A 57,671-nucleotide genomic window follows, 5' to 3' on the forward strand; every position below is an offset into this window, starting at 1 on the left:
CTGAGAGAATTATCAGTGCTCTCGTTCTTTATCTTCTGTACACGATATTCTTATATAACGACTTGCACTAAAACTATGGTGCAGATATAAGGCCATATCACCTAAAAATATACGACGAATAGGTAGGACCGAAGAGTGCTTAACAAAACAGCAGAAAATGCTTCGTACCTTCAGCTGGTAGATGTTAACCAAATTAAAGACTTCAAAACCTATCTCGCCCGCGCAAAATCTTTAGATACACAAGCTTCAGTACGGCTCATTACTCGTGGCATGTCTGTCGGCGCCTATGTCTGTGCGTTGTCACCTGAAACACTCATCGATACCACCCCTACCATCCTTGGGCTCAGAGCACTTAACATCGCCTCTGCCCAGACACTTGACACAACAGTAGAAATCAGCGCTGTGCTAGATCGTCTTGCTCGTATCGACCAACAGAAAAATTATCTTTTTATACCGCCTGTGGTCACAACAGCATCATGGAGCGGGCAACTACCGCCCTTTAGTCAGTGGGAAAGAATTGGACACATCACAGTAGGAGAGCTTAAAAAAATAGCTCTTGACGGAATGAACGCGGTAGATAGTGCCCTTCCCAATAACCCTGGGCATGCTGTTTTGGCCACCGTTCGTTCCCGTATCTGGTCATCTCCTATGCCATGGGAAGCAACACCACATCCACAACATCATTACACCCCAGAGAACTACACGCTTCCTAGCGGCATTGCGTTTGCCGCAGAGGTGCTAGGCTTTTTGCCACCGGTGGCGCATATGCCAGTCTATATTTACTATTCTCAGGGGTGGATTAGATTATCTTGCCCCATGGGACACGTATTATGTAAAAAATCTTCAGCTACAGAATAACTTTTTATCTCCTTGCTGCCGGACTAAAACAACAAGCAGGTAGCGACTTTTAAACTGGTATACACATACAGAGAGATAAATACCTCTATGTGCGGTTTTGCATAGCGTGGGCTGCACGTTCTAAATAGTCAAGCATCACTGTTTCGTGAAGAGGAGATAGCCCAAGCGTCTTGACCGACTCCCGCATATACTGCAACCAAGTGTCTCGTTCTTTGGCTCCAATAGCAAAAGGGAAATGCCTCATTCTTAAACGTGGATGACCCCGTTCTTGCTGATAGGTGCTAGGACCACCCCAATACTGTTCTAAAAACATCCGAAGACGCCTTTCCGCTGGAGCAAGGTCCTCTTCCGGATACATAGCGCGAAACTCGGGGTCTGAGGCAACTCTTTGATAAAACTCTGAACAAAGCTTTTCAAAAGTTGGGGCGCCTCCAACTTGATCATAAAAAGACTGTTGTTCTGCTGGATGATTAAGGGAACTCACGTTCACTAGCCTACCAAGAGAAAAAGAGAGGTTGAAACATCAAAAGACCCCTCAACGAATATAGGAGTAAAACAACTTCTATTCGCTAAGGGGCTTTTCTTGACCCAACGTTTTATCAATAAAACATTGGAATTTATGAACGAACGTCTGCTTCTTGAGCCTTCAACGCACGCACCATAGAATCTCGACATTCAGCAACTTGCCGGTACAAGGAACCGGCATCTTCTGGTAACGATGCTAAATACTGTTCGGTACGTTCCAATAACTGTGCAGAATAATTCTGGGGGAATAGCCCGCCGATAATTTGCTGAGAAATCTCATGGCTACGAGAACGCCAAACCTGCTCAATCGCATCAAAATATCGTTCAACATAGGGTTCCATGAGCTGTTCGTCTGCACCGGTAAAGAATCCTGCAATAGCAGAGCGCTGAACAATATTCGAGAGCTCACCGGTTTCTACGATGTCATGCCACATCTTAGCTTTAGCTTCAGCTGTAGGAATGGACGCTTCAGCAGTAGCAGCAGCCTGCTGACCATTTGATGTGCGGTCTTGTTCGAGAGCTTGCGCAATTTCTTCTGCGCTGTATCGCCCACCGGCAGCTAGAGATTGAATAAAAGACCATCGCAAGTCCGTGTCTACGACGATACCTTCAAGAACAGTTGAACCATTCATTAATGATTGAACGCAATCAAGCTGTTGATCAGATTTTGCAAGACGCGCAAAAGCACGTACAAGCTGTAGCTGCTGATCAGAATAAGGCTGAGCTGCTTGAGTGATATCCCATAGACGATCTGCAACACGGATACGAAGCTCTTGTGCCTGAGAACGAGAGACATAGAAGGAGAGAGTATGCTCAAGATTGAGCAACTGCACACGCATCGATGTCGAGTTTGTCTCAGCACCAATATTATTGAGAACGAGCTCAACAAACTGGTGTGCGGGCATTTGCGCATCACGGGTAGTATCCCACAATGAGCCCCATACAACGCTACGAGCCGTGGGGGAGTCGATATCACCAAGATGGTCAATAGCTGTTTGCAAAGAGCGTTCGTCTAGACGAATCTTTGCATAAGCTAAATCTTCATCATTTAGAAGAATCAAATCAGGTCGTTCAACGCCGGAGGCTTCAGCCACGTCTGTAAGTTCACCATTAACGTCTAACTCAATACGCTTGGTACGTGTTAGTTTTCCTTCACTCAAAGAATAGAACCCGACGACAAGGCGATGCGGACGTAACGTCTCATATCCTTCCGCATAGCTTTGACGAATCTTCAACGATGAGATGTTACCGTTTTCATCTTCTTCAACTTCGCTAGTTAGCGTATTAACACCAGCGGTTTCTAACCATAGTGCAGACCATGAGCGAACGTCACGTCCGGAGGTAGCCTCTAATTCAACGAGTAAATCATCGAGGACAGTATTACCCCAAGAATGTTTTGCAAAATATTGGGTGAGTGCGGACATAAAGTTCTCTTGTCCAACCCATGCAACAAGTTGACGTAAAACAGAAGCACCTTTGGCGTAGGTGATACCGTCGAAGTTCACTTGCACATCGTTGAGGTCACGAATAGGCGCAACAATGGGGTGTGTTGATGAAAGCTGGTCTTGACGGTATGCCCAAGTTTTTCCTGATGCGGCGAAGGTTGCCCACGCTTGAGAGGAGAAACGAGTATTTTCCGCCGCTGCGAGAGTGCACATAAACTCAGCGAATGATTCGTTGAGCCAGAGGTCGTTCCACCATTTCATGGTGACGAGGTCGCCAAACCACATGTGCGCTAGCTCGTGAAGAATCGTAATGGCACGGCGCTCGACAAGAGCTTCAGTGGGTTTTGAACGGAAGATGTAGTTTTCTAAGAAGGTGACTGCACCAGCATTTTCCATGGCACCAGCATTGAACTCTGGTACAAATAGTTGGTCGTATTTCTCGAAAGGATATGGGGTGTTAAACATCTTTTCGTAGAATTCGAATCCTTGACGTGTCAAGGTGAAAATCTCTTCAGCGTCTAGGTATGGCATGAGAGATTTGCGGGCAAAGGCACCTAAGGCGATGGTACGTCCCTCAGCATTAACTAAAGAGCTTGTGACCTTCTCATAGGGGCCGGCAATGATTGCGGTGATATATGAGGAGATACGGGGAGTGGGCTTGAAATTCCACAGCATGCTATCTGCTTGTTTTTGAACAGATGTTTCGGGCTGGTTTGAGATAACTGTCCAATGCTCCGGTGCTTTAACGGAGAACGTAAAGGACGCTTTGAGGTCTGGCTGTTCAAAGACGGGGTAGACTCTGCGAGAATCTGGAACCTCAAATTGGGAATAGAGATAGACTTCTTGGTCAGCTGGGTCAACGAAACGGTGCAGACCTTCGCCGGTGTTGGTGTAGAGGAAATCTGCATCAATGATGAGGGTGTTCTTCTCTGCGAGTTCTGGTAGCTGAATACGCACTCCATCAGCGAGGTCTACTGGAAGTTCAACACCATTGAGGTTGATGGAACGGACAGTGTCGGTAATGGCATCAATAAAGGTTGAGGTGCCAGCTACTGCATCAAAGGTGATGGTTGCGTGGGTGCTGAAAATTCTTTCGCCTTGCGTCAAATCCAGTGTGATGGTGTAAGAATCAACGTGAGTTACGACGTTTGCACGTTCAGTTGCCTCAGCGCGTGTAAGGTTCATTCCCGGCATATAGCCCTCTCTTTTTCTAAAAATACGGGTGCAACGCAGACGCGTAGAATGCGTTACTCCTCAATCGTTACTAGAATCATTAGATAAGACCTAGCAGAACTATGAGCAAGTAGCTCTTCTCTCAAAGTCTAATGCCCTAGTTCACAAAGATGAAATAGGCGCTACCTGAATAACCACTGCACATAGCAGAAGAACTCCCCGTCTCTGCTGGCGTTATTGCTTTCAAGGAGCTTTATTATGCGCGTACATATTGCTACTGACCATGCTGGTTTAGAGATGAGTCAGTATTTTGTTCAGAAGTTAACTGAGAATGGGTATGAGGTGATTGATCATGGTCCCCGTGAATATGACCCATTAGATGATTATCCCAGCTTCTGTATTAATGCTGCTCTTGGCGTCCGGAAAGATAGGGAAGAGGGGCTAGACTCTCTTGGCATTGTTCTGGGAGGTTCGGGAAATGGTGAGCAGATGGCTGCAAATAAAGTAACTGGTATCCGTGCTGCTTTGGCGTGGAATCACGATACTGCTGCCTTGGCGCGTGAACATAATAATGCTCATGTGGTGGCTATTGGTGGCCGTCAACATAGCCTTGAAGAAGCGTGGGAAATTATTCGTGTTTTTCTCACGACTGTTTGGACTGGTGAAGAACGTCATCAGCGACGCATTCATCAGATGGCAGAGTACGAGGCAACTGGTGCTATTACTGGCCGAGAGATTAACTCTTAAAAGTTTTTTGAGAAGCCAATACGATAGTTATGCCAGAAGGTCACTCTATCCATCGTCTTGCTCATCAATTTACGGAGCTATTTTCAGGAAAAACTGTTTCTGTCACCAGCCCTCAGGGGCGTTTTAGTGATGGTGCTCAGCTCCTTGACGGGCAGACTATTATCGATGCATATGCTCATGGGAAACATCTTTTTGTGGGGTTTGACCACGAGCTGACTCTTAACGTTCATTTGGGGATTTATGGTGCTTGGACTTTTGGTGGTGAACATTTTATTGGTTCTACTGCCATTGGTGCCCCTCGTAAAGCTCACGAAAGAGAGCAGAGCGGACAGCATGTACTAGCTACTGCTCCGCCTAAGGTGGCTCCAACTACGCGAGCGAGGATTATCGCTGACACATGTTGGGCTGATTTAGTTGGTGCAATGACTTGCCGTGTGCTAACACCTGCGCAAGTGCAAAAAGTGCGAGGCGACCTAGGGGAGGACCCCCTTTCTGTGGAGGGATCTGCAGAAAGGTTCTATCATTCTCTGCGTCGTACGGCTCGTCCCATTGCTGTTGTCTTAATGGACCAAAAGATTATTTCTGGTGTTGGAAATATTTTTAGAGCAGAATCATTATTCAGGTTAGGTATTGACCCGATGCGTCCGGCGCGGGAAATCTCTGAAGAAGAAGCTGTGCAGCTGTGGGATGATCTTTGCGAACTATTGCATATTGGTGTTCGTTTGGGGAAGATTGTGACAACTCGTGGTGAGCATCGTGTTGGTATTTCTTTAGAAGATGCTTGGCCTGATGCTGCGTATTATGTGTATCAACGTCAGGGGCAGCCTTGTCTTTTATGCTCTTCTCATATTCTGATGAAAGAACTTGCTGGGCGTAAGTTATATTGGTGCCCTCAATGTCAGCAATAATCTTTGCGCATACGGTGAGCTGAACTTATTTTTATAAAGCGTACGGCGCTATCTACACTTCTCTACGAATTGGGATTGTTAGGTAGCGCCGTATTGTTGTATCTGAGGGTATAAAAAAATCTCCCAGACTGTACTGTCTGGGAGATTTTCTATATTTGGAGGGGATGACGGGAATCGAACCCGCGTAATCAGTTTGGAAGACTGAGGCTTTACCATTAAGCTACATCCCCGTGGGACTCAATCAAGTAAACACTAGTTTTGGTGCCGTGTCAACTCGAAAAAGAGAATTTTTTTGATTTTTCTGCCAAAAAAGGGGGGGTTAGGGGTTCTTGGAAAAATTTTTGAGATTTTTTCTCGTATTATAAAAAACAGTTTTCACTAGGTTAAATGTTATTTTTTTCAACGGTTGCAACGCTGTTTTTTGAGCTGAAAATCGCTCAAAAAATATTTTTCGAGTAGCGAGGATGAAAAAACTGTTATACACTGGATAACGCCTTGTGCTGAACGGGGTGTGGCGTAGCTTGGCTAACGCGCCTGCTTTGGGAGCAGGAGATCGCAGGTTCGAATCCTGTCACCCCGACATGAGTTAGCAGAACCCGTCGAAGTATTCTTTCGACGGGTTTTGCTTTATCATAAGAACCATTACAAGAATCTGCGAGTTAACAACACTTGCGGATAACCGACTAAATATTCAGGAGATCAGCGGACGTGAAAACTGCCGTCGAGAAGATCAACCCGACCCTCGCAAAAATTGAGGTCGAGGTTCCTTTCGCAGAGTTCAAGACTTACCTTGACCGTACCTACAAGTCTCTGGCTCAGCAGATCCAGGTTCCCGGCTTCCGCAAAGGTAAAACTCCTCGTGCGCTTATTGAACAGCGCGCCGGATTCGACTTTGTTGTAGAGAACGCTCTCAACGAAGGACTCAACGAGTTCTACCAGAAAGCACTCGCTGAGAACGGTCTTATTCCTCTTGCGCAACCAGAACTGGAAATCCTTAGCAAGCCAGAAGAATCTGCGCGTGAAAATGATGTAAAACTTTCCATTCAGGTTACTGTTCGCCCTGAAATTGAACTTCCTGACTACTCTGGTTTGAGTGTAGAAGTTGAAGAAGCAACTGTTTCTGCAGAAGATGAACAGAAAGCTCTTGACGACCTTCGTGCACGCTTTGGAACCCTTAAAGCTGTTGACCGTCCCTCCGCAGATAAAGACTTCGTGACGATCAACCTCACTGCTTCTATCGATGGTGAAGAAGTAGACGCTGCAAACGACCTCTCTTACCAGGTTGGTGCGGGTACTATGCTTGAAGGTCTAGACGAAGCTCTCACTGCACTTTCTGCTGGCGAAGACGCAACCTTCGAAACCAAACTTGCTGGCGGAGAACACGCTGGCAAAGACGCTGTTGTTAAGGTTGAACTTACCGCAGTCAAGGAACGCGAACTTCCAGAAGCTGATGATGAGTTCGCTCAGCTAGCTTCAGAGTTCGACACCATTGAAGAGCTCAAAGAAGATCTCAAAAAGCAGGCTCTCGAGTCTAAAGTTGCAGAACAAGGCGCACAAGCTCGCGACAAAGTTCTTGCTCAGCTCGTAGAAATGACCGAAGTTCCTGTTCCTGAGAAAGTTATCGAAGATCAGCTAGAACAGCACTTCAAGTCCGCTGGTACTGAAGCTGACCACGATAACGAAGAGCACCGCGAAGAAATCCGCAAGAATGCAACCGAAGCTTTCAAGAACGAAATGGTTCTCGATGCTATTGCTGAAGCTGAAGAAATTGGTGTTGAACAGTCTGAAATTATTGACTACATCATTACCATGTCTTCTCAGTACGGTATGGATCCAAACCAGTTCGCTCAGATGTTAGAAGGCTCTGGACAGGCTGGTCTCATGGTCGGCGAAGTACGCCGTTCTAAGGCTCTTGCTTCTGTTCTTGAAAAGGCAGAGGTTAAAGACGCTAAGGGCAACATTGTTGACTTGTCTTCCTACCTAGGAACTGCAAAAGACGCAGAATAAATTTTCTGATATGACGGTGGGGCACACTCCTTGGGGAGTGTGCCCCACCGTCATACTATCTGAACATTATGACCAAAACATCGCCATTAAATAGTGTAGGGGTGACACGAGGTGTTTCGTTGAACGTGAACTCACACCCGAAGCGATGAAAAGTTCGCTAGTCTTCTAAGTAACCGATATTTTCAATGAACCGACCCCCGTTCGGTATCAGCGAGTAAGGAAAAAGAACTTATGTCTGATATTTTGCCTCTACCATCGTTCTCTGCTGGAGTTACTTCACACGCAGAAACTCCCGCTGGGGGACAAGACGATTATGTATATAACCGTCTGCTCAAAGAACGTATTATCTGGCTTGGATCTGAAGTTCGCGACTCCAACGCAAACCGTATCTGCTCCCAGATGCTTCTACTCTCTGCAGAAGATCCTGAAGCTGATATCTACCTATACATCAACTCACCTGGTGGCTCAGTCACTGCAGGTATGGCAATCTATGACACGATGCAACTTATCCCTAATGATGTTGTAACCGTCGTAACCGGTATGGCTGCATCCATGGGACAGTTCCTCCTCACCGCAGGAGCGCCAGGGAAACGCTACGCAACTCCTAACGCCCGAATCCTCATGCATCAGCCTTCTGGCGGTTTAGGCGGTACCGCTTCTGATATTCGTATCCAAGCAGAACTCATCTTAGATATGAAAAAACGTCTATCGCAGATTACCGCAGAACGTACCGGACAAACCTTGGAAACTATCCTCAAAGATAACGACCGAGACAACTGGTTTACTGCAGAAGAAGGCCTTGCCTACGGCTTCTTTGACCACATCGCTACCAGTGCAGGAACACAGGTCTCAGCACAAAAATAATTGTGTATTGACAAAGTTTGAGGAGAATAATAATGAACTATAACCCCACATCAATGCCTGCTTACGGAATGCCTACTAACCGTTACGTACTACCAAATTTTGAAGAACGCACCCCCTACGGGTACAAGCGTCAAGACCCCTACGCTAAACTCTTCGAAGACCGTATTATCTTCCTTGGAACTCAAGTAGATGACGCCTCAGCAGATGACATTATGGCGCAGCTACTCGTGCTCGAATCTCAAGATCCAGATCGTGACATCACCCTATACATCAACTCACCGGGTGGTTCTTTCACCGCGATGACAGCAATTTATGACACTATGCAGTACATTCGCCCTGAGGTTCAAACCGTTTGCCTCGGTCAAGCAGCTTCTGCTGCAGCTGTGCTCTTAGCAGCGGGAACGCCCGGTAAACGTTTGGCTCTTCCCAACGCCCGTGTGCTAATTCATCAGCCAGCGTTGGGTGGACAACAAGGCGGGCAGGCTTCCGATATCGAAATTCATGCTAATGAAGTGATGCGTATGCGCCAATGGCTTGCAAACACCCTAGCGCTACACTGCGATAAAGATCCTGAAGAAGTAGATCGTTCCATCGAACGAGATAACATTATGACAGCACAAGCTGCTCTTGAATATGGCCTTGTCGACCAAGTGCTTGAATCACGTAAAGCGGTAAAACCAAAATTTAACACTGCAGAAGACTATAGCTAAAAATCGTGGTAGCCCCTTGAACACTCCTGTCAAGATGAGTGTTCAAGGGGCTCACTTGTATATTTACGATAAAAAGAAAACAAATAGTATAGTCTTATCTCAAACATCTCAAATGCCGTTATGATAGAAGTCAAAACTCTGTAACACAACCGTAGTTAAGACTTAAAACTGTGTGTAATTTGGACTCTGAGAGAATCAAGGTAGCCTAGAGACTGACAGAATCCGACGGAAAGGAATAGCAGCGTGGCGAGAATCGGCGAGGCAACCAACCTTCTCAAATGCTCCTTCTGTGGCAAAAACCAAAAACAAGTCCGTAAACTCATCATGGGGCCAAACATCTACATCTGTGATGAATGTATCGAACTGTGTAACGAAATACTTGAAGAAGAACTAGCAGAAACTCGTAAAAACAACGAACCTCTAGAGTTGCCTACACCACGAGAAATCTTTGCACACCTTCAAGAATACGTCGTCGGACAAGAAGCCGCGAAAAGAGTTCTCTCCGTTGCTGTCTACAACCATTACAAACGTATTCGCATGATGGAAAACCCCATCACCGAGGCGAGCGCACTCCTTGCCGCTGACGGGGAAGATGTTGATATTGCGAAATCTAACATCCTTCTCGTGGGGTCTACGGGTTCTGGAAAAACTTATCTCGCTCAGACTCTTGCTAAAAAACTGAACGTTCCTTTTGCCGTGGCTGATGCTACCTCTTTGACTGAAGCTGGATATGTTGGTGAAGACGTTGAGAATATTCTGCTTAAACTTATCCAAGCTGCGGATGGAGACATCAAAAAAGCTCAAAAAGGCATTGTCTACATTGACGAAATCGATAAAATCTCACGAAAAGCTGATAACCCGTCAATTACTCGAGACGTTTCAGGCGAAGGCGTACAGCAAGCGTTACTGAAAATTCTTGAAGGAACGGTAGCGGCGGTCTCTCCACAAGGAGGGCGCAAACACCCTCAACAAGATTTTATGCATATCGATACAACGAATATCTTGTTTATCGTTGCGGGTGCGTTTGCCGGTCTTGAAGAGATTGTGAGCGGGCGTGTTGGACGAAAAGGTATTGGTTTTGGTGCACGCATTGATAATGCTGGGCAGGACACCGATATCCTTCAAAAACTGATGCCAGAGGATCTGCTCAAATTTGGTTTGATTCCTGAGTTTATTGGTCGTTTACCGGTTCTTGCTACATTGAATACCTTGAGCGAAGAAGACCTCACAAGAATCCTTACCGAACCCAAAAATGCTTTGGTGAAGCAATATAAGCGGATGTTTTCTATGGATGGTGTAGAGCTTGTCTTTGAAGACTCCGCTTTGTCAGCTATTGCGAGACTTGCTATTGAACGTGAGACCGGTGCGCGTGGGTTACGAGCAATTATGGAAGAGATTTTACTTCCTGTCATGTTTGATATCCCATCACGTCAAGACGTATCTATTGTTATCATCGACGCGGAGGTCGTTCAGAGGCATAAAGATCCCATTATGGTACTGGATGCAGGGGATAATTCTCAGAAATCGGCCTAAACGTTAAAGAACCTTTCTCTAAAAACACGAAGAAGATAGTATAGGGACTTAAAACCTTATCTCTCAATATTAAGGAGCCATGATGGCAGATAAAGCATCCGTAGAATTTTGGTTTGATCCAACTTGCCCTTGGTGTTGGATTACCTCACGCTGGATTAAAGAAGTTGAGAAAGTTCGTGATATTGACGTCGTGTGGAATCCTTTCTCACTATCCGTATTGAACGAGGGACGTGACCTGCCTGAAAAATATCGTGAACATATGGAACAGGTCTGGGGTCCAGCTCGTGTTGTTACTGCGGTAGCTGAAAACTATTCACAAAAAGAAGTTGATGCACTATACACCGCTTTAGGTGAACAAATCCATCACCAACAGAACCATGGCGGTACCCGCTACGAAGAAGCTATTGTTGCTGCTTTAGCCGTGGTCGGTTTACCTGAAGAATATGCGCAGTACGCCCATCAGGACGAATACGATGAGCAGATGCGTTCTTCTACTCGTCGTGGTTTAGAACAAGCTGGGGGAGACGATATTGGTGTTCCGCTAATGAGCATTAACGGTGTCACCTTCTTTGGCCCTGTCATTAGTCCCGCCCCAACGGGAGAAGAAGCTGGAAAGCTCTTTGACGCTGCTCTCGGTTTAGCTTCCTATCCCGGTTTCTTTGAGCTGAAACGTCCCCGTACTGTTGGGCCAATCTTTAACCACCAATAAAAAAGACCCTTAAAAGATAGAGGGGTTGGGACACAAAAGATATTGTGCCCCAACCCCTCACTTTTTGTCCTAACGGCGAGATTTCTGCCGAGTCATGTTGAAGGTATAGTTCACTGCACCATCGGAGGTGAACTCTAAGAGTGCATACACTTGAGAGGCCATGAGCACATAGATGGTATAGGTAGTGCTAATATCTTGCTCCGTACCAAATACAAGGCTAAGTGCATTAGATATAAAAGAAAAAGACAATAACGCTAACAGAATTTTACGTGCTAGCTGGCTTCCGCGAATCGTCCACACCACGAGAAAAATTTGAATAATCGTGATGACTAGGACAACAACAATAACAACCGGTGCAATGTACATCTGCCAGAACCTTTGAACATCTACTTCAAAGGAATCTTTTGGGTTAACCAGAACACCTAAATGCGTAACGCTCAAGAACGCTTGTAGAAGAATCACTAAAGATGTAAAAGCAGAAGCAAGCCACACACTCAACGGCGCTTGTTCTACTAATTCCCAAGGCCTACGACGATGCATGCGCTCATATCGTTGGGTGTTGTGACGTCCATCTTGACGATTGCATACCGACGTCAAATCGAGGATAGGTAAATCCCCATCGGTAAGAATAGTGTCTCCGCCACCGTTACGGGAATGATACCCAGAAGAGAAATCCTCGATCAGATCAGAGCGTGCCTTCTGATTACAGTACAACACTGTTTCAACGACATAGTCACGTTCTTTATCTGTCTCAGCGTCAATCTTATGAGTAATTTGAAAAGTGAATAGGGAGAGTCCTACTGCTCTGTCAAAAGTTGCTGCAGCAAGCCAATCAACGGGTTCGCCACCTGGCAATTTCCACCCTTCAGGTGCTTTCCAAAAACGAACATGGTGACGTTTGCTAGGGGAGCCATCTACCTCTTGCTGATAGGCAAAATTCTCAGAACGATGAAATAAATAAAGAGGTGAAACCGGAGCCGTTGGGTAAGGACGCTTCCTGAGCGTATTGACGATAATACGCCATGAGGATGCCAACGTAACGGGGTCTGCCTTGACCCATCCTGCTTTTTCCATCGCAGTATGAATCTCTTCTGCTGTTCCACGGAGTCCGATATTGACGGGGTCTCCGAGAAGACCATCACCTGTGCGGGTGCGTCCAATAAAATAGTCGGGAACATACAGGTCTGTCATGATGCGATGAAAACGAGGCAACGTGAGATAAGCAGAGAAGAACCAAAAACCAAAGGCGATGAGAATACCCCACCAGCTGTGATACCACGAATCAATCAGAGCTACCACCGCAAGCCAGATAGAGGCGATTCCAGCAAACACAAAATAAAGTTTATCGGCCCACCCTTCCAGAACTCGCTTTCCCATATTCATCATAAAATAGCGTTGTTTGCTGACGTTATTGGGATCTCCACGATATTTGGGGTACTGCGCATCAAAAGGGCGGGGAGAAGAATCCGACATAAGAAAATCCAAAATTTTGAAAAGAACTAAGAAAACAAAGATGGGGAGAACACCACCTGCTAAAACGCAGTGTTCTCCCCATCTTCTCGTTAACCGGATAGGTGCGGTAACGTGAGAGACATTTTATGCTTCGGTCTCTTCTGTAAGAAGCTCAACTTCTGAGACAGAGAGCTCAACGTCGGCGACAACAAATTGAAGCTCTCGCACATTTCCAGCAGCCTTAAGATCTTCGACACCAGCTTTAACCTGTTCTAGAACTTCTTGCGATGCAGAAATAGTTGCGGTAGCCACTTCGGTACGCTGTTTAACTTGAGCTTCAGACTTTGCCTTGCGTAAACCACCTAAGGCTAGACCTACGGTAGGCAGAACCTGAACATCGGCGTTCTCGAGTACCGCCTTATACCCCTCAGAGGTTGGCCATGAAGCACGGTGAACTGAACCTGAACGCCACCAGCTCCACACCTCATCAGTAGCAAATGGCAAGAACGGTGCAAAAAGACGCAAGAGTGCATCGAGAGTTGTTGCCAAAGCCGCTAGGACAGATGCTTGTTCTTCTTCACCGCGAGAACCATAGGCGCGGTCTTTAATGAGTTCTACGAAATCATCGGTGAAAGACCAGAAGAACGTCTCACAAAGCTGAAGAGCGCGAGCATACTCATACTTTTCAAAAGCAAGAGTGGCTTCTTCTACGACCTGTGCAAGTTTTGCCAGAAGAGAACGGTCCAAAGCGTTGGTCAGAACACTTGTTTGTTCTGCATTGGTAAGCACTGAATCTTGTGTAGCGCCAAGACCGAGCACAAACTTTGAAGCGTTCAACAGTTTAATAGCAAGACGACGACCGATTTTCATTTGTCCTTCGTCATAGGCGGTATCTGCACCAAGACGAGCAGAAGCCGCCCAATAACGCACCGCATCAGAACCATACTTTTCGAGGACTTCATTGGGGACAACAACATTGCCCTTAGACTTAGACATCTTCTTACGGTCTGGGTCAAGAATCCACCCTGATAGAGCAGTATTTGCCCACGGAACAGAGTTCTCCAAAGAGTGTGAACGTACTACCGTAGAGAACAACCAGGTGCGGATAATGTCATGACCTTGAGGGCGCAAATCCATCGGGAACGTTACCTGATGAAGCTGTTCATCTACTGCCCAACCCGTAGCAATCTGCGGAGTCAATGATGAAGTCGCCCATGTATCCAGTACATCGGGGTCTGCAACGAATCCTCCGGGTACACCACGCTGATTTTCAGTGAATCCAGGGGCAGGCTCTGCGGCAGGATCGACCGGAAGTATCTGCTCATCAGGAATAATGGGCTCGTCGTAGTTTGGTTCGCCATCTTCATCAAGCGTGTACCAGATAGGGAACGGCACGCCGAAGAATCGTTGGCGAGAAATCAACCAGTCACCGTTAAGACCTTCAACCCAGTTCTCATACCGTGAACGCATGAACGAGGGGTACCACGTCATCGCACGGCCGCGTTCGAGTAGTTCTTCTCTACGTGATACGTCACGTCCACCATTGCGGATATACCATTGACGGCTTGCCACAATTTCAAGAGGCTTGTCGCCTTTTTCATAGAACTTGACCGGATGGGTAATCTTTCGTGGCTCTCCATCCATTTCTTGAGCTTCAACAAGCATCTCAACAATGGTTTTCTGAGCGGTGAAGACGGTGGCGCCGGCCATACGTTCGTAGTTAGTTCGTCCTTGCTCGTCAGTAATCCACTCGGGGGTGTCACGGCTGAAACGACCATCACGACCAATCAGAGCACGAGTAGGAAGCTGTAGTTCACGCCACCAGGTGACGTCTGTGGTGTCACCAAAAGTACAGACCATCGCAATACCAGCACCTTTATCGGGCTGAGCCAACGGGTGAGCCTTAACCTCCACACTGACGCCAAATAGCGGTGAAGTAACAGTAGTACCGAAAAGTTCTTGGTACCGTTCATCATCAGGGTGAGCTACAAGAGCTACACAGGAAGGCAACAATTCGGGGCGTGTCGTTTCAATCCACACTTTTTCACCATTAGGACGGTGGAAAGAAATACGATGATATGCACCTTCACGTTCTTTATCTTCTAACTCTGCCTGTGCAACTGCCGTGCGGAACGTGACATCCCACATCGTAGGTGCCTCTGCCATATAAGCATCGCCATTTTTGAGGTCGTTGAGAAACGCAAGTTGAGAGACTTTACGTGAGTGAGCATCAATAGTTCGATATGTATGAGACCAATCAACAGAAAGCCCCAATGTGGTGAAAAGCTGCTCAAAGACCTTTTCGTCTCCAGTAGCTAGAGTCTCACATAATTCAATAAAATTTTGGCGCGAAATACGTGGCCAGTCACGCTGATTTTTAGCGGGCTTCTCTGGTGCTACAAACTCTGGGTCATAGGGGATAGCTGGGTCACAAAGAACACCATAATAATTTTGAACACGACGTTCAGTTGGCAGACCATTATCGTCCCAACCCAATGGGTAAAAGACATTTTTCCCACGCATACGCTGGTAACGGGCGATTACGTCAGTCTGGGTATAAGAGAACATGTGCCCTACATGCAAAGAACCCGATGCGGTCGGTGGCGGGGTATCAATAGAATACACTTCTTCACGTGTTGTCTCACGATTGAAAGCATACGTTTTTTCGTTAGCCCAACGTTCAGAAAGTTTCTTTTCGAGACCTTCTAAGCCGGGACGGTCAGGAACATTAATTGTTACGGGCGTGTCTGTGCCCTGGTTATTTTCAGCCATGCTGGTTATTCTCTCATGCTCTGGTTCTGTTCTGGGGGAAATCTGAGGTGATATCGGCAGGTGAACGCCCAGATAGAGAAAATGCTCTGTCATTTTTAAGGAATATCTTCCGCTGCTTAGCCATCTATCGGTAAGTTGGAACCATGGTAGAGACTTATATTCCTCAAAATCCTTTTGACGCCCAAGCCCACACCGGAAAAATTGCTGTCGTCACTGGTGCTTCTTCCGGCATTGGTAGAGCCACCGTCGAACAGATGTGCGCTAGCGGGTGGACTGTATATGCTGTAGCACGTCGTGTCGAACGTCTTGAAGAACTTGCCCAACGCACTGGTGCTATTCCTACACCGATAGATATCACCGACATTAACGCAGTACAAGCTGCCAGTGCGCAGGTTCTCGAACAAACTGGAGGCACCTTACACGCCCTCGTCAATATTTCCGGTGGTGCTGTAGGCGTTGATCACGTAGCTAATGGAAAGCCTGATGATTGGGCTTTTATGTATCGACTCAACGTTTTGGGTACTTTGAACATGATTCAAGCCTTCCTACCTGCATTGCGCCAATCTGCAGAAGGAACCATACTGAACCTCACCTCTACTGCTGCTGAAGCTGGATATGAAGGCGGGGGAGGGTATAACGCTGCAAAGTTTGGTCAGCGAGGACTGACCGAAGCGCTCCGTCTAGAAGAAGCAGAACATAATATTCGAGTCATTGAAATTAGCCCAGGGATGGTTCACACGGAAGAGTTCTCAGCGAATCGTCTTGGCTCTGCTGAAGCCGCACAAAAAGTCTATGAAGGAGTTGAACACCCTCTGACTGCAGCAGACGTTGCACAAACTGTCACCTTTGCCGTCAACGTTCCACACCATATCAACCTAGACCGAGTAGTGATGCGCCCAGTAGCTCAAGCTGCACAATATAAAGTAATTCGTCGGCGCCCCTCCTAAAACACCATAAAATGGTGTTCAACGCGCCAGAATAAAATTGTAATTTTGGTGAGTCTGCTCGCCACAAAAAACTCCTTAACCACCACTATCTAGGGTTCGAACATAGCTTTGACACAAGATATGGGGTTAAAAGACCTCAAAAACACTGTTTCACTGTGGATAACCTCTTACGGGGTGAACACTACAGAAAACACCCTGTTAGACAGACTCCCAAAACCTGCCTAAAATTGAGGTAGTTGCAAAGACCCGGCCATCACCGGCGAGCAATCCGGAAGAACAGGCCGTACCTGCACCTGTCCACTGTATCGTTGCGACGAGGATAGACTGCGGAATAGATACAGCCTTAGTAGAACCGGACGGGTAAGCCCGTCATAGCAGTCACGAAGCGACTGATAACGCTCGACTGCATTGTCTCCCCAACACTATGCTGCTGGGGAGACAATGCACGTTAAGTAGAATCAGTAAGCAAGGTGGTACCGCGCCATATCAAGACACCTTGAACGGCGTCCTTGCATGACCCATACAACTGACAAAACTCAAGGGATCATTCGTGACCACGAACAACATCTACCCACGCGTTAGCGCATCCGGAGCGCAAAACGTCGAATCATCACCGTCCTTCCCGAAACTTGAAGAATCCATCCTCGAATACTGGAAGAACGACGGAACCTTCGCTGAATCAGTGGCATACCGTGAAGCAGGAGAAAACGGCTCCAACGAATTTGTCTTCTACGATGGACCTCCCTTCGCTAACGGACTACCACACTACGGACACCTACTCACCGGCTACGTTAAAGATCTCGTTGCCCGCTACCAAACCCAACGAGGCCATAAAGTTGAACGCAGATTTGGCTGGGACACCCACGGACTTCCCGCCGAACTTGAAGCAATGAAACAGTTGGGAATGACCGACAAACAAGAAATTCTCGACATGGGAATTGACAGCTTCAACGACGCCGCACGAAGCTCCGTGCTCAAATACACCAATGAATGGCAAAACTACGTCACCCGTCAGGCCCGCTGGGTAGACTTCGAAAACGACTATAAAACCCTCAACATCGAATATATGGAATCGGTGATTTGGGCGTTCAAACAACTCTACGACAAAGGTCTCACCTACCAAGGCTTCCGCGTACTGCCTTACTGCTGGAAAGACGAAACACCCCTCTCTAACCACGAACTCCGCATGGACGACGACGTCTACAAAGACCGCCAAGACCCATCCGTGACTGTAGCGTTCACCATTACCAACGACACTTCACTGGCAAAAAATCCTGCCATCGCACAAGAACTCGCTGGTGTAGAAGCCATGGCATGGACAACCACACCATGGACCCTACCAACGAACCAAGCGCTCGCCGTCGGGCCGGACATCACGTACGTAGTAGTCGCTGGTGCTGGCAACTATGCAGAACGTCGTTTCCTCATCGCCGAAGACCTACTAAACAACTACGCTAAAGACCTCGGCTACGATGAGGCTCAAGAAGTACAAAACGCTATTATCAGCCGTTATCAAGGTCGTGATTTAGAAGGTCTACGATACGCTCCACTATGGGATTACTTTACTGATACCGAAAAGTGGAATACCCACAAAGCCTGGCAAATTCTTGTCGCTGAATACGTCACCACAAGCGACGGTACCGGCCTCGTTCATCAAGCACCTGCCTACGGTGAAGATGACCAAAAAGTCTGTGAAGAATACGGCATCCCCGTTATCCTTTCCATCGACGAAGGCGCAAAATTCTTACCGCTCTTTAGCGAAAAGACTCCAAGCGGTCAGAACGAGCTTGCTGACATTGCTGGCGTACAAATTTTTGATGCAAACCGCACCATCATCAACGCGCTCAAAGCGCAGGGTACTTTACTACGTGAAAAATCTTACGTGCACTCCTACCCACACTGCTGGCGTTGCCGCACACCATTGGTCTACCGTGCCATCACCTCATGGTATGTCAAAGTCACCGACTTTAAAGACCGCATGAGCGAATTAAACCAGCAGATTAACTGGATTCCTGAAAATGTTAAAGACGGACAATTCGGTAAATGGGTAGAGAACGCCCGTGACTGGTCCATCTCCCGAAACCGTTTCTGGGGTTCACCCATTCCTGTCTGGGTCTCTGACGACCCGAACTACCCTCGCATGGATGTGTACGGTTCCTTAGCTGAACTTGAAGCTGACTTTGGGCGTCTACCTTTGAACAAAGATGGCGAACCAGACCTACACCGCCCCTACATCGATGAATTGACTCGACCTAACCCCGATGATCCCACCGGAAAATCGACGATGCGTCGTGTAGAAGATGTCCTTGACGTATGGTTCGATTCTGGTTCTATGCCCTACGCACAGGTGCATTATCCTTTCGAGAATAAAGAATGGTTCGAAAATCATAATCCAGCTGACTTCATCGTAGAATACATCGGACAGACTCGCGGATGGTTCTATACCCTTCACATCCTTGCTACTGCACTCTTTGACCGTCCCGCCTTTACAAACGTCATCTCGCACGGCATTGTACTTGGCTCCGATGGCCAGAAAATGTCGAAGTCTCTACGGAACTATCCGGATGTCTCTGAAGTTCTTGACCGTGATGGTTCTGACGCAATGCGCTGGTTCCTAGTTTCTTCACCTATTTTGCGTGGCGGAAACCTCATCGTGACAGAAGAAGGAATCCGTGAAGGTGTCCGTCAAGTGATGCTTCCGTTATGGAACGTCTATCATTTCTTTGCTCTATATACGAACGCCGCTCACCAAGGTGCCGGATACCAAGCTCAACTACGTTACACCTCTGAGCACGTGATGGACCGTTTTATCCTCGGCAAAACGCGTGAACTCATCACTGCCGTAACTGAAGCCATGGACTCCTACGACGTCAGCGGTGCAACAGAAGCGTTACGTCATTACACAGACACCTTAACCAACTGGTATGTGCGTCGTTCTCGTGAACGTTTCTTTGAAGAAGATACCGTTGCTTTCGACGTGCTCTACACAGCGTTGACGACCGTTGTAAAAGTAGCAGCTCCTTTACTTCCTCTTGTGAGCGAAGAAATTTACCGCGGTCTAACCGGTGAGCGTTCTGTGCACCTTACTGACTGGCCAGATGTTGAATCATTTACTGACGAGAGCGACCTTATTGCTCTGATGGAGACAACTCGTTCGATTTGCTCTGCAGGTTCGTCTCTTCGTAAAACCCATAAACTACGTGTGCGTCAACCTTTGAGCTCTCTTACTGTTGCTGTTGCTCATGGTGCGGCGTTGTCTGGGGTATACGAGAATATTATTGCTGATGAACTTAACCTGAAAAAGGTACAGCTTCTTGATGCTGCCGATGTGAAGCCTGCAGATTTTGGTATTTCACAGCAGCTAAAGGTTAACGCACGCGCGGCTGGACCTCGTCTTGGAAAAAATGTTCAGCAAGCTATCAAAGCGACAAAGACCGGAGACTGGTCTGTTGCCGAAGACGGCACAGTGAGTGTTGCTGGAGGTTCTATTGCTCTGGAACCTCATGAGTACGAACTGCAAACTACCGTTGATGAATCTGCTGGACAGGCTCATCAGGCAGTTTCTGTTCTTCCTGGTGGAGGGTTCTTAGTCCTTGATACTCAGTTGACGGCAGAGCTTGAAGCAGAAGGAATCGCTCGTGACGTGATTCGCGCAATTCAGCAGGCTCGTAAAGACGCTCAGTTGGTTGTCTCTGACCGTATTGAGTTGACGGTCGCTGCACCTGAGCAGATTCGTCAAGCTGTGCAAGGTTTTGAACAGCTCGTTGCTGGTGAGACTCTTGCAACTTCGGTACACTATCAGGACGCTTCAGAACTTTCTATTACTGTGAAGAAGGCCTAATTTTGTCAGAAAACATGGATTCTCAATCCTTGTTGAACACCTCAAACGCCGTAGATACTTCTACTGAAGATACCTACGGCGTTGAGGGCGTTTATCAAGAGTTACTCTCTCGTGCCCCTGAAAATGCGATGGCACCGAGGCTTAATGCGGTTCAGGACGCTTTAGATATTTTGGGTGCGCCTCATCAGGCAGCTCCCGTTATTCATATCACCGGTACGAACGGTAAAACCTCAACAGCACGTATGATTGAGCGTTTATTGATGGCTCATGATTTACGAACAGGGCGGTACACTAGCCCGCATCTGAGTAAAGTAACAGAGCGTATCAGTATTGATGGGCATCCGGTATCTGATGAGACGTTCGTGCGCATCTGGCAAGAGATTCGTCCTTATCTGGATATAGTGGATGCACAGTTGAGTGCTGCTGGTGAGCCTCGTATCACCTATTTTGAGGCACTTACGATTCTTGCCTTCGCCATTTTTGCTGATGAGCCAGTAGACGTTGTTGTTCTTGAAGTTGGTATTGGTGGAGTGTGGGATGCTACGAATGTTGCGCAAGCTCAAGTTTCTATTGTAACACCTATCTCCTATGACCATACTGATATTTTGGGGCAAACATTAGCTGAGATTGCTGCTGAAAAATCAGGGATCATCAAAGAGCATGGGATGCTCATTAGCGCTGTGCAAGACCCAGAAGCTGCTCAGGTTCTCTTAGAACGGGCGCAAGCAGTTTCTGCTGGGTATCGTTTTGAGGGTGTTGAATTCGGTGTTCTTGACCGTCGTCCAGGTGTTGGCGGTCAGATGGTCGATATTCGTGGATTAGCGGATACCTATACTGATGTTCCTGTTCCTCTCTTTGGTGAACACCAAAGTCAAAATGCTGCGGTAGCTATCGCTGCGGTTGAAGCATTTTTAGGAGGGACGGAAAAACCTCTCAACGTTGAGCTGATTCGCCAAGGATGGGAGGAATTAACTTCTCCCGGACGTTTAGAAGTTCTCAAGACTGCTCCGACAATTATTCTTGATGCCGCCCATAACCCTCACGGTATTCGGGCTTCTGCCCACGCTTTTAAAGAATCTTTTGCTGTCGGTTCTTTGGGCATCGTGATTGGTGTTTTGGGGGAGAAGGATGCCGTGGGCATCTTTGAAACAATTCGTGAAGAATACTTTGATTCTGCTGATTTTCAGACGAAGCTATACCTCACTGCATCTGACTCTGCTCGGGCCATTGACGTAGACACTCTTAAAGATATGGCTCTTGATGCTGGGCTTTCAGAGTTCGATCTTCAGACCTATGAGCGTCTTGACGATGCTTTGAGTGCTGCTGTCGATCAGAGCCTAGAACATGAAGAACACGCTTCAGCCATCCTGATTACTGGTTCCATTACGGTCATCGGGCAAGTGCGTTCTTCGTGGTTGCCTGATGGGGAAGGAGCATAATGGTTCGTTTGACGAAGGCTCAGCGTCAGTGGCGCCCAGGGCAGGTGAAGAAACCAAGCTCTATCAAGGTGATGTTTTCTTCTACCGTGCTAACATTGGAGGCTTTTGTAGCGTTCTTTGCAACATTGGCAATTTTTGGATTGAATTTCAATAGCCCTCTCCTCTATAAAATCATGATTTGGGTGTTAGGACTTGCCTTAATTGGTGCGTTTTTAGCTGCGCCAGCATTTTTGCGTAAACCATGGGGCTATACCTTTGGGTGGGCCTTGCAAGGTTTATTGATTCTTGCTGGTGTGGCGTTACCGTCATTAGTGTTCATCGGGTTGTGCTTTACGGCTGCGTATTGGTATGCGGTACGTGCCGGTGAACGTCTTGACCGCGAGAATAAAGAGCGTGAACGTGAACAGCTTGAGTGGGAGAAACAACAGAAAAACCTGTAACCCCTGTTACACTAGGTGCAAGATGTTGCTTCACAAGGAAGGTTCCGTTCATGAGCGAACGTACTCTGATTCTGATTAAACCTGACGGTGTCAAACGTCAATTAGTGGGGGAGATTCTTCATCGTATTGAGCGAAAAGGATACACTCTAGCTCAGATGAAAATGATCACGCCCACTGAAAGTCTTTTGGCGCAGCACTATAGTGAACACCTTGAAAAACCGTTTTACCCAGCGCTTTTAGAGTTCATGCTCTCTGGCCCAGTGGTAGCAGCGGTCTTTGAAGGTGAGGACGTCGTAGAAGCTATCCGAACTATCATGGGACCGTCTAACCCCGTCAGTGCCCCTGCCGGAACGATTCGTGGAGATTATGGACGCGCATGGAGCACCTCCGTGCAGCAGAACCTCATTCACGGCTCAGACTCCGTAGCATCTGCAGAACGCGAGATTGCTATCTGGTTTAATTCCTAAACCAGTATTGTGCTAACACCTAAGAGCGGGTGGGGAGAACCAAATTTTGGTTCTCCCCACCCGCTCTTGTCTGTCGGTGTTGATCAAGAAGTTTTAGAACATCCCGAGAATGATGTCGGAGAATCGGATAAAGATAATTCCGAAGATGAGAACAAAAACTAAAACAATAGCAAACCATGACCACCCAGCTACCGTCTCACGCAGGTGAAAAGGCGCCGGTATAATTCCCGCAATAATATTTCGTGCAGTAATCTTCCCCATCATAATGATTTGGGTAACCCACACAAACATACAGAAAAGACACAAAGCATTGATTTTGAACGTGGTGTTATACCAGAGCCAAAAAACGAAGACTGTTGCTAACAAATGCCCGATGTTCATTGCTAACCAATACCAGCGACTAAAACGAGCACCAGCCAAAATAGCGGTGCTAATCGTCAGAACAATGGCATAACCTACTAACCCAATAAACGGATTAGGAAACCCAAAAGCCTCAGCATAGGGGGTGCGCATGACCGTACCACAATTGAGCAAGGCATTAACATCACATGAAGAAACATGCGAAGCGTCAATATAAATTTGTAGACGTTCAAAAACAAGCATGCACGAAGACACGAAAGCAATAGCACCAGCAACAAGCACCAAAAAGGCAAGGCGACGGTCAAAACTTGCCTGCTCTGCGTCGCTCATTGTTATGGAGCCGTCGTCGATGAGTTTTTCTTCTGGAGTATAGGTCATGGGATTCTCCACACGGGGTACAAAACGTTAACTATCCTACTGTGTGAAGCTAAGTATTGGCTTTTCTTTTCTCGAAAGAATGCTTTAAGGGCACCGATTTTAGGAAGTATATGAGAGAATGAACATTGGTAGTCTTCTGCCCGCATACAGAAGTAGCTATCCAGTAGGTGGTACCGACACCGCGTTAATCAGATGAGACATAGCGCAATAAAAGTTCAGTGCGTAACGCACAGACTCGGGGAAACTACTGGCTCAGCTCATCGCGTGAAAACCTGCAATATGCCTTCAGACGTGTTCTAAGGTAAAGAAACAACACGCTAGAACTTGTATCAGACAACGAACAATAGCGTTGCTATAGCGTTTGAAACGAGCCGAGCAAGAATAAGCTTTTGTGAGATTTTCTCACCTGAAGCGTAAGAGCTAAATGCGGTTAGTTCCTTATGCAGGAGAACGTACATACTATGAGTGAAAACATCAAACATGATGTTGAGGTGAACGAAACCGAAGCGGATTCACCATCATCACAAACCACCCCAGAAGACAACTCGTTAACACCGGAAACAGAAGAGACTTCAACAGTAGAAGAGACCTCAGAAACTGAAACGGAAAACCACGAGACTGAGGACGAAAACAGCTCAGAACCTGCTAAGACCCCTGAAGAAGATTCTTCTGAAACAGAACCTGAGCCAGAAGAAAAACCTCAGCCTAAAACACAAAAAGAAATTCTCGCAGAAGAACTCAAAAACCTTACCGCTGCAGCTTCAACCTCAAACCTCTTATTCTTCTCACCAAACCTTGAAGAAATCGCTGAAAAAGCTCGTGCAGAACGTGAAGCTCGCCGCGAAGCACTCGAAGCAGAACGCCGTCAACGCCGACTCGCAGAAATCACTCTTGACGATGACGAAGTCACCTCACGTCGCCGTCGTCGCCGTCGCCGCGGAGAACAAGACATCGAAATTGAAGGTGGCACCGAGGGCGATCCAGAAAATACCGTCACCAAGGTACGCACCCCACGCCTATCAGACTCACACACTACAAACCGTGTTACCGGAGTACGTGGCTCTACCCGTCTTGAAGCTAAGAAAATTCGTCGCCGTGAATCACGCCATTCAGGGCGCCGTCAGCGCGGCATCACCGAAGCAGAATTCCTCGCACGCCGTGAATCTGTTGAACGACAGATGATTGTTCGACAAAAAGACGACAGAATCCAAATTGGTGTTCTCGAAGACGGCGTACTAGCAGAGCACTTTGTCTCAAAAACTCAACAAGATTCTCTCATCGGTAACGTCTACCTTGGTAAGGTTCAGAACGTTCTTCCTTCCATGGAAGCAGCCTTCATCGACATCGGACGTGGACGAAACGCAGTGCTCTACGCCGGCGAAGTTAACTGGGATGTCTCCGGATTAGAAGGTACTCCACGAAAAATTGAAAACGCCCTCAAATCAGGCGACTCCGTACTCGTACAAGTTACGAAAGACCCTGTAGGCCATAAAGGCGCTCGCCTAACAAGTCAGGTATCGTTACCAGGACGTTTCTTGGTGTACGTTCCTGGCGGCTCTATGACCGGCATTTCCCGTAAACTACCGGACACCGAACGCGCTCGTCTTAAGAAAATTCTCAAGGATAAACTCCCTGAAGGTGCCGGCGTAATCGTCCGAACTGCAGCGGAGGGAGCTTCTGAAGATGAGCTCACCCACGATATCAACCGTCTACGCGCCCAATGGGAAGACATCAAGAAGCTTGCTGAAGCGCCTAAGACTCTGGCTCCTGAAATGCTGTATCAAGAACCAGACCTCACCATTAAGACTGTTCGTGATGTCTTTAACGAAGACTTCAGCGCCATGGTTGTACAGGGAGACTCCGCATGGGACTCTATTGAAGCGTACTTAACCTACATGGCACCAGACCTTGTGGACCGTCTACAACGCTGGGATAACGAAGAAGACGTTTTTGAGCACTACCGTATTGAAGAACAACTTCATAAAGCTCTCGATCGTAAAGTTTTCTTACCTTCTGGCGGTTCTTTGGTCATTGACCGGACCGAAGCGATGACGGTTGTTGACGTTAACACCGGAAAGTTCATCGGCTCTGGCGGAAACCTCGAAGAAACCGTTACAAAAAATAACCTTGAAGCAGCTGAAGAGATTGTTCGTCAGCTACGTTTGCGTGATATCGGTGGAATCATCGTCATTGACTTCATCGACATGGTTCTAGAATCAAACCGTGAATTGGTTTTGCGTCGTCTGGTAGAGTGCCTTGGCCGTGACCGCACCAAACACCAAGTTGCTGAAGTGACATCTTTGGGTCTGGTTCAGATGACACGTAAACGCATGGGAACTGGGTTACTTGAAGTGTTCTCCGAAGCCTGCGAGAACTGCTCTGGACGTGGACTACTTGTTCATGACCAACCTCTTGAAGGACGTTCTGGCGGTGCTTCAGATTATATCCACCGTTATGAGCGTACTGATCGTGAAGATCGTCGCCGTGCTCGTCATCAGAAATCAGCACGTATTCGTGAATCTCATGCTGAGGCCCCTGCAGAAGAGTCCAACCTCGAACACGATCATCGTGAAGAGTCTCGTCGCGCTGCCGTTGCGTCTATCGCTGCTGCAACACACGAGCATGAAGCTTCTGAGGACGTTACAGAGTCTAAGAGCTCTCGTAAGCGAAAGCGTCGTAAACCATCACGTCGTGATGTAGACGTGAAGAACGTTGAGCAGGCAGAAGACTCCTCATCAGAGCTAGTACTTACTATCGGTGGTGAAGTTGTTGAACTTCCTCATGCTCATGAGCAGGTAGAGGAACAAGAATCGTCAACTGAAGATTCTTCGTTTACTTTAGAATCTTTAGAACAAATCTTTGATTCTAAAGAAAGACAGAGCTCTGTTTCTGAGGATACTGCTGAACAAGAATATGATGAAAATCTTTCTTCTCGATTCACTCAGAACTCTGAACGTTTAGCGGCGATTCGAGCTGGAGAAGCTCGAGCGAGAGCAGCGCAAAAAGCTGGTCGAGATGTCCAACGTAAAGATGAGCAAGACTCATCTCAGAAAGAGGAGACTCCCGTCAAGCGTCGTCGTTCTCGTCGGGCATCTGCACCGGTCTCGTCTGCTGGTTCTTCGGTAGCGGTGAGCGTTTCTGACATCTCTAAAGAACAAGAAGCCCAGCAGTCTCTCGTAACTGGTGTTGCACAACCTGGACGTCAGCAGAGTATCGAAGAAAAAACTGTTCAGGAAGTAACCACTCCCGAGCAGGCTCCTGAGCATACACCAGCACCTCGTAAACGTCGTTCGCGTCGAGCAGTGAGCACTGGTGTGGGTTCTGAGGTGCAGCGTCAAGAACTTTCAGAAGGACAAGCTGCTAAAAGTATTGTTGCTTCTGTTGCAGAAGTACCAACAACCTCAGAACATGAGGAGCATACGGTCATGCTCGGTGTTGGGGTTTCTGCCGACCAGATTAAACGTGAAGGACGATAATCTCATCGTCTCCGCGGTGTGATAAAAGATGGTGTGTTCTATACAGAGCACACCATCTTTTGTTTTGCTGTAAAGAAGAGTCATAATCGCTGTCTTTGCTGAAAACTCTAGCCGTCAGAGTCTATTTTTCCTAGGCTAGTTTAAGCACTTCTACCATAGGTGCATGAATATCAGGACACGGGGTGCTCTTTCATAAGAGCTGAGAAAAACCCGCAGAACCTGCTCTTGTTAGTACAAGCGAAGGGATGTCGATTTTATGGGCGACACTTTAACACCGCATCAACTTTCTATTCAAACACGCGAATATCCGAGAGTGCTGACCATCGCGGGGTCTGATTCTGGTGGTGGTGCGGGAATCCAAGCCGACTTGAAATCTATTGCAGCGCATGGCGGGTACGGGTTGAGCGCTATTACTGCTTTGACTGCTCAAAACACTCGTGGTGTGCAACAGGCTTTTTTTCCTCCGGCACAGTTCTTATCTCAACAATTAGAGGCACTCAGCTCTGATATCGATATTGACGCTGTCAAAATTGGCATGTTAGGCACTTCTGACGTCATTGCTGCTGTGCGTTCATGGTTGCAAAAATATCGTCCTCCCGTTGTGGTTCTAGACCCTGTTATGGTTGCTACAAGTGGAGATTCTTTAGCTGAAGAAGACTCGGTAGCAGAGCTTTCTTCATTATTTCCTTATGCTGATGTCATCACCCCTAACGCTCATGAGATGGCTGTTCTGCTAGGTGAAGAATCTACTGAACAATGGTCAGTTTTATGTGAGCAGGGGCAGCGTCTAGCTGATTGTTATAAAGTCGCGGTTCTTGTTAAAGGTGGACATTGTTCAGGGGAGAGAACTTCTGATGCGCTGATGATGCCAGGTCATAGTGAACCAGTATGGGTTGGTTCTTCTGAACGTGCACAGGTTCGTACCACACATGGTACGGGGTGTTCTTTTTCTGCTGCTTTAGCGACTGAGCTTGCGCGTACAGGGTGCTGGCAGACTTCTCTAGAACGCGTTAAACGGTGGATTACGGGAGCTATTAACAACGGTCAAAGACTTGAGGTTGGTGGCGGGAACGGGCCGATTGATCATTTTTATCATGTTCATTCTGTGATATCTGAACAAAGTGCACGAGTTAGCGATGTCGATAAATATTTGCTACAGGCTCAAGACCTTGACATGGTGCGTTTGCGTGAGAGCTTCTCTGAATACGCCTGGGAATTGAGTACCTCTATCAGAGAACAGGTTAACAGCTGCCCTTTTGTTGAAGGTCTTGGTGACGGCTCTCTACCTCAGGATGCTTTTATCTATTATTTAGACCAAGATGGTTTATATCTTAAAGAATATTCTCGTGCTCTAGGGCAGGTTAGTATTCGTGCAACGGACACTGAGTCACGGATGTTCTTTGCTCACGGTGCAGTTGAAGCTGTTGAGGTTGAATCTGAGTTGCATCGCCGGTGGGTGAGTCGTTTTAGGGATTCTGCGTATGTTACGGGGATACCCAGTACGACGACAGAGGCCTATACTGATTTTCTTTTAGCGCGCACCATGGAAAGTTATGGTGTGGGTGCCGCTGCTGTTCTCCCGTGTTATTGGTTATACGCTGAGATTGGAAAAAACCTATACTCTGCCTATCAAGAGTATGCGGGGGAGCACCCCTATGGTGAATGGCTTGAGGCGTATTCTTCAGAAGAGTTTCAAACATCAGCCCATCAGGCTGTGAACTTCGTCAATAAAATAGCTAGAATAGTGTCGGATGGCGAGCTGATTTCCATGAAAAACGCCTTTTTGAGAGCTTGTTGGCTAGAGCTTCGTTTCTTTGAAGAACCAATTTCGGCGTGTCACTTGCCCTTGCGGGGGTAGTTGTCGTAGTCTTGTCTTTCGGTGCTTCTTAAGTTCGTTTTACACGTTCGAGCCTAAGATAGCTACCACTGGTAGGAAACTACTAGATATAGCTCGATGAGCGCGAATCCTTAGAAAGCTCAAGATTCAACGAGAAATCTTCTCAGAGTCTTGTTGCACTACATGTTTTGGTACCAGGATCTGCGCTCTTTCGAAAAATTGTTCAATATAAAGACGTCGAGAGAAGTGAGTTCCCAAGTGGCATACGCGATTGTCCGCGCTGGCGGCCGCCAGGAAAAGGTTTCCGTAGGAGACCTCGTTACCCTTGACCGCGTCGCTGGCGAGCCCGGTAGCACCATTGAGCTACCTGTACTGCTGCTGGTAGATGGGGACAAGGTCACTGCAGATGCAAAGACCCTGGCTTCCGCCAAGGTAACTGCTGAAAAGATTGAAGACCTTCGCGGTCCTAAAATCGTTATTCAGAAGTACAAGAATAAGACCGGTTATAAGAAGCGTCAGGGCTTCCGCGCAGAGCTTACTACCGTTAAAATCACTGCGATTAACGCGTAAGTTCAGAACGTCCCGGATTTTCACATAATCTTTTACCTAAGGTAGGCACAGATGGCACATAAGAAGGGCGCAAGCTCCACCCGCAACGGCCGTGACTCTAACCCCCAGTACCTCGGTGTTAAGCGCTATGGCGGTCAAACCGTCAATGCAGGCGAAATTATCGTCCGCCAGCGTGGCACCCATTTCCACCCCGGCAACAATGTTGGCCGCGGCGGAGATGACACTCTGTTTGCTTTGGCAGCAGGTCAGGTTGAGTTCGGTACCCGTAAGGGCCGTAAAGTTGTCAACATTCTCGAAGTAGCTGAGTAATCTTAACTATTACGGAATGAATAAAAGAGGGCATGCACAGCTTGTGTTTGCCCTCTTTTGCATATAGTAAGCTATTAACCTTTAGAGGTATAGCGTCCAATACCGAGAGACTATTTCCCCAACCGATGAAATATATAAGAAATAGCCGCTCAAAGAAATAAGGAGAATTTTTTCGTGGCAGAATTTGTTGACCGCGTTGTACTGCATGTATCTGGTGGCCATGGTGGCAACGGTTGCGTATCTGTTCGTCGCGAGAAATTCAAACCATTAGGCGGACCGAACGGCGGTAACGGCGGTAACGGCGGAGACGTCATTCTCACCGTTGACGGGCAATCCACCACCTTATTGGAATATCATCACACCCCACACCAGCGTGCCCCTCATGGAGATATTGGACGTGGAGATATGCACCATGGTTTCAACGGGGAAAATCTCGTACTATCAGTACCTGAAGGAACCGTCGTCAAAGATAAAGACGGCAATGTTCTTGCAGACTTATTACATATTGGTGATGAGTTTATTGCTGCCCGTGGAGGACAAGGCGGACTGGGAAATGCTGCCTTAGCATCTGCAAAACGTAAAGCACCAGGCTTCGCTCTATTAGGTATCCCCGGTGAAGAACGCGATATTGTTCTTGAACTGAAATCAATTGCAGATATTGCCCTCGTAGGATTCCCCTCTGCCGGAAAATCTTCTCTGATTGCAGCCATCTCTGCTGCACGTCCTAAAATTGCTGACTACCCTTTCACTACTTTGATTCCCAATTTGGGCGTAGTACAAGCCGGTGACGTGCGGTACACGGTAGCAGACGTTCCCGGTCTTATCGAAGGCGCTTCAGATGGTAAAGGGCTAGGACACCGTTTCCTACGCCATGTTGAACGTTCTTCTGCTCTCGTCCACGTCATTGACTGTGCCACCTTGGAACCGGGGCGTGACCCCATCTCTGACTTCGACATTATTCTCGGTGAACTTGAAAACTATGAAGTTGATCCTACCGCTGGTGTGACAGTTCCTTTGCATGAACGTCCTCAAATTATTGTGCTCAACAAAATTGATGTACCTGAAGCTCGTGAACTAGCTGATTTTGTGCGTCCTGAGTTTGAAGAGCGTGGTTACGAAGTATTTGAGATTTCTACGGCATCACACGAGGGTCTACGTCAGCTTACCTTTGCGATGGCAAAACTCGTACAAGAAGACAGAGACCGCAGAGCTGCAGAAAAAGAACAAGCGGGCGAAGACGTTGCGGTTATTCGTCCTAAAGGATTCCGTCACCGTAAACAGCAAGAATTTATGATTCGTCGTGAAGAACGAAATCTTGAACCTCTCTTCCGCGTCATTGGCAAAAAACCTGAAAAATGGATTCTGCAAACAGATTTCAACAATGATGAAGCTGTCGGATACCTTGCCGACCGTTTTGCTCGTCTTGGCATTGAAGAAGAACTCTTTAAACAAGGTGCCCGCGCAGGGGACGCTGTCGTCATTGGTGAATCGAACGATTCTGTTATCTTCGATTGGGAGCCTACGATGGTTGGTGGTGCAGAACTTCTGACATCTCCTCGTGGAACCGACGTACGTCTTGAAGAAATCGTTCGTCCGACTCGAGCTGAAAAACGTGCTGAGTATAAAGACCGCATGGATGCTAAAGCTGCTGCTCGTGCAGAGCTTGAAGCAGAAAGAGTTGCAGGGGTTTGGACTGAATCCGTGGACGCTAAGAAAAAGAACAATTAGCCGTTGAGTTTTCTTTGCTGTACGCAGGGTCCAATCTCTGAGCGGAGAATTGGCTAAGATTCTATTTTCTCGTTGGTGTTATCTCACATTAAGAGTGAGATAACAGGTAGCATATGAGTGGGCTTTGAGCCTGCACCACACAATCATTACTTTGATGGAAGGAACTTCGAATATGCGTGAGGCACTAATTTTAGCGAGTGAGCACGGCGAACACGCGGAACATCTTGTATACGGCATTCCAACCTATGTGTATTTAGCATTGGCGGTTATCGCTTTTACCGTGATGTTCTTTATCTGCATTTCTTTTAGCGGTCGTGGTATTGTTCGCCCTGAGCACGGACCTAATCATATTGGTAGCGATGAAGTTGAAGCGCTCGCTGATTATCACGCAAAGCATAGTCATTAGAGCTGCATCTTTGGCTCAAGAGATATAGAGATATAAAGGATATAGCTCTGGAGCTGATGAGGCATGATGTTCACGTCAAGGAGTCCTGTGCGTCAGGAAAATACTGGTCAATCAGCCCCAAAAAATATGCTTTCTCGTGTTCCTGGTCGTACCCGATTAGGAGTTATGGGTGGTACTTTCGACCCCATTCATCATGGTCACTTGGTGGCAGCTAGCGAGGTTGCTGCTCGTTTAGATTTAGACGAAGTAATGTTCGTTCCGACGGGGTTACCTCTTCAGAAAAGTAAGCAGCGGACGGTAACCCCTCCCGAGGATCGTTATTTGATGACGGTTATTGCGACCGCTTCTAATCCTACGTTTACGGTGAGCCGGATTGATATAGACCGGGCGGGCCCTACGTACACGATTGATACGCTAACAGAGTTGAAGGAACAACGCCCCGATTGTGATTTGTTCTTTATTACTGGTGCTGATGCTATGAATCAGCTTCTGACCTGGAAAGATTCGGATAAGTTGTGGGACCTCGCGTTTTTTGTGGGGGTAACACGCCCTGGTCACGAACTTGAAAAACCAGAAATTGACCAAGAAAACTATATCTTGATGGAAGTTCCTGCATTGGCGATTTCTTCAACCGATATTAGGGATAGAGCGATGGCGCAAGCACCTATTTGGTATCTGGTTCCTGATGGAGTTGTCCGTTATATCGATAAACATCATTTATATGATGGAAAATCTTTGGATGAGAAGAACATCGCCGAGCGGTAAAGAAGAACCGTACCTGCGTACTATCCCATAAAAAAAGGGGCTGTGTCGCCATAAGATTTATATTATTGGTTCCTTTTACAATTCAGTATTACGTAAGAGAATAAACAAGACACCAACACAAAAGTAGCGGTTGTTCTTTTAAGATGAACATATAATGAGATAAAGATCGTGCCGCACTGTATTAGTTGGTAAAATCTTCAAAAGAATATGATTTATTCGATGCTAATAGTTTGAGGGGAATCAGTGACAGAACATAACGCTGAGGAACAGAAAGATTCATTGGAGGACTCTTACCTCTACGAATCCTTTGTGACCGAAGACGGAATTGAGGTTCCGCCTCCTACTCGCCCCATGGGGCCACGCCGTCTTGCGCGTTATCGTATTGATGCTGCAGCGTATTTGCGTGCTTTACGTGATGGGACTGAACTACCTGAAGAGACTGTCGCATATATGCCAGTTGCCCATGTGGGGTCAGGCGAAGCGTCGATTAGTGATGAGGCTTTGTCTGTTCAACAACGCTTCTCTGCACTAGCTGAACAAGGCGATATTCACTCTCATGATGATTTAAGCGGTGAACAGTTCACTGGTGAGAATGACACACGTGCAGATGTTGGTGTGATAGCTACTGCTCTAGGTGAAGAGGTTTCTTCTTTGCCCTCAGATGGGGAGCAGGCAGAGGCTCCTGATGTTCCTGCGCATGCTGTCTCTGCAAGTGACTATTCTTTTGCTGAAGATGAACTGGTGAGCGCAGAAGAATTTGAAGAGAGCGAAGCGGTCGATACAGCAGAAGCTGAGGCGGATAACTCCTCCGTATCAGAAACTCCAATCGAAACTGCGTCTGAAAACGAGCGAGAAGAACAGCCTGAAGAGCAAAGTTTGCCGAAGCCTGTCGCGGCAGTAGATGCTCACGGCTTAGATTTGGAATCTTGTGGTTACCATGTCCCAGAAGAGACCCTTGCTGATACTGAAGAAGAAACCTTACCTGCTGAACAAGCAGTAGACTCTACTGCGGCTATTCCGTGGGAGGGTAGTTTGGCCTCTGCAACAGAAGAAGACGCAACTGCTGAAGCCTCAAGCACCACGGAAAATACTGTGGCACCTCAAGACACCGTAGAATCTACGGGTGAAACATCCTTTGGTGCTCTGCCTGTTGTTGCAAAAGATACTTCCTTTGAATCAGTGAATTTTGCTGACGATGTTGCCTCTATTGCCCAGAAAACAGCTAAGAGTCAAGATTCTGTTGCCGATAGCTCTGCTATGACACAAGAAACGATGAGTATTCGTGAGCAGCTTGCTGCTTCGAGCGCCAAATACAACAATGATTCTTCTTCGTTAGTAAATGCTGAAGAATATGAGAACACAGACTATTCAGCGTTATCAGCATCTGAGAATACAGAGAATGAAGTAGAGTCTTCCTCTAAAGTGTGGCTCTTTATTTTGCTGGCTCTTGTTCTTGCGGCTGTTATTGCTGTATGGTTTGTATTCTTTCAATAATTTTTATCTCAGATGATTCGTGTCCTAGATTTTCACTGGATGCGAAGTGTCATGAAAGGACACGATGACTGCTTCCCCTCGATCTGTCGAAGCATTAAAAATTGCGGCTCAAGCTGCTGAGGATAAGCAAGGAACAAACCTCTTTGCTGTAGATACTGCCGAGAGAATGGGCCTTATTGACGGCTTCCTCGTTGTCTCAGCGCATAACGAGCGTCTTGTTAACGCCATTGTTGACGCGGTGGAAGATGACCTTCGTGAAAAAATGGATATGAAACCCGTTCGCCGTGAAGGTCGTTCTGGCGGACGTTGGGTTCTTCTAGATTTTGAAGATATCGTGATTCATGTTCAGCATGAAGAAGACCGTGCTTTCTATGCTCTTGATCGTTTATGGTCTGATGCTCCACGTATTACTCTTGGACTAGAGAGCGAAGCACCCGTGGTAGAAGAAACGATTGATCAAGAAAAAGATCAACAAATGATTCGTGAAGACGAAGGCTAACATCTGAGGCCGTATTTCTTGCAGAGGTTAAACATAGCGCAAACACATAGTTTGAGATGTTTAGCTTCTGTAAGAAAAACGATGAGTCAAAAGAATCATGGCAAAAATCTACTCAAGATATTTGCCTCCTATCTTTTCTGTCGTGTATGATGGATGAGTACTTTGGTACAAGAAAAATTTATATATGGGGATATGGCGCAGCTGGTAGCGCACTTGCATGGCATGCAAGGGGTCAGGGGTTCGAGTCCCCTTATCTCCACCACTGAGATGCTGGCTTGGATACAATCCAAGCCAGCATTTTTTATCCTCAGGAAGGGGACAGCGCAGCTTTGATGGTGCACATTTGAGCCAAGACCGAGCATCAAATCTGATAGGTTTACGGAGCATAGCATGTTAGGGGATACCTGAAGAGAAAACTTTACCCCACAAAATTTATTGACGAACTGTCGCAAAATACCTGAAATATACCCCGTCTTTTACTCGGAACACGCTATATTTTTGGGTATGGCTAATAAATCAGTTTTCGCTTCAATTGCATTGGTCGCAACGGCTCTACTTAGTGGTTGCGCTGAAGGATCAGTTCCTGGTCTTACCATCGAAAAGACCTCAGGTTTCGAAGAAAATCGCGACTTTGTGGTTATTGAGACAGAAGTGGTCACTGGCAATGCAGAAATCGGTGAAAAGCCACAACCTGGTACAGCGCGTTTCTTTATCGATCAGAAAGAATTCTCTGGCAACGAACATTCTTTTGGCGCAGAGCCAACCTTCTACCGAGTTAACGCAGACGACATCCATGACTTATCAGGTCATGTTATTGCGGTATCTGTTTATGCTAAAACACCTGAAGAGACTGTTCGGTGCGCTATCAAATCGATGGGAATTTTTGAGCCTGTAGAATCTGCTGAAGCAGAAGGTAAAGGGTCTGCTCATTGCGTCCTGACAATGCACTAAAAGAAAAACTTTTTAATGGTGTGAAGGTTCGTTATAAGACGAATCTTCACACCATTGTTTCGTTAATGTGAAAAACTAGAGGTATGGATTCATTAGGTACTCAAGATCTGCGCCAGATGGCCACCGAAGCCGCTGATGGTGCTGCTCATCTGGGATATCGTGTGGCGGGTTATATCCACCAATGGAGAGAAAAGCGAGCTCGCAAGGCAGCTAAAGAGCCCGTATTCGTTCCCAGCGTTGGCTATGGCACAACACGCTGGATTCGTGTCTTAGGGCGAGCACTCTACAAAACTGACCTCTTTGAAAAGTTTTTTAATGCGGGGCATGATGATGCGCCCGAACAAAAAATTCGTGGTTGGCGTTCTTTCACCGCGATAGCGATTGCTCATGCCGAAGTGTCGGTTCAGATTGGTTCACAGATATTCTTACTCAGGACAGATCGTGGTGGTGTACTTGATGCGCAATTAGAGATTTCTCTCGAGCCTGGTTTACATCGGGTAACCATGTCAGTTCTTGGGGGAGAGAGCGCAGAAACAACCGTGTATGTTGTTCCTCCAGAACAAAAAATTGGTGTTATTTGCGATGTTGACGATACCGTCATGGTAACGGCTCTGCCTCGTCCACTCTTAGCTGCGTGGAACTCCTTTGTTTTGAATGAGCACGCGCGTATTCCCACTCCCGGTATGTCCGTTCTTTTAGACCGTATACACCGTGAACATCCTTATGCCCCTTTCATGTACCTATCAACAGGGGCGTGGAATGTAACGCCTACGTTGCAACGTTTCCTATCACGTAATGCTTACCCTAAAGGGACGTTTCTTTTAACGGACTGGGGGCCGACCCCTCAACATTGGTTCCGTTCCGGTACAGAACATAAGGTGGAGTCGCTTAAGCGTCTTGCTGCAGAATTCCCTGAGATGAAGTGGATTCTTATTGGGGACGATGGGCAGCGAGACCCCGAAATTTATAACGGGTTTGCTGTGCGTTACCCTCAGAACGTTGCTGCTATTTTGATCCGTAATCTGACGATTGGCGAGTCCGTTCTAGCCTCGGGACGAGTGTGGGGAGATAGCCGCGCTCAAGAAATTACTAAAGGTAAGAGCTGGTCTGAAGCTAATGATGGGGCGAGCCTTATCCGCGAATTGCAAAATAGAGGGATTCTCAAAGATTAGAAGCATGGGGATTTTGAGATACCTGCTATTTTTGATGCTTTGAGCCATATTTGAAGGCTTTAGAAGAGGGTGTAAGAAGTTCCTGTAAAAGCCTTCTTGGCCCTCAATACGTGACGTGATATTTCGTTCTAGGCGACACACCAAGAGTAAAAAAAGCGTTAAAAATTTCTCTCAGAAGTGCTGGTAACAGCAAAGTTCAGGTTTGGGTTGAATCTCCTCCGTTGAGAATACGGGGCGCATTGGTGACACCTTTTTGCCGGTGTGTTAGAGACCTCCAAAAGGAGGGTGTCTAGACAGGTGTTTAAATAGGATTGTGGATAACTGCCATAAGCCCTATAAATAAGCGAAAAATGCTGTGGATTAAGAAAAATGGTGAGTAGACCACACTATCTAGGGCATCTAGAACTCCTCGCACACTAGATGTAGTATTAATCCGGTCGTTGCTCACCGACTTGATAAACACTGGTCTTCAAAGAGCTCACCACAACGAACCCATAATCTATAGCCCTACGACGAGAACCTATCGCCACCTGCTGGTGATACCAAGGAGATAACAATGTCAGTAACGGTGTACACTAAACCGGCTTGTATGCAGTGCAATATGACATATCGTGCACTAGAGAAAAACGGTATCGAGTACAACATCGTAGACATCACCGAGAACGAGCAAGCACTCGAAGACATCAAAAAACTCGGTTATCTCCAAGCCCCCGTCGTCATCGCTGGAGACCAACACTGGTCAGGCTTCCGCCCAGACCTTATCAGCTCCTTGAGCGCATAAACCTTTGAACCTCGCATCAGTCTGGCTCATCACCGCACCCTAAACCGCATAGATAAGGTTGGAGCTTCTCATGGAACAACAAACACGCGAAGCAGACTCCACCGTGACCACCACATCTGGTAGCCCTCTGGTTGTTTACTTCTCATCGGTTTCTGAAAATACTCATAAATTTATTCTTAAAACGGGGGTTCGAGCCATACGCTTACCCCTAAAAACTAGCGAGGAAACTCCACGAGTACACGAACCGTATGTACTCTGTGTTCCGAGCTATGGCAGACCCGGCGGATCAGGCTCTGTTCCACCGCAAGCCACAAAGTTTCTTAACGTTCCCGAGAACCGTGCTCTAATGCGCGGAGTCATAGGAGCCGGAAACACCAACTTTGGTTCACTCTACTGCGTCGCCGCAGATATTGTGTCAGCAAAATGTCAGGTTCCTGTCCTCTATAAATTTGAGTTGATGGGAACACCCGAAGACGTCACCAACGTTCAAGAAGGATTGGAAAAATTTTGGATTCAAAACTCCCTGTGCCCGGCATGAGCCACGAACCTGGACACGAAGACCCCACCGTGCCAGAAAAGTTCCGCGGACTTGGATACCACGAACTCAACGCTCTTCTCAACCTTTATGATGAAGACGGACAAATTCAGTTTGACGCTGATCGTCAAGCCGCACGCCAATACTTTCTCCAGCACGTCAATAACAACACCGTTTTCTTCCACGACTTGGAAGAAAAAATGGATTACCTCGTCAAACACCAATACTATGAAGAGCGCATCTTTGAGATGTATGACTTCGAGTTCATTAAATCTCTTTCTAAATTGGCGTACTCCAAAAAGTTTCGGTTTCCTACCTTCTTGGGTGCATTCAAGTTTTATACCTCATACGCTCTCAAAACCTTTGACGGTCAGCGCTACCTAGAACGCTTCGAAGACCGCGTTGTCATGGTCTCATTGCTCCTTGCTGAAGGTAACGAAGAACTAGCCGTCAAAATTGTTGAAGAAATCATCTCCGGACGATTCCAACCAGCAACCCCAACCTTCTTAAACGCAGGTAAAAAACAGCGTGGCGAACTCGTCTCTTGCTTCCTCCTTCGTGTTGAAGACAATATGGAATCCATCGGACGTTCCATCAATTCCGCTTTGCAACTATCTAAACGTGGCGGCGGTGTTGCTTTCGCCTTGACAAACCTTCGTGAAGCTGGTGCACCTATCAAAAAGATTGAGAACCAGTCCTCTGGTGTCATCCCCGTGATGAAACTTCTTGAGGATTCTTTCTCCTACGCAAACCAGCTAGGTGCTCGTCAAGGTGCTGGTGCAGTATACCTGCACGCTCACCACCCCGACATCTACTCGTTCCTTGACACCAAGCGTGAAAACGCGGACGAAAAAATTCGTATTAAGACGCTCTCTCTCGGTGTTGTTATCCCCGATATCACTTTTGAGCTGGCAAAGAAGAACGAGGACATGTACCTCTTCTCCCCGTACGACGTTGAACGAGTATACGGCAAACCACTTTCTGATATTTCTGTCACCGAAAAGTACTACGAGATGGTCGATGACGCCCGCATTAAGAAAACCAAGATTAATGCCCGTGAATTCTTCCAAACTCTCGCAGAAGTACAGTTCGAATCCGGATACCCCTATGTCATGTATGAAGACACCGTTAACCGTGCAAATCCCATTGACGGTAAAGTCATCATGTCAAACCTCTGCTCAGAGATTCTTCAGGTATCAGAACCGTCCTATTACAATGCTGACCTAGGATACGAGACCATTGGTAAAGACATCTCTTGTAACCTTGGCTCTCTCAACATTGCGTTGACGATGGACGGCAAAGACATCGGCTCAACCGTTAACGCGGCAATTCGTTCTCTTACCGCAGTATCTGATCTTTCAGATATTCGTTCCGTGCCCTCTATTGAACGCGGTAACTCGATGAGCCATGCCGTGGGACTTGGCCAGATGAACTTGCACGGTTATCTTGGTCGTGAACGCATCAAATATGGTTCAGAAGAAGCTCTAGACTTCACCAATATCTACTTCTATACGGTCACATACCACGCGATTCGAGCCTCAATGGAAATTGCGCGTGAACGCCAAGAAACCTTCGTTGGGTTTGAGAAATCAAAATATGCTAGCGGAGAGTTCTTCCAGAAGTACATCCAACAAGAATGGGAACCTGCAACTGAACGCGTGCGTGAACTTTTTGCAGGACACAGCATCCCCACCCAAGAGGACTGGAAAGCTCTTGCAGCTGATGTTGCACAATACGGTATGTACAACCAGAATCTTCAGGCTGTTCCGCCTACAGGTTCTATCTCATATATCAACGGTTCAACATCTTCTATCCACCCCATCGCCTCAAAAATCGAAATTCGTAAAGAAGGTAAGCTTGGGCGCGTCTATTACCCAGCTCCTTACCTTTCAAACGAGAATATCGAATACTATGAGGACGCATACGAGATTGGGTACGAAAAGATTATTGACACCTATGCTGTGGCAACACAACACGTTGATCAGGGTCTCTCGTTAACACTGTTCTTCCGTGATACAGCTACCACTCGTGACGTGAACAAGGCACAAATCTACGCATGGCGTAAAGGCATTAAGACCATCTACTACTCACGTATCCGACAGATGGCTCTTGAAGGAACAGAAGTTGAAGGTTGCGTTTCCTGCATGCTCTAATGTCGCTGTGCGCGCATAAACTATGATGGTGTGGGGTAGTAGCACTCGAACTGCCCCACACCAGAGCAACAACACATACATCACATGAGATTGTGAAGAACAGTTCATCGATAAGGAGAACACAATGATGATGAGCGAAAAGGTGAAACTGATTCACCACGTTGAAGCTATTAACTGGAACCGTATTGAAGACGAAAAAGACCTCGAAGTGTGGGATCGCCTAACCGCTAATTTCTGGTTGCCTGAGAAAGTCCCACTGTCTAACGACGTTCAGTCGTGGAAGACGCTCACTCCTGAAGAACAACAGCTCACCATGCGAGTCTTCACAGGCTTGACTTTGCTCGATACCATTCAAGGTACTGTTGGTGCAGTTTCTTTGCTACCTGATGCTGTGACTTCCCACGAAGAAGCTGTATACACCAACATCGCGTTCATGGAATCTGTCCACGCGAAATCATATTCTTCAATTTTCTCCACTCTTGCTTCAACGAAGCAGATTGATGAGGTATTCCGCTGGTCTGCAGAGAATGAACACTTGCAGAAAAAAGCAAATATTGTGATGGACTACTATCAAGGCGAAGACCCCTTGAAGAAGAAAGTTGCTTCTACATTGCTAGAATCTTTCTTGTTCTACTCTGGTTTCTACCTTCCGATGTACTGGTCTTCTCACGCGAAACTCACGAACACTGCTGATTTGATTCGTCTGATTATTCGTGATGAAGCTGTTCACGGATACTACATTGGTTACAAGTTCCAGCGCGGTCTAGAAAAAGAAACTCCTGAACGTCAGCAAGAACTCAAGGACTACACCTTTGACTTGCTCTATGAACTGTACGAGAACGAAGTTCAATACACTCATTCTCTCTACGATTCTGTGGGCTTGAGCGAAGATGTTAAGAAATTCTTGCACTACAACGCTAATAAAGCGCTGATGAACCTTGGGTACGAAGCAATGTTCCCTGCATCGGTAACAAATGTTTCTCCTGCTATCCTTTCGGCGCTGTCTCCTAATGCTGATGAAAACCATGACTTCTTCTCTGGTTCTGGTTCTTCATACGTTATTGGTAAAGCTGTTAACACCGAAGACGATGACTGGGATTTCTAAACCGTTCTGAATAACATTTAAAAGTTGATGGTGGTGCGCTTTCTGTCCGGTAAGGGCAGAGGGCGCACCACTTTTCTTAATATATGGGGGGGGGGAGAGAGACACCGTATCTGTTGTGTTATGTCTCAATGCATGTTCTCTTTCTATCAGCGATGATAGAAAGAGATGATTGCTGGTGTACTAGGTTAAGAGGGCTTTGTCATGCATATTATTTTAGATACCGAACACCCCGGAGAACATATTCATCCGTTCTCAGAGTCTGTGGAGTTCTTGCGCCGTGTGGCTCGAGGTCAAGAGGAACAAACGCTTCGTTTGTATCGTCCTGCCCCCAATATGGCGTTTGGGCGACGAGACAAACATAATCCTTCTTTTGAGGATGCAGCTGAAGCCTCTCGCCGTTTAGGGTTTTTACCGCAGGTGCGACCTGTGGGCGGTCATGCTGCTGCTTATCATGCGGGCTCGTTAGTTATTGATCATTTTGCTCCTTCTGCTGATGCTATTAGTGGGAACAATCGTCGTTTTGAGTTTTTTGCACAATTTTTTGTTCAAATACTTTCTTCGTTAGGGTTTTGTGCAGAAGTGGGTGAGTTACCGGGGGAGTATTGTCCTGGTGAATATTCTGTTTTTGTTCACTCTGCTCAAGGTCAACGTTTTAAGATTATCGGCACTGCTCAACGCGTTGTTTCTGGCGCGTGGTGGTTTAGTACGGGAATTGTTGTAGAGGATTCTGCTTCGTTGAGAGGTGTGACGGAAGAAGTGTATCGTCACTTAGCGATGCCTTTAGACCCGCAGACGGTTGGTGCGTTGAACGATGTTATCTCACAGGTCAAAGTTGAAGATGTGGAGGACGCTGTCCTTGAAGGGTACGAGAAGTTCTGGACAGAACACGTTGTAGAATCCCGTGGGCTATGAAGATGAGGAGGGTATAGTCCAACGGTGCATATCTGTCTATTAGGGGAGAAGTGCGTCGTCTTGAGGAGTCCAGCGTTGCCACCCGAGAGTGAGGTAGAGAGCGAGCGCTGCGGCGTTTCTTTCGCTGATATGTGTACTTGCCTCGTCATAATGATGATTTTGCATAATGTCGAGGGCGTAGGTGATGAGTTCTTCGGCAATTCCTTCACGGCGTCGTGAAGGTGCAGTGATGAGCTCTAATAGTGTGGGTGTTTCTTCTGGACCGTTATGGTCTAATCGGTTTTTGAGGCTGAGGAGAACAGCAACTGCTCGACCGTTATCGTCAATGAGGAGAGGGGAAGCTTCGGGGTAGAACTCTCCGTATGTTCCAGCGAGTATTTCTTTGACTTGGCGTTGTGCATCTTCTTGGGTGACGAAGGTTGATTCGTCGTAGGAAGAGAATAAGAGCCGTGCGATGGCTTCTGTATCTTCTGGCGTGGTGGGGCGTAGATTGAGACGCTGAGGTGATTTGCGCAGTGGAGTGGTGGTGTTGGTGATGAGGGTGATGTACTTTTCCATGGCAAGTCCTAGGTATTGTGGGCAACGTCATGTATGTAAACAGGCTAGCGGATATTTCTCTTAACCGGCAATAGCTTATTGTGTGGTGTCTTGATGATTTTAAAATACGGTGGGTGATAAGGACTAAGTCCTTATCACCCACCGTATTTTAGCCTGTGTGTTGAGCTGTATTTATGCTGCGTGGTTGCAGGTTGCGCACTGGCAGTTTTCGCAGACGCAGTTGACGCATGCGTCTGAGCAGTCGCCGCATTCGCAGGTTGCGTGGTTGCAGGTGGGGCAGTTGCAGTTGTCGCATTCGCAGGTTGCGCAGCTATCGTTGCAGTCGCCGCATTCGCAGGTGACGCATTCGTCGTAGTGTCCATCGTGTTCACGGTGTACGTGGTCGCCGTGGATGTAGTCGACGTGGTCGTGGTGGATGACTGCTAGGTGACCGCAGTTTGGTCCGTGGGTGTGTGCATGTGCTTCTGATTCGCGGTGCAAAGTTGCGGTGCTCATGAGTTATTCTCCTTGGTGTGTTCGTAGACATCGTTAATGATGTGCGTGACGTGATGGTCTGCTACTTCGTAGATGATGCTACGTCCTGTCTGTGTGCTGGTAATAACTCCAGCTTCTTTGAGGATTTTGAGGTGGTGGGAGACAAGAGGTTGTGAGACTCCCATACATGTAAAAAGCTCACTGACGGTATGTGATCCTTTGGACAGATGGTGAGTCAAAGCTAGGCGCAATGGGTGCGCTAATGCTGCAAAGAGTGCAACGGAGCCACTGTACTCTGTTTCCCAAGTTCTCTCGCTATCCATAAAAGAAACTTTATATAAAGATTTCTTTGTGTGTCAAGGTATGTATCAAAAAAATTTTATGGATGTTAGATACTCCACAACCAGTCGTCACGACACTGCAGATAAAGAACCCCCATGACAAAACACATGTAAACTAAAGAACAATGTGCGCTCTTGTACCGCGCACTATCAATACCGAGCATGCCCTTAGTACGGGCGTGCACAACACACAAACAAGGAGACAGATGTCTGTCGCACACATTTCTGTAGACGTTGCCGGAGAAAAACGCACCATTGAAGACGGCACCACAGCCGCCGAACTCTTCACCGAAGACCGCGATATTGTCGTTGCCCGTATTAACGACAAACTCGTAGACCTCTCAACACCCCTACACGAGGGGGATTCTATCGTCCCCGTCAGCATCCACGAACAAGAAGGTCTAGAAGTCCTCCGTCACTCCGCCGCGCACGTCATGGCTCAAGCAGTCCAAGAATACCGAAAAGACGCAAAACTCGGCATCGGGCCATATATTACCGACGGCTTCTACTTCGACTTTGACGTTGAAGATCCCTTCACCCCTGAAGACCTCAAAAAAATTGAGAAAATGATGATCAAAATCATCAAATCAGGACAAAAATTTGTACGCCGCGTTGTGACCCCAGAACAAGCAGCGCAAGAAATGGCGCAAGAACCCTACAAGCTCGAATTGCTGAGCCTCAGCCAAGGTCCCGGTTCTGGGGCTGACGCAGCAGAAGGCGCCTCCGTAGAAGTCGGCGCCGGCGATATCACCATCTACGACAACGTTCACCCCAAAACTGGGGAAACCGTATGGCGTGACCTCTGCCGTGGCCCACACCTACCCAACACAAAACTTATCGGAAACGGGTACGCCCTCATGCGAGCAGGTGGAGCCTACTGGCGCGGTTCTGAAAAGAACCCCATGCTCCAACGCATTTACGGAACTGCATGGCCTAGCAAAGAAGAGCTCGTAGCCTACAAAGAACGTATCGCAGAAGCTGAACGACGCGACCACCGACGACTCGGAGAAGAACTAGACCTCTTCTCCTTCCCTAAAAACATCGGCCCCGGTCTACCCGTCATCCACCCCAAAGGTGGCATTATCAAACGTGAGATGGAAGACTACGTACGCACACGCCACATCCAAGAAGGCTTCCAATACGTCAGCACCCCTCATATCTCCAAAGAAGACCTGTTCTACACCTCTGGGCACCTGCCATACTACTCAGACGGTATGTTCCCCTCCATGGAACTCGATAACGGAAACTACCGTCTCAAGGCCATGAACTGCCCCATGCACAATGAGATTTTCCGATCACGAGGACGCTCCTACCGAGAGCTACCATTACGACTATTCGAATTTGGAACCGTCTACCGTGACGAAAAATCAGGTGTACTACAAGGACTCACCCGAGTTCGTATGATCACCCAAGACGACTCACATAGCTACGTCACCAAAGAACAAGCACCCGATGAGATTCGTCATCTGCTCAAATTTATGCTCAGCCTGCTAGAAGATTTCGGTATGACAGACTTCTACCTCGAATTGTCTACCCGAGACACAGAAGGCGATAAAAAAGACAAGTTTATCGGCACCGACGAACAATGGGAACAAGCAACAGCAGTCCTTGAACAAGTCGCCTCCGAAACCGGTCTAGAACTTGTACCAGATCCAGGTGGAGCAGCATTCTACGGACCTAAAATCTCCGTACAAGCGAAAGACGCCATCGGCCGTACCTGGCAGATGTCTACTGTTCAATATGACTTCAACCAGCCACAACGATTCGGGTTAGAATACCAAGCCTCAGACGGAACACGTCAAGAGCCTGTCATGATTCACTCTGCAAAGTTTGGTTCGTTTGAGCGCTTCCTCGGAGTTCTCACCGAACACTATGCAGGAGCATTCCCCGCATGGCTATCACCCGTACAAGTTGTAGCAGTGCCCGTAGCAGAAGCCTTCAACGACTATATGGCAGATATTGCTACCAAGCTTCGAGCTGAAGGGGTTCGCGTAGAAGTCGACTACGGAACTGACCGTTTCCCCAAAAAGATTCGTACCGCTTCCAAAGAGAAAACACCGTTTATTCTCATCGCCGGCGGAGAAGACGCAGAAAATGGGGCAGTATCGTTCCGCTACCGTGATGGCTCCCAAGAAAATGGTGTGCCTGTAGCAGAAGCTATCCAACGCATTGTTGAACACATCAAGAACCGTGTGAACGAAGACCCTCGCGCAACAACTGAAACACCGGCAGAATAGAAGAAAAACCTATACAACCAAGACATCTCATGTGTTGAAACTGTCGCTCTTGTAAAGAATCCTTCCGACAAGGAAAAACTTTACAATAGCGACAGTTTGCTTTAACACAGCAGACAGGAGGAAAAAACCACCGCTAAAATAGAGAACTATGACACATAAACTATTACAAGCATCATCAGATATCGGAGGATACCCACAACTAGCCTCCACCACCAGCCATGACATACACCAAGCGTTAGAAGAAGCCGTACAGGCTCAAAAACTTGCGTGGAACAACATCTGTGCAAATAGCGAAACACCAACCTTCGCCAACACCATTGAACCGTTAGAAGACAGCTACCGAGAATTCTCACGAGCAACAGGCATCTACTACACGTACCTGTCCTCCATGGGAACACCAGAAATACTAGAACTCAGCGAATACTGGGAACCCAAACTCGCCGAACACACAACCGCCATGGCGAATAACGAGCCTCTTGCTACTCGCATCGCCAACGTTGAAGAGCACAACCTCACCCCAGAACAACAACGAGTGCTCAAGCTCTGGAAAGAAACATTCACCGACGCAGGAGCATACCTTAGCAAAGATGCACAACAACAGCTCGCAACACTCGATGCCGAACTAGCAAAACTGAGTGCAGAATTCTCTAAAGCACTGCTGACCGGAGCACAACAAGCAGCACTTCTCATCCACGACGAAGAAGAACTTGCAGGACTCGACGAAAGCACCCGAGAACGTCTTGCCCTCAACGCCGCAAAGAACGGACACGAAGGAGCGTTCCTGCTACCTCAAGATCTCTTTGCCGCACCGGCACTTCTTGAATCACTAGAGAACCCCGCGACCCGCAAAAAATATTATGCAAACTCCATCAACCGTGGACGAGCACACACTCGAGATGCCGGTAGCGCAGATACACCACAAACCATCCAAACTGGCGCAAAAATGTCATACCTGCGAGCGCAACGAGCAGCACTCTTCGGAGCAAAGAACCACGCAGAACTGACCATTCGCCGAGCTGTAGCACAAAAATCTGATGAAGCACTAGCGATGCTTGAAAAAATGTTGCCACAAGCATTAGCAAACTTCCGTAAAGAACTAGAAACCATGGCAGAAGTTGCGGGAGTGCCTGTTGAAGACATCCATGCTGCTGACGTACCTTACTACCTCAAACGTGTGGCAGAAGAAAAATATCGTGTCGATATACAAGCTCTACGACCCTACTTTGAGCTTAACTCTGTAGTAGAACGAGGCGTCTTCTACGCCGCTGAAACTCTTTACGGAATCAGCTTCACCGAACACCCCGAACTATCGAGTTATTACCCCGACATGCGGGTATGGGAGGTCAAAGACGAGAACGGCACTCTCATTGGTATTTTTGCTCTTGACCCGTATGCTCGCGCCACCAAACAAGGCGGAGCATGGATGAACGACCTCGTACCACGTGATGAACGCATCCAACAAGTGCCAGTAGTGCTCAACACCCTCAACATTGCAGAACCTGCTGAAGGTGCACCGGCGCTACTGACCCTTGATAATGTACGGACACTTTTCCACGAATTTGGCCACGCACTACATTCCTTGTTAAGTACCGCTAAGTATCCTTCTGTTGCTGGTACGAACGTTCCCCGTGACTTTGTTGAATATCCCTCACAAGTTAATGAGATGTGGATGTTCCACCCAGCAGTAGTAGGGAACTACGCACGCCATATTGATACAGGAGAAACACTCCCACAAGAACATATTGATGCGCTACGCGCTAGCGAACAGTGGGGAGAAGGATTTGCCACCAGCGAATATCTAGGAGCCGCCCTCCTCGATATGGCATGGCACGCCCGTAGCGTTGAAGACGGGCTCATCGACAGTTGTGAAGATGCTAAAGCCTTTGAAGATGAAGTGCTCAAACGTTATGGCTTCGACCAATACCCAGTATCTCCGCGCTACCTTACCGGAATGTTCAAACACATCTTTGGTGGAGGATACGCCGCCGGATACTATGCTTACATCTACTCCGAGATGATGGACGCAGAAACTGTTGATTGGTTTGAAGAATCCGGGGGAGCAACCCGCCACAACGGTGAAACCTTCAAAAACGCTATCCTCACAACAGGAAATAGCCAAGACCCGGCAGAGTCTTTCCGACAGTTACGAGGACGAGACCCACGAATTGAACCACTATTACGTCGACGTGGACTACTTGAAGAATAGTTAGAACCTATTCTGCTAGGAGTATCGCACTCGCATAATCTGTGTGGATGCTACCGGAAAAGACTTTTCCGGTAGCATCCACAAGAATCTTTTAGCAACATTCACATAGAGCGTATGAGCCTACAGGTACACTAAAGACCATGGAGTACACCACCGATAGCTTTGAACTGCCACAAGTCCCAGATGCTTTCCAACGGCTTTGGACACCTCACCGTAAGGCATACGTCAGCGGAGGGCAAAAAGACTACCAAGAACAGACGTGCCCCTTTTGTAGTGCTCCCGAACGCTCTGACGAAGAATCTCTGATTGTTCATCGAGGTAAATACGCGTACGCCATCTTAAACCTCTACCCATATAACCCAGGGCACCTGCTGATTCTGCCATACCGGCATATCCCATATTACGATGACGCAACCGTCGAAGAACTAACCGAAATAGGGGTTCTCACCCAACAAGCGATGCGTGTGCTACGTCAAGTCAGCAAAACAGACGGATTCAATATTGGGATGAATCAAGGCAAAATTGGGGGAGCCGGAATAGCCGATCACCTACACCAGCATATCCTCCCACGATGGTCTGGCGACACCAATTTCTTACCGATTATCGCCCACACAAAAACCATGTCACAGACACTAGGACAGATACACACTCTCGTAAAACAAGGGTGGGAAGAATACCTTTCAACGACAACCAAAACTCTTTAGAGAAAGCTAAACAACTTCTAACGCACCCTTCAGTTGTTTTGCTGCGCTACGAACATCAGCAGCTTCGGTTAAAGCACGCACCACAACAATACGTGAGGCACCTGCCTGACAAACCTCTGACACCGTATCCACGTTAACGCCACCAATAGCAAACCACGGTTTCTGACCGGCAAACTGAGCAACCTGCTCAAGATACTCCACGCCTGTTGCTGCACGCCCCGGCTTCGTCGGCGTCGGCCACACCGGCCCACACGCAAAATAATCAATATTCTTATCGGTAGCAGCCTCCTGCCCCTGAGACACTCCATGTGTTGAAGCACCTACAAGAACATCGGCACCTAATAACCTGCGCGCCTGCACTGCAGAAAGATCGTCTTGACCTCGATGAAAAATATCAGCACCCATAAGAGCGGCAACATCAGCACGGTCATTGACCGCAAAAAGCTTATCGTGACGACGCGCCACCTTTTTGAGAACCTCTAAAGCTGCTAGCTCCTGTTGCACAGAAATCTTCTTATCACGCAGCTGAATAATATCAACACCGCCACTATAGGCTTCATCCAGAAAAGACTCTAAATCTCCACGAGATAAACGCGCATCCGTACACAAGTACAAGCGTGCTTTGTGAAGCTTTTCAAGGCGCTCGCGACGAAGCGTTGAAGAAGAATCCACGAAAGAAGTGGCGAAAGGCTGTTGTTCATAAACGGACATAGTTTTGAGGTCTCCTTGTATCAAAAAGATTGAGGCTTATACTTAGAGTGACCTACGGGAGCGTCAGATATATCGCGCCATATCACAATAGATATATCTTCACGACGCTGAGAGGGCTAAGAGAGCCGACCGTCTTACTTGATGCGGGTTATGCCGCCGGAAGGAAGTGTTCGTCATGGGTGCGACGTTGTTTAACCCGCACGATGAAGATTCAACTATTCATCAATATATACCCGAACTATCCAAAGAACCACCCTCAACAGTAGATATTGCAGTCATCGGTGCAGGAATTATCGGATTATCGACCGCGTACCGTCTCCAAAAAATAGGGTATAGCGTTGCTGTCTTAGACCCACATCCCGCTTCAGAAGCAACACGAGCAGCCGCCGGAATGCTTGCCCCAGCATCTGAAACACAATTTCGCCAAGAACCATTAGTTCAGCTGATGAAACGGGCAGCGCAACTATACCCATCCTTTGCACAACACATTCAAGAAGAATCCGGTATTCACGTTGGTAGACAAGAAACAAAAACCCTCGTATGCGCCTACGATCATGCTGATAAAAATGCTCTAGAAGACCTCCAACAATATCAGCAAGAGCTAGGTTTAGAAACCCAAAAAATATCCATCCGAAAAGCTCGTTCTCAAGAACCAAGCCTCTCCTCGCGTCTTGCAGGAGTCGTGGAAATAGCCGGCGACCACCAGATTAACCCGCGCTGGTACTGCCAAGGGCTCATACACCTCTTACACGAACAGCTCTACCCTGTGAGAGCCCAAAAAATTCTTCTCGACGCAGACCAAACACACGCCCGCGGCATCTACTGGGAATACCAAAACCCCACGACAGGGCAACAGCACACCGGAGAACTCCACGCAACATATATCATCGTCGCTAACGGCCTCGGAACCTTAGAACTTCAGGGCATACCAGCGCTCAAAGAACTCCCTTTACGCCCCGTCTACGGTGATGTGCTTCGTCTCCGCGTACCTGAAAACCAGCGGCCCTTCATCACCTCAACAATTCGCGGTATCGTCCGCTCCCAACCTGTTTACATCGTTCCCCGTGAAGACAACACCGTCGTCATCGGTGCAACATCACGTGAAGACCATATGCCCGGTATCAACGCTGGCGGAATATACCAACTACTACGTGATGCAAGAGAGCTTATCCCCGCCATCACAGAACTCGAACTCTACGAAATAATCTCACGAGCACGCCCCGGAACACCCGACGACCTGCCCCTCATCGGCACAATCGAACACCACGGTAAACCACTCAAAAACCTCATCCTCTCAAACGGCTACTTCCGTCACGGAATACTGCTTTCACCACGAGCAGCAGAACTCGTAGAACACCTCATCACTGAAACCCTCACCGAAGACGACAGAAAAGACCTCTACGCTTGCCGTCCACAACGCTTCACGCCAACCCAACAAAACCCTAAACCAACGGAGGAAAACCCCAATGAACATCACCCTCACAATTAACGGTGCAGAACACACCTATACGACACCACAAACCATCAAAAAACTCGTCGAAGACACCATCAACACCGCCCTCAACGACCAAGGAAACGCCCAAGACGGAACACCCCTTGGCATCGCCGTAGCACTCAACGACACCGTACTACCACGCAACCAATGGGCACACACCACCGCAAACCACTATGACAGGCTAGAAATCATCACCGCCGTACAAGGCGGATAACACCACCAGCACAAACAACAAACTCGAGATAAAAAGAACATGACACCAACAAACATTCCACCACTGAACATCGACGGAGTAGACCTCAACTCACGACTTATCATGGGCACCGGAGGAATCACCTCACTACAACACCTCGAAGAAGCACTCCTTAGCTCAGGAACAGAACTGACCACCGTCGCCATGCGACGATACAACCCCAGCGGAAAAGAATCTCTCTACTCCATTCTGAAACGCAACAACATCAAAATTCTGCCGAACACCGCAGGCTGCTACACCGCAAAAGACGCACTACTAACCGCAGAACTTGCCCGAGAAGCACTCCAAACACACTGGATTAAGTTAGAAGTCATCGCAGACGAAACAACACTCCTACCCGACACCTACGAACTAATCGAAGCCACCGAAACACTCGCCGAACGAGGCTTTACCGTATTCGCCTACACCAACGACGACCCCATCACCGCACGACACCTACAAAATGCAGGCGCCAGCGCCGTCATGCCCCTTGGCGCACCCATCGGCACAGGACTAGGAATACTCAACCCACACAACATCCAACTCATCACCAGCGAACTAGACGTTCCCGTCATCATCGACGCCGGCATCGGAACAGCCAGCCAAGCAACACAAGCAATGGAACTAGGCTGCGATGCTGTCCTCCTCGCCTCAGCCGTCACCCGAGCCCAAAACCCCGTAGCAATGGCAGAAGCCATGAAATACGCAGTACACGCCGGATACCACGCCTACCATGCTGGACGCATCCCCACCCGAACCCACGCGCAGGCCTCATCACCAACCGAAGGACGAATCCTCACCGGAGCACCCACCCAAGAAGACCTCACCACCTAACCTCAACGAAGAAAGCACCCCAACCATGCCACTGGCACCACTGACCACACCCAAAAAACAACTCAGTACACAAGAACAACTCCGCTACGGGCGACACTTCACCCTGCCCGGCATCGGAGAAGAAGGACAACGACGACTCGCCAACGCAAAAGTCCTCAGCATCGGAGCCGGAGGACTCGGCTCACCCCTACTGCTCTACCTCAGCGCAGCAGGAGTCGGAACCCTCGGCATCATCGACCACGACACCGTCGAATACAGCAACCTCCAACGCCAAATCATCCACAACAACAACACCATCAACACACCCAAAACACACTCCGCACAACAACGCATCCACGAACTCAACCCACACACCAACGTCCACACCTACCACGAAAAACTCAACGCAAACAACGCCGAAAACATCATCAAAAACTACGACCTCATCATCGACGGATCCGACAACTTCGCCACCAAATACCTCACCAACGACATCTGTGAACACCTCAATAAACCACTCATCTGGGGGAGTATCTCCCAATACACCGCACAAATCTCACTCTTCTGGGCACACCCCAAACACCTCAACACCACCCAACACACCCAAGGAACCACCCTCCGAGACCTCTACCCACAAATACCAGCAGCAGACTCCATCCCCACCTGCGCACAATCAGGAGTACTCGGATCCCTCTGCGGAACCATCGGCTCCATCATGGCCACCGAAGCCATCAAACTCATCACGGGAGTACCCGAACCACTCCTAGGAAAACTCTGGATGTACGACAGCCGAACACACACCACCAAAACCCTCAACATCACACCCGACCCGCACCGCACCCCCACACCACTGACCGAAACACTCCAACAAATACAACAATCAACACCACAACCCCTCAACGTCCCCGAAATCGCACTCCACGAAATCAACCAACACCCCGAACACTACACACTCATCGACGTACGCGAACACCACGAACGCAACAACGGACACTACCAAGACCACGCACACATCCCACACCAAGAACTCCTCACCCTCATCAACAACACCCCAAACCCCCTAGAAAACATCAACAACACCCTTACCAAACACCTCAAAAACAACACCACACCAGTGTTCTACTGCGCCAGCGGAAAACGCTCAGCACTCATCGTCCACACCCTCAAAAAACAACAACCACACATAACAGCCCTATCCCTTACCGGAGGATTCAACCAAACACCTATAAAATAAAAAACATGTCTAGACCCATAACACGACTCATCGGCCAAGGCGTACGCTACGCCACCAAACTCCGCGGAGGCGGATCCGCATTCCCCGGACTCGTCATGGAAAAACTACACCCCAACTTCGTCCCCGAAGAACTCGCAAAACTACCTCACGGCGTAGTCGTCGTCTCTGGAACCAACGGAAAAACCACCACCACAAAAATGGTGGTCCAACTACTCCAAGCCCAGGGGCTCAAAGTCTTCACCAACAAAACAGGATCAAACTTCGTTCGAGGAGTTGCCGCCTCACTCCTTGCAGAAATGAGCCTCACCGGAAAACTCGACGCAGACATTGCTGTCCTCGAACTCGACGAAGCCCACGCCGTACACTTCGCCAAAAAAGTCAAACCACACTACGCACTACTACTCAACGTCCTACGCGACCAACTCGACCGCTTCGGTGAAATCGACACCACCCGAAAAATGCTCACCACCGTAGCAGAAGCAACCACCAACACCGTCGTACTCAACCGAGAAGACCCACGCATCCTCAGCATCGCAGAACACGTTAAAACAGGAACACACACCAACTATTTCGGACTCAGCCAAAAACTCCGAACCATGTTCCCATCCGACGACGAAATGCGCTCGCAACAACGAACCAGCACTAAAGAAAACCTCCCAGAAGCCACCGTCACCCTCAACGACTTCAACGGAACCAACGCAACATTCACCCTCAACGGACACACCGCACAAGGAAAAATCAACCTCTACGGCGTCTACAACATCTACAACGCCGCCGCAGCAATGGCACTCACCCAAGCAGTCATGGGAGAAAACCTCAACGAAGAAAAACTCATCGAAGAACTCCAACACATCACACCCGCCTTTGGACGAGGCGAAACCCTCAACATCAACGGCCAAACACTACAACTACTACTCGTCAAAAACCCCTCAGGATTTAGACTCTCCCTCGCCAGCGCAGACGCACAAGACTACGCAACCATGATTACCATCAACGACCAATACGCAGACGGCAGAGACGTCTCATGGCTCTGGGACGTAGACTTCCACAGCCTACAAACAACCGGAGTCAACACCGTCTCCGGAACCCGCGCATGGGATATGGCACTACGCCTAGAACACGACGAAATCACCACCGAACACGTCGAAGAAAACCTCACCGAAGCACTAGAACACTTCATCAAAAACTCCCACGGCAAACCCATGCGCATCTTCTGCACCTACACCGCCATGCTTGCCATCCGCAAAGAACTCTCCAAAATTACCAACGTAGAGGACATCTCCTAATGAGCAACAAAACACTCACCATCGTCCAACTCTACCCACAAGATATGAACATCTATGGAGACTGGGGCAACACCCTCGCCCTAGCACGTAGAGCAAAAGCCCACGGATACACCCCCGAAATCATCGACTACAACCCCTCCGACACCTTCCCCGAAAACCCCGACATCATCCTCGGCGGAGGCGGACAAGACTCCGGACAAAGCATCATCCAAGAGGACCTTCACGCCATCGCCCCCAAACTCAAAGAACTCGCAGAAAACGGCACACCCATGCTCGTCATCTGCGGACTCTACCAACTCTTCGGACAAGAATTCCGCACCAACCAAGGAGAAACGCTCCAAGGCATCGGCATCTTTGACGCCATCACAATCGGCGGAGAAGAACGACTGATTGGAAATATCGTCGAAGAATCCGAAGAATTCGGAACACTCATCGGATACGAAAACCACTCCGGAATCACTACACTCTCCGACGGCACCCGCCCCCTAGCCACCGTCACCAAAGGCGAAGGAAACAACACCACCGACAGCACCGAAGGCGCTCGCAAATACAATGTCATCGGCACCTATCTACACGGCTCGCTCTTGCCGAAGAACCCTGCCGTGGCTGACTTCTTAATTGCAGAAGCTGCCAAGAAAAAATATGGGGAATTTATCCCTCAAACAATAGATGACACGACTATTGACCGTGCACGTGAAAGCGCCATGAATCGACCCCGTTAATGCGGTGTCGTTGAAACTGTTTACAATAGAACCTAGTATCTAAAGAGAACCTGCGCTGATGAGCCACATCAGCGCACAGCAACAAAAGGAGACAACGTATGTCAGGTCACTCCAAATGGGCAACAACCAAGCACAAAAAAGCAGCTATCGACGCTAAACGTGCAAAAGCATTTGCCAAATTTATCAAAGCTATTGAAGTTGCAGCTCGTATGGGTGGCGCAGACGTATCTGGTAACCCTGCACTAGACCTCGCTGTTTCTAAAGCTAAGAAAAACTCTGTCCCTAACGACAACATTGACCGTGCTATCAAGCGTGGTGCTGGTCTCACCGGTGAAACCATTGACTACACCGAAATCATGTATGAAGCCCGCGGACCTCAAGGAACAGCTCTTTATATTGAATGTTTGACCGATAACCGTAACCGTGCAGCAGCAGAAGTTCGTACTGCCGTTACTCGTAACGGTGGCACTATGGCCGATCAGGGATCTGTAGCGTTCCTCTTTGAACGTAAAGGCGTTGCCGAGGTGACCAAGACCGAAGGTCTTACCGAAGACGACGTCCTCATGGCAGTACTTGATGCTGGAGCTGAAGAAGTTATTGATGAAGGCGATATTTTTACTGTCGTATCAGAAGCAACTGATCTTCCAGCCATCCGCCAAGCATTGACTGAAGCAGAACTTGAATATAACAATGACGACCCTGTTTTCCGTCCTACCATGAATGTCGAAATTGACGCTGAAGGTGCTCGCAAATTCCTCAAACTAGCAGATGCTATTGAAGAACTTGACGACGTTCAGAACGTTTATTCTAACGCTGATATTAACGAAGCTGTTATGGAAGAACTTAACGCAGACTAAGGAGATAGTAGGCACAATGCTCCTATCCACAACACAGCGCCCGAAACTTGCGAGTATTCCGCGAGTTCCGGGCGCTGCCCGTATTCTTGGAGTAGACCCAGGGCTGACACGGTGCGGTTTTGGTGTTATTGATATGACCGCTAACCGCCAAGCCCGCTATGTGAAAGTTGGTGTGGCAGGAAGCGCCCCCGCCCAGAAACTTGACCAACGTATTTTCACTGTTTTTCAGGCGGCAGAAGAATGGCTAGAGGTGTATCAGCCAGATGCTTTAGCCATTGAACGAGTATTCGCGCAAGAGCAAGTCAATACGGTGATTGGCACGGCTCATGCTTCTGGTGTTGTGATTGCTGCTGCTGCTGCACGTTCCATTCCCGTATATTTTCATACTCCTTCAGAAGTTAAAGCGGCTGTGACTGGTTCTGGTAAAGCAGATAAAGCTTCTGTCGGAAGAATGGTCACGCGTATCCTTAAATTAGAGAGGCTACCTCAACCTGCTGATGCCGCAGATGCTTTAGCTATTGCTATTTGTCATGGGTGGCGTGGTGCAACGGTCGGCTCTGGTATTGATATGAGCGCTGGCGTGCAAACTCATCAAGGTTCGCGGCCTCGTCCTCAGATGGGTGCGCTAACCCCAGCCCAAAGAGCGTGGAAAGCGGCAGAAGCTCAAAGTGCTCGTCGTGGGCGAGGACAATGGAAATAGTACATATATTCGAATAAGATAGAGATTATGATTAGCACCCTCACGGGAACTGTGACTCAGATTTCCCTCAATAGCCTCATCCTTGACGTCAATGGTTGGGGGCTGATGGTACATACCCCAGCTCGAACACTCTCTCAGCTTTCGCAAGGGGAGACAACTACTCTTTTAACAAGCTTTATCGTTCGTGAAGATTCCATGACTCTTTACGGCTTCTTAGAACCGGCTGAACGTGAAGCCTTTGACCTTTTGCTCTCTGTCTCTGGTATCGGTCCGCGTATTGCCTTAGCAGCATTGTCGGTGCATACGGCCCAAGATATTGAACGAGCTATTGCCACAGGAGATGATAAAGCCTTCACTAAAGTTCCTGGTGTTGGCCCTAAAACTGCTCGAAGAATTGTTTTAGAACTTGCCGGAAAGCTGATTCTCAACGCGAACTCCGGCACCGATCAGCTACCGCTTAACACTGGCGTAGCATGGAAATCTCCCGTTCTCGAAGCGCTCATAGGATTAGGCTGGAGTGAAAAAGATGCAGAACGTTCGGTGGAATCTTACCTCAAAAAGAGTGCGCATCCTGAGAAGTTGTCGGTGCCACAAGCCCTCAAAGAAGTCCTTGCAACATTAGGGCAACAACACAGCACCCGTCATTAGCACTCACGAACATTATCGCCTCAAGAATGAAGAACGGATACTTTGGTGAACCATCGCGCAACAGAACCTGAATATCGAGAGCAACGGCTCGTCGGGTTAGAAGAAGAACCTGAAGAAAAAATGATTGAAGCCGCTTTGCGTCCCCAATCATTAGATGATTTTGTAGGTCAGCAACGTGTCCGACA

At 47.9% G+C, this 57,671-nt stretch carries 51 protein-coding genes, 3 tRNA genes and 2 riboswitches (1 of these 56 running past the window's edge); of the genes, 44 read left to right on the forward strand and 10 right to left on the reverse strand.

Translation table 11 applies throughout. The features are described 5' to 3' along the window. The first annotated feature begins 135 nt into the window (after nt 1–135). A complete protein-coding gene (locus tag ACN08W_RS07190) occupies nt 136–858 on the forward strand; it encodes a transcriptional regulator (RefSeq protein ID WP_419103930.1) in 723 nt (240 codons plus the stop codon). 85 nt (nt 859–943) lie between these two features. On the opposite strand, the gene ACN08W_RS07195 is transcribed toward ACN08W_RS07190, so the two are convergent. After that, nucleotides 944–1,342 (reverse strand): globin, encoded by a 399-nt coding sequence (locus ACN08W_RS07195; RefSeq protein ID WP_419107286.1) that lies wholly within the window; start codon nt 1,340–1,342, stop codon nt 944–946. A gap of 133 nt (nt 1,343–1,475) precedes the next feature. Continuing rightward, the gene (pepN, locus tag ACN08W_RS07200; protein WP_419107287.1) at nt 1,476–4,022 is read right to left on the reverse strand and encodes an aminopeptidase N; all 2,547 of its coding nucleotides are present in this window, start codon (nt 4,020–4,022) and stop codon (nt 1,476–1,478) included. A 237-nt stretch (nt 4,023–4,259) separates the two neighbouring features. On the opposite strand from pepN, the gene ACN08W_RS07205 reads away from it, so the two are divergent. Next, entirely contained in the window at nt 4,260–4,748 is a 489-nt protein-coding gene (locus ACN08W_RS07205; RefSeq protein ID WP_419109139.1) for a ribose-5-phosphate isomerase, read from the forward strand. A gap of 29 nt (nt 4,749–4,777) precedes the next feature. Continuing rightward, the gene (locus ACN08W_RS07210; protein ID WP_419109140.1) at nt 4,778–5,656 is read left to right on the forward strand and encodes an Fpg/Nei family DNA glycosylase; all 879 of its coding nucleotides are present in this window, start codon (nt 4,778–4,780) and stop codon (nt 5,654–5,656) included. 156 nt (nt 5,657–5,812) lie between these two features. Here ACN08W_RS07210 and ACN08W_RS07215 read toward each other — a convergent pair. Continuing rightward, nucleotides 5,813–5,886, reverse strand: a tRNA-Gly gene (locus ACN08W_RS07215). Nucleotides 5,887–6,161: 275 nt separating this feature from the next. Between ACN08W_RS07215 and ACN08W_RS07220 the strand changes: the two genes are divergently transcribed. The 6 genes from ACN08W_RS07220 (at nt 6,162) to ACN08W_RS07245 (ending at nt 11,479) form a co-directional block, all read left to right on the forward strand. Next, nucleotides 6,162–6,236: transfer RNA gene (locus tag ACN08W_RS07220), tRNA-Pro, on the forward strand. 128 nt (nt 6,237–6,364) lie between these two features. Next, on the forward strand, nt 6,365–7,663 hold the full coding sequence (gene tig, locus ACN08W_RS07225) for a trigger factor (RefSeq protein ID WP_419109141.1): 1,299 nt from the start codon (nt 6,365–6,367) through the stop codon (nt 7,661–7,663). A 231-nt stretch (nt 7,664–7,894) separates the two neighbouring features. Continuing rightward, nucleotides 7,895–8,527 carry an ATP-dependent Clp protease proteolytic subunit gene (locus tag ACN08W_RS07230; RefSeq protein ID WP_419107290.1) on the forward strand — a complete coding sequence of 211 codons (633 nt, stop codon included), beginning with the start codon at nt 7,895–7,897 and terminating at the stop codon, nt 8,525–8,527. 32 nt (nt 8,528–8,559) lie between these two features. Further along, nucleotides 8,560–9,237, forward strand: a complete 678-nt coding sequence (locus tag ACN08W_RS07235) for an ATP-dependent Clp protease proteolytic subunit (protein ID WP_419103923.1) — start codon at nt 8,560–8,562, stop codon at nt 9,235–9,237. A gap of 243 nt (nt 9,238–9,480) precedes the next feature. Beyond that, nucleotides 9,481–10,770, forward strand: coding sequence for an ATP-dependent Clp protease ATP-binding subunit ClpX (gene clpX, locus ACN08W_RS07240; RefSeq protein ID WP_419109142.1), 1,290 nt, complete (start codon nt 9,481–9,483; stop codon nt 10,768–10,770). An 82-nt stretch (nt 10,771–10,852) separates the two neighbouring features. Then, the gene (locus ACN08W_RS07245; RefSeq protein ID WP_419107336.1) at nt 10,853–11,479 is read left to right on the forward strand and encodes a DsbA family protein; all 627 of its coding nucleotides are present in this window, start codon (nt 10,853–10,855) and stop codon (nt 11,477–11,479) included. A gap of 69 nt (nt 11,480–11,548) precedes the next feature. On the opposite strand, the gene ACN08W_RS07250 is transcribed toward ACN08W_RS07245, so the two are convergent. Next, a complete protein-coding gene (locus tag ACN08W_RS07250) occupies nt 11,549–12,952 on the reverse strand; it encodes an LssY C-terminal domain-containing protein (protein WP_419109143.1) in 1,404 nt (467 codons plus the stop codon). A 123-nt stretch (nt 12,953–13,075) separates the two neighbouring features. After that, nucleotides 13,076–15,703, reverse strand: a complete 2,628-nt coding sequence (gene valS / locus ACN08W_RS07255) for a valine--tRNA ligase (RefSeq protein WP_419109144.1) — start codon at nt 15,701–15,703, stop codon at nt 13,076–13,078. 143 nt (nt 15,704–15,846) lie between these two features. On the opposite strand from valS, the gene ACN08W_RS07260 reads away from it, so the two are divergent. From ACN08W_RS07260 to ndk, 5 genes are all read left to right on the forward strand, one after another. Further along, the gene (locus ACN08W_RS07260; protein WP_419109145.1) at nt 15,847–16,650 is read left to right on the forward strand and encodes an SDR family oxidoreductase; all 804 of its coding nucleotides are present in this window, start codon (nt 15,847–15,849) and stop codon (nt 16,648–16,650) included. A gap of 550 nt (nt 16,651–17,200) precedes the next feature. Beyond that, a complete protein-coding gene (gene ileS, locus ACN08W_RS07265; RefSeq protein WP_419107295.1) occupies nt 17,201–20,491 on the forward strand; it encodes an isoleucine--tRNA ligase in 3,291 nt (1,096 codons plus the stop codon). A gap of 2 nt (nt 20,492–20,493) precedes the next feature. Next, entirely contained in the window at nt 20,494–21,930 is a 1,437-nt protein-coding gene (locus ACN08W_RS07270; RefSeq protein WP_419109146.1) for a bifunctional folylpolyglutamate synthase/dihydrofolate synthase, read from the forward strand. Beyond that, nucleotides 21,930–22,370 carry a DUF4233 domain-containing protein gene (locus tag ACN08W_RS07275; protein WP_419109147.1) on the forward strand — a complete coding sequence of 147 codons (441 nt, stop codon included), beginning with the start codon at nt 21,930–21,932 and terminating at the stop codon, nt 22,368–22,370. The genes ACN08W_RS07270 and ACN08W_RS07275 overlap by 1 nt, the downstream gene beginning before the upstream one ends. Nucleotides 22,371–22,420: 50 nt before the next feature. Then, nucleotides 22,421–22,837 (forward strand): nucleoside-diphosphate kinase, encoded by a 417-nt coding sequence (ndk, locus tag ACN08W_RS07280; RefSeq protein ID WP_419103915.1) that lies wholly within the window; start codon nt 22,421–22,423, stop codon nt 22,835–22,837. A gap of 93 nt (nt 22,838–22,930) precedes the next feature. On the opposite strand, the gene ACN08W_RS07285 is transcribed toward ndk, so the two are convergent. Then, a complete protein-coding gene (locus tag ACN08W_RS07285) occupies nt 22,931–23,575 on the reverse strand; it encodes a vitamin K epoxide reductase family protein (protein WP_419109148.1) in 645 nt (214 codons plus the stop codon). A 461-nt stretch (nt 23,576–24,036) separates the two neighbouring features. Here ACN08W_RS07285 and ACN08W_RS07290 point away from each other — a divergent pair, with 461 nt between their 5' ends. From ACN08W_RS07290 to ACN08W_RS07370, 17 genes are all read left to right on the forward strand, one after another. Then, a complete protein-coding gene (locus ACN08W_RS07290; protein WP_419109149.1) occupies nt 24,037–27,051 on the forward strand; it encodes an Rne/Rng family ribonuclease in 3,015 nt (1,004 codons plus the stop codon). A 168-nt stretch (nt 27,052–27,219) separates the two neighbouring features. After that, nucleotides 27,220–27,314, forward strand: a riboswitch (TPP riboswitch). Then, nucleotides 27,308–28,909, forward strand: coding sequence for a bifunctional hydroxymethylpyrimidine kinase/phosphomethylpyrimidine kinase (locus tag ACN08W_RS07295; RefSeq protein ID WP_419109150.1), 1,602 nt, complete (start codon nt 27,308–27,310; stop codon nt 28,907–28,909). Its footprint overlaps the riboswitch before it by 7 nt. 237 nt (nt 28,910–29,146) lie before the next feature. Further along, nucleotides 29,147–29,458, forward strand: a complete 312-nt coding sequence (gene rplU, locus ACN08W_RS07300) for a 50S ribosomal protein L21 (protein ID WP_419101641.1) — start codon at nt 29,147–29,149, stop codon at nt 29,456–29,458. 51 nt (nt 29,459–29,509) lie between these two features. Then, the gene (gene rpmA, locus ACN08W_RS07305; protein ID WP_419101340.1) at nt 29,510–29,767 is read left to right on the forward strand and encodes a 50S ribosomal protein L27; all 258 of its coding nucleotides are present in this window, start codon (nt 29,510–29,512) and stop codon (nt 29,765–29,767) included. Nucleotides 29,768–29,941: 174 nt separating this feature from the next. Then, entirely contained in the window at nt 29,942–31,495 is a 1,554-nt protein-coding gene (gene obgE, locus ACN08W_RS07310) for a GTPase ObgE (RefSeq protein WP_419109151.1), read from the forward strand. A gap of 172 nt (nt 31,496–31,667) precedes the next feature. Next, a complete protein-coding gene (locus ACN08W_RS07315) occupies nt 31,668–31,901 on the forward strand; it encodes a hypothetical protein (RefSeq protein WP_419103910.1) in 234 nt (77 codons plus the stop codon). 63 nt (nt 31,902–31,964) lie between these two features. Then, a complete protein-coding gene (gene nadD / locus ACN08W_RS07320) occupies nt 31,965–32,666 on the forward strand; it encodes a nicotinate-nucleotide adenylyltransferase (protein ID WP_419103909.1) in 702 nt (233 codons plus the stop codon). Between the two features lie 243 nt (nt 32,667–32,909). Next, the gene (locus ACN08W_RS07325; RefSeq protein WP_419109152.1) at nt 32,910–34,160 is read left to right on the forward strand and encodes a hypothetical protein; all 1,251 of its coding nucleotides are present in this window, start codon (nt 32,910–32,912) and stop codon (nt 34,158–34,160) included. 64 nt (nt 34,161–34,224) lie between these two features. Next, nucleotides 34,225–34,659, forward strand: a complete 435-nt coding sequence (gene rsfS, locus ACN08W_RS07330; protein WP_419103907.1) for a ribosome silencing factor — start codon at nt 34,225–34,227, stop codon at nt 34,657–34,659. Between the two features lie 186 nt (nt 34,660–34,845). Beyond that, nucleotides 34,846–34,921, forward strand: a tRNA-Ala gene (locus ACN08W_RS07335). A 242-nt stretch (nt 34,922–35,163) separates the two neighbouring features. Beyond that, nucleotides 35,164–35,610 carry a hypothetical protein gene (locus tag ACN08W_RS07340; protein WP_419103906.1) on the forward strand — a complete coding sequence of 149 codons (447 nt, stop codon included), beginning with the start codon at nt 35,164–35,166 and terminating at the stop codon, nt 35,608–35,610. Between the two features lie 83 nt (nt 35,611–35,693). Further along, nucleotides 35,694–36,782: an App1 family protein gene (locus ACN08W_RS07345; protein WP_419107299.1), complete on the forward strand. Its 1,089-nt coding sequence runs from the start codon at nt 35,694–35,696 to the stop codon at nt 36,780–36,782. A gap of 556 nt (nt 36,783–37,338) precedes the next feature. After that, a complete protein-coding gene (gene nrdH, locus ACN08W_RS07350; protein WP_419101333.1) occupies nt 37,339–37,563 on the forward strand; it encodes a glutaredoxin-like protein NrdH in 225 nt (74 codons plus the stop codon). Nucleotides 37,564–37,633: 70 nt separating this feature from the next. Further along, nucleotides 37,634–38,101 (forward strand): class Ib ribonucleoside-diphosphate reductase assembly flavoprotein NrdI, encoded by a 468-nt coding sequence (nrdI, locus tag ACN08W_RS07355; RefSeq protein WP_419101332.1) that lies wholly within the window; start codon nt 37,634–37,636, stop codon nt 38,099–38,101. After that, the gene (nrdE, locus tag ACN08W_RS07360; protein ID WP_419101639.1) at nt 38,098–40,251 is read left to right on the forward strand and encodes a class 1b ribonucleoside-diphosphate reductase subunit alpha; all 2,154 of its coding nucleotides are present in this window, start codon (nt 38,098–38,100) and stop codon (nt 40,249–40,251) included. The genes nrdI and nrdE overlap by 4 nt, the downstream gene beginning before the upstream one ends. Nucleotides 40,252–40,357: 106 nt before the next feature. After that, nucleotides 40,358–41,356, forward strand: a complete 999-nt coding sequence (gene nrdF, locus ACN08W_RS07365; RefSeq protein ID WP_419101638.1) for a class 1b ribonucleoside-diphosphate reductase subunit beta — start codon at nt 40,358–40,360, stop codon at nt 41,354–41,356. 201 nt (nt 41,357–41,557) lie between these two features. Continuing rightward, nucleotides 41,558–42,268 (forward strand): lipoyl protein ligase domain-containing protein, encoded by a 711-nt coding sequence (locus ACN08W_RS07370; protein WP_419109153.1) that lies wholly within the window; start codon nt 41,558–41,560, stop codon nt 42,266–42,268. A 39-nt stretch (nt 42,269–42,307) separates the two neighbouring features. Here ACN08W_RS07370 and ACN08W_RS07375 read toward each other — a convergent pair whose 3' ends face one another. The 3 genes from ACN08W_RS07375 to ACN08W_RS07385 form a co-directional block, all read right to left on the reverse strand. After that, the gene (locus ACN08W_RS07375) at nt 42,308–42,826 is read right to left on the reverse strand and encodes a GNAT family N-acetyltransferase (protein ID WP_419109154.1); all 519 of its coding nucleotides are present in this window, start codon (nt 42,824–42,826) and stop codon (nt 42,308–42,310) included. Nucleotides 42,827–42,997: 171 nt separating this feature from the next. Continuing rightward, complete coding sequence (locus ACN08W_RS07380; protein ID WP_419103724.1) at nt 42,998–43,321, reverse strand: hypothetical protein; 324 nt, start codon at nt 43,319–43,321, stop codon at nt 42,998–43,000. Continuing rightward, complete coding sequence (locus ACN08W_RS07385; protein WP_419103725.1) at nt 43,318–43,623, reverse strand: ArsR/SmtB family transcription factor; 306 nt, start codon at nt 43,621–43,623, stop codon at nt 43,318–43,320. The genes ACN08W_RS07380 and ACN08W_RS07385 overlap by 4 nt, the downstream gene beginning before the upstream one ends. 224 nt (nt 43,624–43,847) lie before the next feature. Between ACN08W_RS07385 and thrS the strand changes: the two genes are divergently transcribed. The 3 genes from thrS to ACN08W_RS07400 all read left to right on the forward strand — a co-directional run bounded on the left by thrS (nt 43,848) and on the right by ACN08W_RS07400 (nt 48,788). After that, nucleotides 43,848–45,878 carry a threonine--tRNA ligase gene (thrS, locus tag ACN08W_RS07390; RefSeq protein ID WP_419101327.1) on the forward strand — a complete coding sequence of 677 codons (2,031 nt, stop codon included), beginning with the start codon at nt 43,848–43,850 and terminating at the stop codon, nt 45,876–45,878. A 148-nt stretch (nt 45,879–46,026) separates the two neighbouring features. After that, on the forward strand, nt 46,027–48,084 hold the full coding sequence (locus ACN08W_RS07395; RefSeq protein WP_419109155.1) for a M3 family metallopeptidase: 2,058 nt from the start codon (nt 46,027–46,029) through the stop codon (nt 48,082–48,084). Between the two features lie 140 nt (nt 48,085–48,224). Next, complete coding sequence (locus ACN08W_RS07400; RefSeq protein ID WP_419107303.1) at nt 48,225–48,788, forward strand: HIT family protein; 564 nt, start codon at nt 48,225–48,227, stop codon at nt 48,786–48,788. Nucleotides 48,789–48,794: 6 nt separating this feature from the next. On the opposite strand, the gene thiE is transcribed toward ACN08W_RS07400, so the two are convergent. Further along, on the reverse strand, nt 48,795–49,499 hold the full coding sequence (thiE, locus tag ACN08W_RS07405; protein ID WP_419109156.1) for a thiamine phosphate synthase: 705 nt from the start codon (nt 49,497–49,499) through the stop codon (nt 48,795–48,797). Between the two features lie 44 nt (nt 49,500–49,543). After that, nucleotides 49,544–49,681, forward strand: a riboswitch (TPP riboswitch). On the opposite strand from thiE, the gene thiO reads away from it, so the two are divergent. The 10 genes from thiO to ruvB form a co-directional block, all read left to right on the forward strand. Continuing rightward, nucleotides 49,675–50,988 carry a glycine oxidase ThiO gene (gene thiO / locus ACN08W_RS07410; RefSeq protein ID WP_419109157.1) on the forward strand — a complete coding sequence of 438 codons (1,314 nt, stop codon included), beginning with the start codon at nt 49,675–49,677 and terminating at the stop codon, nt 50,986–50,988. It overlaps the preceding riboswitch by 7 nt. Beyond that, complete coding sequence (gene thiS / locus ACN08W_RS07415; protein WP_419107306.1) at nt 50,966–51,208, forward strand: sulfur carrier protein ThiS; 243 nt, start codon at nt 50,966–50,968, stop codon at nt 51,206–51,208. The genes thiO and thiS overlap by 23 nt, the downstream gene beginning before the upstream one ends. 39 nt (nt 51,209–51,247) lie before the next feature. After that, nucleotides 51,248–52,060: a thiazole synthase gene (locus tag ACN08W_RS07420; protein WP_419101321.1), complete on the forward strand. Its 813-nt coding sequence runs from the start codon at nt 51,248–51,250 to the stop codon at nt 52,058–52,060. Then, nucleotides 51,960–53,273 (forward strand): ThiF family adenylyltransferase, encoded by a 1,314-nt coding sequence (locus ACN08W_RS07425; RefSeq protein ID WP_419103730.1) that lies wholly within the window; start codon nt 51,960–51,962, stop codon nt 53,271–53,273. The genes ACN08W_RS07420 and ACN08W_RS07425 overlap by 101 nt, the downstream gene beginning before the upstream one ends. Then, entirely contained in the window at nt 53,270–54,559 is a 1,290-nt protein-coding gene (locus ACN08W_RS07430; protein WP_419109185.1) for a MurT ligase domain-containing protein, read from the forward strand. The genes ACN08W_RS07425 and ACN08W_RS07430 overlap by 4 nt, the downstream gene beginning before the upstream one ends. Then, nucleotides 54,559–55,281 (forward strand): type 1 glutamine amidotransferase, encoded by a 723-nt coding sequence (locus ACN08W_RS07435; protein WP_419109158.1) that lies wholly within the window; start codon nt 54,559–54,561, stop codon nt 55,279–55,281. The genes ACN08W_RS07430 and ACN08W_RS07435 overlap by 1 nt, the downstream gene beginning before the upstream one ends. A 98-nt stretch (nt 55,282–55,379) precedes the next feature. Further along, the gene (locus tag ACN08W_RS07440) at nt 55,380–56,138 is read left to right on the forward strand and encodes a YebC/PmpR family DNA-binding transcriptional regulator (protein WP_419101318.1); all 759 of its coding nucleotides are present in this window, start codon (nt 55,380–55,382) and stop codon (nt 56,136–56,138) included. A gap of 16 nt (nt 56,139–56,154) precedes the next feature. Next, nucleotides 56,155–56,838, forward strand: coding sequence for a crossover junction endodeoxyribonuclease RuvC (gene ruvC, locus ACN08W_RS07445; RefSeq protein ID WP_419109159.1), 684 nt, complete (start codon nt 56,155–56,157; stop codon nt 56,836–56,838). Between the two features lie 27 nt (nt 56,839–56,865). Continuing rightward, nucleotides 56,866–57,486: a Holliday junction branch migration protein RuvA gene (gene ruvA, locus ACN08W_RS07450; protein ID WP_419109160.1), complete on the forward strand. Its 621-nt coding sequence runs from the start codon at nt 56,866–56,868 to the stop codon at nt 57,484–57,486. A 120-nt stretch (nt 57,487–57,606) separates the two neighbouring features. Continuing rightward, on the forward strand, nt 57,607–57,671 hold the 5' portion of the coding sequence (gene ruvB, locus ACN08W_RS07455) for a Holliday junction branch migration DNA helicase RuvB (protein ID WP_419101636.1). It continues 898 nt past the right edge of the window; only the first 65 of its 963 coding nucleotides appear in the window; it begins with the start codon at nt 57,607–57,609; the stop codon falls past the right edge of the window.

This window comes from Rothia sp. CCM 9419 (genome assembly GCF_048512815.1).
Taxonomy (GTDB): Bacteria; Actinomycetota; Actinomycetes; order Actinomycetales; family Micrococcaceae; genus Rothia.

What these genes read in the sequence shown, in the direction of transcription:
- ACN08W_RS07250 (WP_419109143.1), bottom strand. Translation starts at nt 12,952, where the DNA reads ATGTCGGATTCTTCTCCCCGCCCTTTTGATGCGCAGTACCCCAAATAT.
- ACN08W_RS07295 (WP_419109150.1), top strand. Translation starts at nt 27,308, where the DNA reads ATGGGCGACACTTTAACACCGCATCAACTTTCTATTCAAACACGCGAA.
- nrdH (WP_419101333.1), top strand. Translation starts at nt 37,339, where the DNA reads ATGTCAGTAACGGTGTACACTAAACCGGCTTGTATGCAGTGCAATATG.
- ACN08W_RS07275 (WP_419109147.1), top strand. Translation starts at nt 21,930, where the DNA reads ATGGTTCGTTTGACGAAGGCTCAGCGTCAGTGGCGCCCAGGGCAGGTG.
- ACN08W_RS07315 (WP_419103910.1), top strand. Translation starts at nt 31,668, where the DNA reads ATGCGTGAGGCACTAATTTTAGCGAGTGAGCACGGCGAACACGCGGAA.
- nadD (WP_419103909.1), top strand. Translation starts at nt 31,965, where the DNA reads ATGATGTTCACGTCAAGGAGTCCTGTGCGTCAGGAAAATACTGGTCAA.
- valS (WP_419109144.1), bottom strand. Translation starts at nt 15,703, where the DNA reads ATGGCTGAAAATAACCAGGGCACAGACACGCCCGTAACAATTAATGTT.
- ACN08W_RS07285 (WP_419109148.1), bottom strand. Translation starts at nt 23,575, where the DNA reads ATGACCTATACTCCAGAAGAAAAACTCATCGACGACGGCTCCATAACA.
- ACN08W_RS07260 (WP_419109145.1), top strand. Translation starts at nt 15,847, where the DNA reads ATGGTAGAGACTTATATTCCTCAAAATCCTTTTGACGCCCAAGCCCAC.
- thiE (WP_419109156.1), bottom strand. Translation starts at nt 49,499, where the DNA reads ATGTCCGTTTATGAACAACAGCCTTTCGCCACTTCTTTCGTGGATTCT.
- ACN08W_RS07245 (WP_419107336.1), top strand. Translation starts at nt 10,853, where the DNA reads ATGGCAGATAAAGCATCCGTAGAATTTTGGTTTGATCCAACTTGCCCT.
- ACN08W_RS07440 (WP_419101318.1), top strand. Translation starts at nt 55,380, where the DNA reads ATGTCAGGTCACTCCAAATGGGCAACAACCAAGCACAAAAAAGCAGCT.
- thiS (WP_419107306.1), top strand. Translation starts at nt 50,966, where the DNA reads ATGAACATCACCCTCACAATTAACGGTGCAGAACACACCTATACGACA.
- nrdI (WP_419101332.1), top strand. Translation starts at nt 37,634, where the DNA reads ATGGAACAACAAACACGCGAAGCAGACTCCACCGTGACCACCACATCT.
- pepN (WP_419107287.1), bottom strand. Translation starts at nt 4,022, where the DNA reads ATGCCGGGAATGAACCTTACACGCGCTGAGGCAACTGAACGTGCAAAC.
- ACN08W_RS07370 (WP_419109153.1), top strand. Translation starts at nt 41,558, where the DNA reads ATGCATATTATTTTAGATACCGAACACCCCGGAGAACATATTCATCCG.
- ACN08W_RS07345 (WP_419107299.1), top strand. Translation starts at nt 35,694, where the DNA reads ATGGATTCATTAGGTACTCAAGATCTGCGCCAGATGGCCACCGAAGCC.
- ruvA (WP_419109160.1), top strand. Translation starts at nt 56,866, where the DNA reads ATGATTAGCACCCTCACGGGAACTGTGACTCAGATTTCCCTCAATAGC.
- nrdE (WP_419101639.1), top strand. Translation starts at nt 38,098, where the DNA reads ATGAGCCACGAACCTGGACACGAAGACCCCACCGTGCCAGAAAAGTTC.
- ruvC (WP_419109159.1), top strand. Translation starts at nt 56,155, where the DNA reads ATGCTCCTATCCACAACACAGCGCCCGAAACTTGCGAGTATTCCGCGA.
- thiO (WP_419109157.1), top strand. Translation starts at nt 49,675, where the DNA reads ATGGGTGCGACGTTGTTTAACCCGCACGATGAAGATTCAACTATTCAT.
- ACN08W_RS07420 (WP_419101321.1), top strand. Translation starts at nt 51,248, where the DNA reads ATGACACCAACAAACATTCCACCACTGAACATCGACGGAGTAGACCTC.
- ACN08W_RS07425 (WP_419103730.1), top strand. Translation starts at nt 51,960, where the DNA reads ATGCTGGACGCATCCCCACCCGAACCCACGCGCAGGCCTCATCACCAA.
- ACN08W_RS07340 (WP_419103906.1), top strand. Translation starts at nt 35,164, where the DNA reads ATGGCTAATAAATCAGTTTTCGCTTCAATTGCATTGGTCGCAACGGCT.
- thrS (WP_419101327.1), top strand. Translation starts at nt 43,848, where the DNA reads ATGTCTGTCGCACACATTTCTGTAGACGTTGCCGGAGAAAAACGCACC.
- ndk (WP_419103915.1), top strand. Translation starts at nt 22,421, where the DNA reads ATGAGCGAACGTACTCTGATTCTGATTAAACCTGACGGTGTCAAACGT.
- ACN08W_RS07400 (WP_419107303.1), top strand. Translation starts at nt 48,225, where the DNA reads ATGGAGTACACCACCGATAGCTTTGAACTGCCACAAGTCCCAGATGCT.
- ACN08W_RS07385 (WP_419103725.1), bottom strand. Translation starts at nt 43,623, where the DNA reads ATGGATAGCGAGAGAACTTGGGAAACAGAGTACAGTGGCTCCGTTGCA.
- ACN08W_RS07210 (WP_419109140.1), top strand. Translation starts at nt 4,778, where the DNA reads ATGCCAGAAGGTCACTCTATCCATCGTCTTGCTCATCAATTTACGGAG.
- rpmA (WP_419101340.1), top strand. Translation starts at nt 29,510, where the DNA reads ATGGCACATAAGAAGGGCGCAAGCTCCACCCGCAACGGCCGTGACTCT.
- ACN08W_RS07205 (WP_419109139.1), top strand. Translation starts at nt 4,260, where the DNA reads ATGCGCGTACATATTGCTACTGACCATGCTGGTTTAGAGATGAGTCAG.
- ACN08W_RS07230 (WP_419107290.1), top strand. Translation starts at nt 7,895, where the DNA reads ATGTCTGATATTTTGCCTCTACCATCGTTCTCTGCTGGAGTTACTTCA.
- ACN08W_RS07235 (WP_419103923.1), top strand. Translation starts at nt 8,560, where the DNA reads ATGAACTATAACCCCACATCAATGCCTGCTTACGGAATGCCTACTAAC.
- ACN08W_RS07435 (WP_419109158.1), top strand. Translation starts at nt 54,559, where the DNA reads ATGAGCAACAAAACACTCACCATCGTCCAACTCTACCCACAAGATATG.
- ACN08W_RS07380 (WP_419103724.1), bottom strand. Translation starts at nt 43,321, where the DNA reads ATGAGCACCGCAACTTTGCACCGCGAATCAGAAGCACATGCACACACC.
- ACN08W_RS07395 (WP_419109155.1), top strand. Translation starts at nt 46,027, where the DNA reads ATGACACATAAACTATTACAAGCATCATCAGATATCGGAGGATACCCA.
- ACN08W_RS07290 (WP_419109149.1), top strand. Translation starts at nt 24,037, where the DNA reads ATGAGTGAAAACATCAAACATGATGTTGAGGTGAACGAAACCGAAGCG.
- ACN08W_RS07375 (WP_419109154.1), bottom strand. Translation starts at nt 42,826, where the DNA reads ATGGAAAAGTACATCACCCTCATCACCAACACCACCACTCCACTGCGC.
- rsfS (WP_419103907.1), top strand. Translation starts at nt 34,225, where the DNA reads ATGACTGCTTCCCCTCGATCTGTCGAAGCATTAAAAATTGCGGCTCAA.